Genomic DNA, 57,671 nt, shown 5'->3' with positions numbered 1-57,671 from the left:
TTTCGAAGCTGCCTTCGTTTGCTGCGCGACATTCGTCGTAGAGAGATTTAACCCACTGCATTTCGTCCATACCACGCGTGTAATCGTCGTAACGACCCCAACGCTTAGTTAGGCTAGACATGATCTCGAAGTCAGTCTTAGACTGGAACAGAGGATCCACTAGTTTGTGCATCGCGATCAAACCACGGCCAGAGTATGCGCCGTAACCATCGATATCGTTACGTTCCCACTGAGTACATGCAGGAAGCACGATGTCAGAGTGACGACAAGTTGCAGTCCAAGCGAAATCAACAGCAACTACAGTTTGTAGGCTCTTGAATGCTTTACGCATCTTGTTGCGATCTTGGTGGTGGTGCCACGGGTTGTTACCACTGAATACCATCATCTTGATATCAGGTAGTGTTACCGTTGCGCCATTCGCTTTGATCTTCTTACCAGGCTCTAGCAAGCTATCAACCCAACGAGCAACTGGGATTACGCGGCTGTAACCGTTGTAATCTGTGTTTGTGTACTTAGGCTTCTGACCTTGATCGATGTTCAGCGGGAAAGAACCCGGAGCAGCGAAACCAGTTGAAGATACACCGATACCAGAGTAGTGGTGACCGTAAGAAATACCACCGCCAGGTAGACCGATTTGGCCAACCATTGCCGCGATAACTGCACACATCCAGTAAGGCTGTTCACCGTGTTGTTGACGTTGGATACTCCAACCAACAAGAATCTGTGTACGACCGTTAACCAGCATCTTAGCGAAGTCACGGATAGAATCCGCGCTAGCGCCACAGATAGCAGCAGCCCACTCAGGCGTCTTCTCAACTTTGTCTTTCGTTTCACCTTGAACGTACTTGATGAAGTCTTCAAAACCTAGACAGTAAGTTTCGATGAACTTCTTGTCGTATAGACCTTCATTGTAAAGTACGTGAGCAACACCAAGCATGAACGCCACGTCAGTTTGTGGGTTGATGTAGAACTGCTCGTTTTCTAGGTAACGACCTGTTTTGTTCTTAACAGGGTCAACAGAAACAACGTTGATTTCTTTCTTAGCAACTTTTTCTTTCAGCTGTTCTAGGTATGCGAACGACTCGTGAGTCTCACATGTCCAACCTACTTGAAGGTTTTTAACTGGATCGTTACCCCAAAGAACAATGTTGTCACTGTTTTCTAGGATAAGTTCCCAAGATGTACCTTGTGCATAAACTTCAGTAGAACCTAGTACGTAAGGCATGATCGTTTGACCAGCACCTGTCGAGTAGTCACCGATTTTCTTCACAGAGTAACCGTGAAGCGCCATTGCACGTTGCATGTGGTTAGTACAGCTGTGGAACTGACCAGTTTGTCTCCAACCAGTTTGACCTGTGTGAAGCGCCCATGGACCGTAATCTTTCTGTACGCGCTCTAGTTCGCGGTAAACAAGGTCTAGTGCCTCATCCCAAGTCACACGAATAAAGCGGTTGTTACCACGCGTGTCTGCGCTGTATTTATGCTTCTTAAACCAATCTAGGCGAACCATTGGGTAACGCACACGAGATGGGCTGTAGATAATACCCTTGATACCTTTCAGCATTTCAGTTGGGTGCTGATCGATTTCTAGAGGTTTAATTTCTTGTACTTTACCCGCGTAAACGCGAGCTCGGAATGCACCCCAGTGAGAACCAGAGACTTTCCATGTGCCGTCTGTTTCTGCAGCAGATGCTGAAGCCGACGCCAATAAGCTTGGACCGATAACCGATGCCGCACTAGTCGTTGCGACACCTTTCAGAAAACTTCTTCTTGTAATTGCCATTGTGTTACTCCAATTGACGTCTTATTAGTGATGGCCTTCAGAAAAATCTGATGAGTGCTTCTGTAGATACTTAAGAACCAATGCTTCTGTATCTGTGTCGAAGTTAACGAATGCAATCATACCATCTAGCATGCCTACCCAACCGTTAGCACTGAAGTGCGCTTCATCTGGTTGTGAGTGACAAGTTGAACAGTTAGATTGGTACGCTTGACCAGCTGCGTTCCAGATTGGATCGAAGTTATCAACCATAGACTCTTTCTTCATCCAAAGTGCTAGGTTAACTTCTTCCCATGGAAGGCCAGTTAGCTCATCTTCTTTCTTCTCACCAACAGTGATTACGTCACTTTGAGATACTTCTTTTGTCAAGATCGCCGTTGAGATGTTCATACCGAAGTCTTCTTGGATTACACGTCCGAAGCCTTTCGCTTTACGCCAACCGTCGATTTGAATCTTGATCATGTCGCCTTTCTCGTCGATAACAGCAACTTTACTCGCAGGGCTTAGTAGACCCGCTTCAACTGTTGCAGTCTCATCCGTGTACATTGGAAGGTGACGAATTGAAATCACTTCTGCACCGTTCGAGTAAGAAGTGCTGCTAGCAACTTGCTCAAGCTCACCAACGATACCACTTGCCGATTCCATATCTAATGGAAGGTTGTGTGCAATACCTTTGTGACAATCAACACAGCTTTGGTCACGCTCTGCTGCATTCTTCATTTGAATACGCGCAGTAGGACGCATGTTGTCGAAATCCATAGAATCGTAGTTGTGGCAGTTTTTACACTCTAGAGATTTGTTTGCAGAGAAACGATCCCATTCGTGTTTTGCCAACTCGATACGACGTGCTTCGAATTTCTCAGGTGTATCTAGGTCACCGAAAACTTGTGCGAATACTTCTTTAGATGCTTGCATCTTACGAGCGATTTTTGCTGTCCATTCGTGAGGAACGTGACAGTCAGGACAAGTAGCACGTACACCAGATGTATTTTTCCAGTGAACTGTTTCTTGTAGTTCTACGTATACGTTGTCACGCATAGTGTGACAGCTGATACAGAATTCTTCTGTGTTAGTGTGCTCTAAAGCGGTGTTGAAACCACCCCAGAAGATAACACCCGCGATAAAACCACCCATGGTTAGTACACCAAGGCTGATGTGTACTGCAGGGCGAGTCATAGTGCGCCACAGTTTAACTAAAAATGACTTCATGATTAGCTCTCTTAAATATTTGGTCTAAAAAATGTTGTTACGTGAGGGCATTACATGCCGCCGTGAGCACCTGGAGGTCCGAATACGAACACTTGAAGCGCCCAAACTATAAAGCCGTAGCCACCTACAAAAGCAACACTCAACACAGGAAAGAGAACCACTGCGATGAAGAGGAATGACTTCCACTCCAGCGAGCGTTTTTCGCCAGTTTCAATTTTATTAACATCACTCATACATTTTGCCTATTTTGTATTTAGTAATTTCGATAAGCCCATTCTAAGGGGCTAAAGTTCATCAGTTTCTAACAACAAATTTTAGACCATACTCAAAGTAGGGTTCAATGAAATCTCCCGTTATAACCCTTGCTAATCAATACTTTTTTGAGCTCATCCAGAGTTGTTTTCAGTTAAAGAAACATATTAAAAAGTATTAACAAATGTGAAGAATTAAGTATATTTCACAGATGTTAAAAACCAACACTTATGAAACTCTATTGTAACTAATTTTAACGTTTTACCTACTAAGTAGTAGCTAAAAATGCATCAAATAACCAAGGTTTTGTGCTGCAATTGTTAAATTCTTGCGTAACAATTGAATCAAAAGCCCGCAGGCTGAAATGCATCATTTGGCACTTTCAGATATGATGTGTGTCCAATAAAAAGGAAGCACTATGCAAGACGTTATCGACATATCTTGGTGGCAGTTACTGCTATTTAGCTCACTTCTCATCTTACCGATCACCATTAATCACAAACTGAAATTAGGTCTAGGCAAAGAGGCTTCTATTAGTATTGTGCGTATGGCTGTACAGCTCTTTCTGGTAGGGCTTTATCTAGAGTACCTATTTACTCTAAATAGCTTATGGGTCAACTTACTGTGGTTGTTTGCCATGATAGTCGTCGGAGCAAGTTCCATTGTCGAAAAATCCAAGCTGCCTAGAAAGCTGCTACTTGGCCCAGTCGCTGTTGGTCTTGCTGTAACGTGCGTACCCATTGTTTTGTTTATCTGCTTCTTTATCATCAAGCCGACACCGTTGTTTAGTGCACAATACCTTATCCCCATTGCAGGGATGCTATTAGGTAACAGCTTGAGCAGTAATATAGTGGCACTACAGAACTTGTTTGGCGCTTTCCAAATACAAAAATCAGAATATGAAGCAGCTATAGCCCTAGGAGCCGCACCGAGTTACGCAGCCGCGCCATTTGTACGCAATGCAATACAGAAGGCGATGTCACCAATTATGGCGTCAATGACCACTACCGGCTTAGTAACGCTACCAGGAATGATGACAGGACAAATTCTAGGTGGGGCTTCACCAATGATCGCTATTAAATATCAACTGATGATCATGCTAGCTATTTTTGTCATGATGAGTTGCTCTTTGGCGCTTGCGTTACAACTATCTTTAAAGACATCACTGACCAAAGAAGGTCGAGTTCTTGCACAAATTCAGGCTTCTAAATAGCCGCTCCCCTACCGTGAGATCTGGTTACTCACTGAATTTGAGACAGGTTATCCACAGAAACTGTGGATAACCAAATCAATATAGATCCTTTTTTATCCAACTCCCCCACCCAAAAGATCATTCCCTTTGATCCTTGGTTAATTTCAACGACATATACACATCTGTAGATCGTAGTGACTAGGCCTTCTCTTCTTCACGAGAGAACCCCATGACATGGTTTTCCACAAATAAAAAACGGCCTGCGATGCAGGCCGTCTTTTTAGTGTCACAGTCAGTTCGGTGCAATCACCGAGCTTGAATTAGTCGCGTAGATAAATCATCCAATACCACATGCCAACAAAGATACCACCACCGATGATATTACCTAAAGTCACAGGCAGCAGGTTATTGGTCAAAAAATCCATCATATTAAGGTCAACATAGTCTGCAGGGTTTGCGCCAGTCATCGTCCAGAACTCAGCAGGAGCGAATGTCTTAATGCCGATAGCAAGCGGTACTTGGAACATATTCGCAATACAGTGCTCAAAGCCTGATGATACAAACATCGCAACTGGCAAGATCATTACCGCGATTTTGTCAGTCAGCGTGCGTCCACTGAAAGTCATCCACACCGCAATACAAACCAACACGTTACACATGATGCCTAGCGCGACAGCTTGGATAAAATCGTGATGCATCTTATGTTGAGAAATCGCCATCGCGTTTAAACCAACTTGCCCATGATCAAACATGTATTGCTTAGTCAATAGCATACAAGTTACGAGCAATAGTGCCCCAATCAGGTTACCAATATAAACCGTCGCCCAGTTCTTAATTAGTGTTTTCCAAGTGATTTTACCACTTGCACGAGCCACCAAAGTAAGTACAGAACTTGTAAACAGTTCACCACCAGTGACAACAACAAGAATTAAGCCCAAGCTAAATGCTAGACCGCCCAACAGGCGAGTGATACCCCATGGCAAATCGCCAGCACCAGTAGTAACGATGGTGTAAAACACAAACGCAATACCGATATGGATACCAGCTGAAATCGCTAGTAGAAAAGATTTGATTGGATCTTTAGTTGCTTTACCTACGCCAATATCTGCAGCGCGCTCAGCCATTTGTGGCGGTAATAATGAGTCAAATTGGTTTAGATTCATGATGATTTACATTTTGAAACATGTCGTCGGGAGCGCGATAATCCTCTCTTTCATTTCTGAATTCAAGAGCTATTTTTGACTCAAATTCCGCTCAACAACCAAGAATATGCAAAACTCACAATGATATTGAAATTTCATACGACTTTAGTAGTAAAAGCAAAACTGTGATGAATGAAAACCTGTTACCAATAAAAACAACACATCTTTAAATATCAACAAGTTACGTTAAAACAATAAAAATGACGTACACTAAAAACGTATTTTTAGGGCTTTTGCATCCAGATTTTGACATAGATCAACAGAACGTAAAAAAGCGCCCTCAGGCGCTTTTAACTCAGTCACAGATTAAGAGATTTGTTGTCCTAAACCGACGGGGCAACCACTTCATCTGATACCGATTCTAACCTTGTCTCTTCAAGATCTGACTCACTGCTAGTAGGCGTCAGTTCAGAATCACTTTCATTAGCGACCTTCCCGCCTAGAGTCTTCAAACTATCCACCAGCTCTTCCAAGCTCTTAATATGTGCATCACTCTTGGCTACTTGTTCGTCTAGAAGTTCACTACGTTTTGTTGCCTCAGACAATTGTTGAGCCTGTAGCTGGTTTTCTCTGTCTAACTGCGCGAGCTGGCCAGTTAAAGATTCAATCTCAGATTTTAGCATGGCTGTCATATCTGAACTTTTAAGCTCATTTATACTTGAAACAATCTTCTGAGACTGAAGACGCAGTACTACGTCACGATAATCTTCTTCATTGATCGCCTGTGAGATGCTCAGTAACTGATTCTCAGCATTCAGCACCGATTGTTCGAACTTGTCCCCTTTAACACTCGCAAGTACTTTTACTTCATGAGCAACGCTTCGTACGTGGTCCAACTCAAACTCTGCGGCTTTTACTGCGTCTTCGATAATCGACTTTTCACGAGGGCTCGCTTTGACCTGATTCTCAGCTAGTGTGATTTGTGCAGCGGCCTTAGCAAAAGTCAACGGTACGACATCGTCAAAGTCTTCATCTTCTAAGTACTCTAATTCGTCTTTAAGCGGTTCGATGTATTTCTTGTGTGCAACTTTCACTTCCAACAAGCGTGCATTATTAAGGAACTCAACTTGAGCTTCTTGAGCATCCTCTAGTTCATCGACTAACACATACTCAAATAGCTCGCTGTATTCTGAATACAATCGTTTGTAACTCGAAGCGAACATAGTGTCAGCACCAAGATATTTGAGGTAATCCATTTGCACGATCGAATCGGCAAGCACCCTATCCGCCTTTTCCTTAAGCACGAGAATCGCATCATAGTTTGATTTGATTAACGCAATCTTCTCATCGAAGGCTTCAGCGTAAGTTAAGCTCGAGAAGATTGAATAACTCTTAGTAAGACGCGTCTCGTCTTTGAGTAAATCGGCATAAATACTTTCCGCGTCTTCCCATGCGTCGAGAAGTTCATTGTAATTCTCTGGAGCATAAAGAGACAATTGAGCGTGGTTTTCCAGCTTTGACTGCCACTCTGTATAGACAACTTGTACAGAATGAAACGAACGGACCTCTACTGCAGATTCATTGTTGTTTGTGGTTTGACTTGCGTCTGTCTGCTCTGAGGGTGTGCTTTGACAACCTGAGATTGCAAATAGCATACAAATTACCAATGCTAATTTGTTCGCTCTCACTGATGCATTTCCTTTTTTGTACAATATTAGCCGAATGCAATATATTTCTAGTCACACAATATATTACAACCACTTAGCAATAAACATCATTCGCCATTTAAGTGGGCACAAATCACTCAATACAACCAAAATAAGTTCACCATACGACGATTAATCATTCAATTTGGTATCAGTTATCAAATCTATTTATTTGCTGTTGCCTGAGCCGAGAATGCGCACTAAGGTGAAGGTAGAGAACGTTATGAATATATAGGTTAATTATGAAGTACACCGCTGAACATATTGCTGATTTAAACCTCCTTCTTCAATTTGATGTAAGTAGCGCAGCTACGGGTATTAAAGTTCATCAAGAGGCTAGCCAAGAAACTCAAGACGCTGTTAAGCGCCTATTCGAAAAGAACCTTTGTACTCAGCCAGACGGCGGTTACCTAACCGATGAAGGTATTGAGATGGCAGAGCGTGCAGACAAGCTGCTTCGCGTACTTAAATAAAGCGCGACTGTCATTGTAAAAACTCCACTTGCTTCGGCCGTGGAGTTTTTTCATTTTTGGCCAAAGGTTTGTTAGGCTTATTGTAAATCCATCAATTTCAGTTGTGAGGAACAGATGGCTTCTATATTTATTGTTGGTGCTGGATGGGTAGGCGCGCCTTTATCTGAACACCTAGAGAGACATGGTAACCGCGTCGTCGTCACTAAAACGACCCAAGCAGGTGCAGATACGATCGGCAGTGAACGTATTCCCTGCGAGGTATTCAGCTTTGATTCGTCAAACCCAGACCAAACCGTCGGACAACTCTATTCTTTACTGCTCGAACACAATACCGAGATAGTGATTGGGAGCTTCCCTCCTGGTTTTAGAAAAGGCGCTGGGAAAGAGTATGCAGACTATTGGCAGCTACTGACTAAAGCTTGTCAGCAAGCCAATATTAAGAAGCTGATTATGGTCAGTTCAACAACGGTGTACCCAACTAAGCCGGGTATCTTGTACGAGCAGGATGCATCACTCGCCCTTGCGAACGCTGACAGCAATGACACTTGCACATTCTCCGATAACGCACGAATCATGCTTCAAGCTGAACAGTCAGTGATGGATTCTGGTATTGATTACACCATTCTTCGCTTTAGTGGATTAATTGGCCCAAATCGCCATCCATCGCGCTTTGCCAGTAAACTCAAACAAGTGAGTAACCAAGCCCCTGCGAATATGCTGCACCTTGATGATGCCATTGGCGCGGTTGATTTTGCGATAAGCCACCTGCATAACGAAATCGCAAATGTGACGACACCAAACACGGTAAGCAAAGCTGAGTTCTACGCTGCCGCTTTAAAAAGTGCCAACAGTAGTGAGCCACTTCCGCCTGTTGTTAATGAACCAGATAAACTGATTTCTTCGAAAAAGATCCTCGATTTAGGTTATTCATTTAAATTTGAATCCACATTGGACGCTCTTCATGACTAAGCCATCCTCAAAGAACCTACACCGCTCAATCGATACCCTTTGGAATTTCATGTCTATGGGACACAAGGTTGAGCCTTCAGATTGTATTTTTGTATTGTGCAGTAACGACACTCGCGTTGCTGAATATGCTGCTGAGCTTTACGAGCAAAAGGTCGCGCCTTATATCGTGTTTTCTGGAGGCGTCGGAAGATTTACTGAAGGCAGTTTTGAACGCTCGGAAGCAGAAACTTTTGCAGCCATTGCTAGAGACTGTGGCGTGCCTGATTCTGACATCGTGATCGAAAAGCACGCGACAAATACGGGAGAGAATGTCCGTTTCACACACGAGTTACTTACTGAGCTAGGATTATCTCCTAAAAGGCTGACCTTAGTGCAGAAGCCCTTTATGGAGAAGCGAACCTACGCGACCTTCAGCAAGCAATGGCCTGAAGACACAGCGGAAATAACAGTCACTTCCAAATGGCAGGACTGGGTCGATTACTTTAATGAGGAGTTACCATTAGATATGGTGCTAGGCGCGTTGGTGGCGGATTTTGAACGCATCAAATCGTACCCCGCTAAAGGTTTCCAGATTGAAATGCCAATCCCTGAGGAAGTGGATCACGCCTATCAAGCGATCAAGAAGCTCGGCTTTGAATAGATAGCGATAACCAACAAGAAAGTAAATTACCACCTTCTAAAGAAGGTGGCTTTGTGTGAGCCCCCTAAAAGGGGGCCTTTGTTTAGTCCAACGCCAGTTGCTGCTGCTCCACGCGCTCTTTTTTCTCTTGATGTCTTACATAGCGTCGAATGATTTCTTCATTAACCCCTACGCTATCGACAAAATAGCCCCTTTGCCAAAAGTGGTTACCCCAGAGTTTGTTTCTCCTTAAATATGGAAATTTACTAAAGAGTTTTAAAGCTATTNACATCGATAAACTTCTTTACCTACATTGTTTTTCAAAATCCTAAATCGATACTTTGGTGTCCACACTATGTGATATTGACATCTCCAAAATACGTGGGAAGCTTGATTATATCTGCTCATGTTATTTGTCCTCTTTGACTTCGCTAAAAATCAAGGGAGCATTTAACATGGGTAGAACTACAGGCAAAGCCAAACTGAATGATAACCACCTACTGAAGTAGGTGGTTTAGGGCTGAAAACAAAAACGGTGGCACTAAGCCACCGTTTCTTTTTTATCACTTTGCCTTTCAGCTATTGCCACAGGACTTAAGAAGCGTTTACTTACCTAGCGCTTCTTTGTAGTGAAGACGACATACAGACACGTATTTGTCGTTACCACCAATCGCTACTTGATCACCTTCCGCGATCGCGACACCGTGCTCATCAGTACGAATGACCATATTCGCTTTGCGGCCACAGTGACAGATAGTTTTAAGCTCAACCAGTTTATCTGCCCAAGACAGCAAGTAACGGCTGCCTTCAAATAACTCACCTAGAAAATCGGTACGTAAACCGTAGCACAGTACAGGAATATGCAGTTTATCAACTACTTCTGTTAGCTGATATACCTGCTCTTTCGACAAGAATTGACACTCATCGATCAGTACACAGTGACGCTTTTCTTCCTCGTTCAGCTCGTTAATCGCTTCGAAAAGATTCGTGTCATTCTTAAAAAGCTGCGCTTCAGACTGCAGACCAATTCGAGAGCTCACTTTACCAATACCGTAGCGATCATCGAGTGCCGCTGTAAAGATCACAGGCGTCATGCCGCGCTCTTGGTAGTTGAATGAAGATTGAAGAAGCGTTGTCGATTTACCCGCATTCATTGCTGAGTAGTAAAAATACATCTGAGCCACAGAAATATTCCTGTTTAATAAAGTTGAATATAGAAAAGATGAAATTAGAGAATTTTTGCTAGAAAAAAGGGCTGAAAATCAGCCCTTTTTATAAGATTTACTTACGACGCCAAGTCGTACCTTCTGGGCCATCTTCCAGAACGATACCTAATTCGTTTAACTTATCACGTGCAAGGTCAGCATTTGCCCAATCCTTAGAAGCACGAGAGTCGTTACGCAGTTTGATCAGAGCTTCGATTTCAGCCACTTCGTCATCATTACCAGCTGCATCACCTTGTAGGAAAGCTTCTGGGTCTTGGTGAAGAATACCGATAATATCCGCTAGTTCACGCATCAATGCGCCAAGTCCACTTGCTTTTTCAATGCTTTCTGTCTTGATGCGGTTGATTTCACGAGCCATTTCAAACAGCACTGAGTATGCTTCTGGCGTGTTGAAGTCATCGTTCATCGCAGTAGAGAAACGAGTTACGTACTCTTCACCACCAGCTGGTGCAGCAGTAAGATCTAGACCACGAAGTGACGTGTATAGACGCTCAAGTGATGCACGAGCTTGGTTCAAGTTATCTTCGCTGTAGTTAAGTTGGCTACGGTAGTGACCAGACATTAGGAAGTAACGAACCGTTTCAGCATCGTAATGCGCCAGCACGTCACGGATAGTGAAGAAGTTACCTAGAGACTTAGACATCTTCTCTTTATCTACCATCACCATACCACTGTGCATCCAAGTATTTACATACTGAGTGCCGTGTGCGCAGCAAGATTGTGCGATTTCGTTCTCGTGGTGTGGGAACTGTAGATCAGAACCGCCACCGTGGATATCGAAGTGGTTGCCAAGAATAGACGAGTTCATTGCTGAACATTCAATGTGCCAACCTGGACGACCTGGGCCCCATGGCGATTCCCATGTAGGTTCACCTGGCTTAGACATCTTCCAAAGAACGAAGTCTAATGGGCTACGTTTTGCTGATTCAACATCAACACGCGCACCAGCTTGAAGTTGCTCTAGGTCCTGCTTAGAAAGCTTACCGTACTCGTCAAACTTCTTAACTTCGAACATTACGTCGCCGTTGCTTGCTACGTAAGCAAAACCACGTTCAATCAGCTTTTCAACAAGCTCGATGATTTCTGTGATGAATTCCGTCGCACGAGGCTCTACGTCTGGACGCTTCATGTTCAACGCATCGAAGTCAGCGTGCATTTCACCGATTAGGCGCTCAGTCAGAGAATCGCAAGACTCACCGTTTTCGTTCGCACGCTTAATGATTTTGTCGTCGATGTCTGTGATGTTACGAACGAACGTTAGGTCGTAACCTAAGTAACGCAGGTAGCGAGTCACAACGTCGAAAGAAACGAACGTACGGCCATGACCAATATGACAGAGATCGTAGATGGTTACCCCACAGACATACATGCCGACTTTGCCAGCTGTAATTGGTTTGAATTCCTCTTTCTGTCTTGTGAGTGTGTTATATATCTTTAGCATGATCTCTATCTATTTTATGGATTAATCAAAATAAGCTCGCAGTATAACAAGTCATACCTTAATAGGTAATACCTTTCACCATCAAATCAGCTAAACTCCTTGTTATCTATTGACGATTTCGTATTTTGAAACTCAATCAAACTAGGCTAGAATCGCCTTTCATATTAAAAAGACAGTAAGGTAACAATCATGATCATCCTTCACACAAATTTTGGTGACATCAAAGTTCAACTAAACGAAGAAAAAGCACCAGAAACAAGCGCAAACTTCCTACAGTATTGCCGTGACGGTTTCTACGACAACACACTATTCCACCGTGTTATCGATGGTTTCATGATTCAAGGCGGCGGCATGACTTCTGGCCTTAAAGAAAAAGCGACTCGCGCAACTATCAAGAACGAAGCAAACAACGGTCTAGCGAACAAAGTTGGTACGCTAGCAATGGCTCGTACTATGGAACCGCACTCAGCGAGCTCTCAGTTCTTCATCAACGTAAACGACAACTCTTTCCTTAACTTCCGCAGCGAAAGCCTAGACGGTTGGGGTTACTGTGTATTCGCAGAAGTTGTAGAAGGCATGGACGTAGTAAACAAGATCAAAGGTGTTAGCACTGGTTCTATGGGTATGCACCAAGACGTACCACTAGAAGAAGTGATCATCACTGGTACTACAATCGAAGCTTAATTACTTGCTTTCGGTTAGTATTAATAATTGATGAGCCGATAAATTCAGGATACAGGGAGCGAATCGCTCCCTTTTTTTAGACCTATGAAAACATATTTTATATCAGACCTTCACCTTGCTCCGTCACGTCAAGACATCACGGACTGCTTTCTAACCTTCATGAAGAATGAAGCGGTAGAAGCGGATGCACTCTATGTATTAGGTGATCTGTTTGAATTCTGGATTGGTGATGACGATAAGAGTGAATTCGCCAATTCTATTCGCCAAGCATTTATCGATTTGGTGAAAACTGGTGTCCCTTGTTACTTCACGCAAGGTAACCGTGACTTTTTAGTCGGCAAAAGATTTGCCAAGCAGACTGGTGTGGAGCTTCTAGACGAAGTGACGACTATCGATATCTACGGGCAAAAAGCCGTGGTACTGCATGGTGACACTCTATGTACTGAAGACGTAAAGTACCTCGCTTTCCGTGAGAAAGTACATCAACCTTGGCTACAGTGGATCTTCAACAGAATTCCATTCTTTATTAAAAAGAAAATCGTTTCAAAAGTTCAGTCTGATATTAAAGATGATAAGCAGACTAAGTCGCTAGACATCATGGATGTGACGCAGCAAGAGGTCAAAAACGTGATGGAGAAAAACAATGTTGATCTCATGATCCACGGCCATACCCATCGTCCAAACGTCCACACTTTTGATGCTAATAATTGCACTAAAACTCGTATCGTACTTGGTGATTGGTATACACAAGGCTCTGTACTGGTGTTTACTCCGCAAAGTTTTGAACTACAGAATCGAGCGTTTAGCAATAGCTTTCAACAACAGCCTTAAACTTTCAGTTTGATTATTATAGTGGGTCAGACTTTCTTAGATTGTGTATGGTAATTTCTAGTGAATTAGCTATTATCTCTCTATCTGAAATAAACCGAACACAGTACCAAGTTGAAATATTCATACGTAGCGCGTCAACCAATACTCGATGCAGACAAGAAAACCATAGGTTACGAGTTGCTATTCAGGGATGGTCCTAAGAACACTTTCCCTGAAGTAGAACCGGAACTCGCTACTAGTCGTTTGCTATCTGACCACTTCTTATCGACTCACTACAATACATTGGGTGATAAGCTTGGTTTCGTTAACTTCCCTTATGCAAGCTTAATCAACTTAGTCCCTACTCTGTTCCCCAAAGAAAGCTTAGTCGTTGAAGTTCTAGAAGACTGCGAACCAACTGACGAGTTACTTGAGGCGATCAAGACTATCTATGATGCTGGCTACACTATTGCATTAGATGACTTTGTGCCAAGTAAGGCTTGGAAACGTTTCCTACCTTACGTATCAATTATCAAATTCGATATTCGTTTGGTCTCTATTGAAAAAGCTTCGATGTTCATGAGCTCAATGAAAGGGTTAGATATTAAGTTTCTTGCTGAAAAAGTAGAGACTTATGAGGAATATCAAGAAGCAAATAGAGCGGGTTTCAGCTACTTCCAAGGCTACTTTTTTAGCAAGCCAGAGATGATTCAGACTCGTGCACTCAATCCAGCTTTCTTAACTATCGTGCAATTGTTAAAAGAGATCGCCAACGATCCTATTGATTTTGGCGAAGTAGAACGACTGATCACCTTAGATGTTACGCTTTCATATAAGCTGCTTACCTACGTAAACTCGGCAGGTGGCTCAGCGACGACCATTCGCTCTTTCCGACAAGCATTAGTTTATCTGGGAGAGCAGAAGCTGCGTAAATTTGTCTCTCTTGTTGCGATTGCGTCTGCGAAGGAAGACAAACCTGACTCACTTTACGGCTTAGCTGTCATTCGCGCTCGCCAGTGTGAACTGTTAGTCGAAAAAATGAACGTTAAAGTGGAGCCAGGACAAGCTTTCTTAACCGGGATGTTCTCGTTATTAGATTCGTTGTTTGACCAACCGTTAAAACAGGTACTGGATTCTGTGCCAATTGACGAAGAGATAAAACAAGCACTAATACTGCGCAAAGGTGTATTAGGTGCGGTCTTAGCCATGGTTGTTGCTTATGAACAAGCTCGATGGGAAGAAGCGACTCGCATTCGTAAACTCCTCAAGCTCAGTGAGGCTCAACTCGGTCTCGCCTATGACGAAGCAACAGCTTGGGCGCAAGATTTATTAGCTCCAGCTTAATCAACCATTGGCTTGGTAGAAACGTCCTCTTTAGTGGACCTTGATTTCTTGTTAAACTCCAGCGCATTCATTTATGGCCTCTTATTTAGAGGCCATTTTTACAGGATCTGACTATGTCTTTATGCCCATGTGGTAGCAACAATACTTACCCTCAGTGCTGTGAATCAGCACACCTTGATCACAGCTCAGTTGAAACGCCAGAGCAGTTGATGCGCTCGCGTTATTCCGCGCATGTTTTAGGGTTGGTCGATTATGTGGTTGCGACCTACCACCCTAGCTGCAATGCAGAAGCACAAAGAGAAGGCATTGCAGATTCGATCAACAGTGATTGGGCTGGTCTAGAAGTTATCGACACTGCTGCTGGTTCCCACGCAAACGAGGGCTATGTTGAATTTAAAGCCTATTTTAATGAAGATGGCGCGCAATACTGCATGCAAGAACGCTCTCGTTTCGTTCGTGAAAACGGCCTTTGGTTCTATATCGATGGTGAGTTTCCAGAACAAAGCCAACCTGAGCCTGAGATTGACCCTCGCCTAAACCAAACCGTCGAAAGCTTTAAGATCGGCCGCAATGACCCGTGTATTTGTGGCAGCGGTAAGAAATACAAGAAGTGCTGCGGCTAACTCGTACGCATAGGAAGTCAGATTAGAAGAAGAGATTCCTGATGTCGCTCAGGCTCCTCCGAATGACGAGGCCTAAATGTGAGAGGCACACAGGATAGAGCGATAAAAAAGCCCCGTAAACAAGGTTGTTTACGGGGCTTTTTACTATCTTTTGTGGGATTCAATGAATCTAAAGAGAGCCTACTTATGACGCTCTTTTAGCTTATTCACCACATCGTTCATTGATAGACCTTGGTCTTGCAATAGAACCATTAGGTGATAGATCAAATCTGCTGATTCACAGACTAGCTCCGCCTTATCGCCCGACGTCGCCGCAAGCGCGACTTCAACGCCTTCTTCGCCCACTTTTTGCGATATACGCTTGGTGCCACGGGCATATAAGCTGGCAGTGTAAGAAGAGTCAGGATCTGCGTCCTTGCGGGCAGCCAGTAGCTGCTCAAGTTGATGAAGCCACACCATCTGAGACTCTTCCTGTGGATCAGAATCCCAGCATGTTGTCGTACCCAAGTGACACGTAGGACCAATTGGGTTCACTTTGACTAGCAAGGTATCGTTGTCGCAGTCCAGTGACATATTCACCAGTTGCAGAACATTTCCTGAAGTCTCACCTTTAGTCCAAAGGCGCTCTTTAGTACGAGAGAAGAAGGTCACTTGACCTGTTTCGCCCGTCTTTGCTAATGCATCTTGGTTCATGTAACCCATCATCAGCACTTGGCTTGACTGGAAATCTTGTACAATCGCAGGAACGAGACCGTCGACTTTATCCCAATTGATACGTTCAGCTAGCGTATTTACTTCTGTCGCTGCAAAACTCATAGACGCACCTCTACACCTTGTTGTTTTAGATACTGCTTTAATTCACCAATATTGATGACTTGTTTGTGGAATACCGAAGCCGCAAGCGCTCCATCCACATTAGTTTTATTGTACGCTTCTGCGAAGTGCTCCATTGCACCTGCGCCACCCGAAGCAATCAATGGAACGTTACATACTTCACGTACCATGTTGAGCTGCTCAAGGTCATAACCGTTACGAACACCATCTTGGTTCATCATGTTCAACACAATTTCACCAGCGCCACGTTTCTGTACTTCCTGCACCCAATCTTTGGTTTCCCATTTGGTTGCTTTAGTACGCGCTTCATCGCCAGTGAATTGATAAACCTGGTACTTACCGGTTTCTTTATCAAAGTATGAGTCGATGCCAACAACGATACACTGCACACCGAATTTATCAGCCAGGTCAGTGATCAATTGAGGGTTAGCCAGTGCTGGTGAGTTAATGGATACTTTGTCAGCTCCAAATTCTAAAATACGCGCAGCATCTTCAGCCGACTTAATACCACCAGCGACACAGAAAGGAATATCAATCACCTCTGCAACACGCTTTACCCAACTCTTATCAACAACACGGCCATCACTTGATGCCGTGATATCGTAAAATACTAATTCATCCGCGCCCTCTTCTGCATAGCGCTGTGCTAGCGGAACGATGTCGCCAATGATTTCGTGGTTACGGAACTGAACGCCCTTAACCACTTGTCCGTCACGGACATCCAAACAAGGGATTATTCGCTTTGCCAGCATGCAAATGCCTCCTCTGCGGTGAACTTACCATCAAGTAGCGCACGACCCACAATCACACCAGCCACACCGCTACCTTTTAGAGCTTCGATGTCTGCTAGGCTGCCAATGCCGCCCGATGATTGGAACTGAACCTGCGGGTACTGCTTACAAAGATCCACGTAAAGCTCAACGTTTGATCCTTCTAACGTGCCATCACGAGAGATATCAGTACACAGAACGTGCTTAAGGCCAACGGTCAGGTAGTCCTCAATCAGCGCTTCAATGGTCACGCCAGAATCTTCCTGCCAACCTGAAATCGCCACTTTACGAGTGCCGCTTTCGTCGATGTTGATATCCAGAGCAAGAACGATTTTTTCAGCACCGTACTTTTCCATCCAGCCTTTAACAAGCTCTGGCTGTTTGACTGCCGTTGAACCAACAACAACACGTTGTGCTCCGGCTTCGAGTAGATCAATCACATCTTGTTCATTACGCACACCGCCGCCAATTTGAATGTTAGCCGGCGTGCTATCAAGTAGCTTAGCGATCAGGTCCAACTGGCGAGCTGTCGTGTCTTTTGCACCTGTTAAATCAACAAGGTGCAACCAGCCAGCACCAGCTTGGTGATATAGGTTGAACTGCTCTGCTGGGTCTACTTTGTATTCTGTTACTTGACCGTAGTCCCCTTGGAATAAGCGAACTACTTGGCCTTCAATTAAATCTAATGCGGGAATAATCATTTACATTCCTTATATGGCAACGTTAGCCGCTACCTAATCCTTATTACAATTCCAAGAAGTTCTGAATCAGCTTAGAACCAGCTTTTGATGAGCGTTCTGGGTGGAACTGAACACCATAATAGTTACCGCTTTGCACCGCTGCGGTAAACGGATTGCCGTAATCACACTGTGCGATGGTGTAGTCACCTACTGGCATTGCGAAGCTATGAACGAAGTAAAAGTACTCGCCTTCTTCAATGTCTTTAAATAGAGGGTGATTCGGTGTTGCAGTGACAGTATTCCAACCCATGTGTGGCAGTGGTAAATCGCCCGTATCCAATAAACGAACTTCACCCTCACACAAGCCTAAACATTCAACTAGCTCGTCGGCCTTTTGGCCTTTTTCTTGAGATAACTTACCAAGAAGCTGCATGCCTAAACAAATGCCAAGCAGAGGCTTCTCTACTTGCTTTACAAGAGCAACAAGGTCGCGCTCTTGTAAGTTCTTCATTGCTTCACTTGCGGTACCTACACCTGGTAGGAATAGCTTGTCGGCTGCAAGAACCACTTCAGGCTCTTTTGAAATCTCAACGTTGTAACCCAGACGTTCAATCGCAAATTTAACCGATGAGACGTTGGCACAACCAGTATCAATAATAACTACTTTCTGCTCTTTCATACCGATTCCTTACAGAACGCCTTTGCTGCTTGGTAATTCATTACCTTCAACTTTAATTGCTTGGCGCAGAGTACGACCAAATGCTTTGAATAGGCTCTCAATGATGTGGTGATCATTATTGCCAGCAGAAGAAAGGTGTAGCGTACAAGCTAGCGTGTCAGTTAAAGAACGGAAGAAGTGAACCACCATTTCCGTTGACAGGTCACCCACTTGCTCACGGCTGAACTCTGCATCAAACTTCAGGTATGGACGGCCAGAAAGGTCTAACGCACACTGAGCTAAACACTCATCCATTGGCAAGCTAAAACCAAAGCGGCCAATGCCACGTTTGTCGCCTAGCGCATCTTTCAGAGCCTGGCCTAACGCAAGTGCTGTATCTTCTACCGTGTGGTGATCGTCAATATGTAGATCGCCTTTCACAGTTAGATTCATTTGGAAACCACCGTGCGTCGCAATTTGATCAAGCATGTGGTCGAAGAAACCCATGCCAGTGTCAATCTTGTTACCGCCAGTTTCATCAAGGTTTACCGCTACTTTGATGTCCGTTTCTTTCGTCGTTCGAACCACTTCAGCAACACGAGCGTTAACCGTTAAGTCTTTAACAATTTGTGGCCAGTTAAGTGTGCCTTCTGTTTCAGCATCTGGACCATACTGAATACCACGGATTGCCATGTTCTCTGCTAATTGCAGATCAGTCACGCGGTCACCAATCACAACAGAGTGTTGGAAGTCTACTTTACCGCCTTGCAGATACTCTTTAACCATGCCCAGTTTAGGCTTACGGCAAGAGCAGCTGTCTTCGTCAAAGTGAGGGCAAATAAGCACGTCATCAAACTTTACGCCTTGAGATTCAAAGAAATCCATCATCATGTTGTGTGGCGCATCGAAATCTTCTTGTGGGTAGCTATCTGTACCAAGGCCATCTTGGTTAGTTACCATAACTAAGCGGTAGCCAGCGTCTTGTAATGCAAGCAGGCTAGGAATCACTAGCGGTTCAAATTTCAGTTTGTCTAAACGGTCTACTTGGAAATCGACTGGCGGCTCAACAATTAAGGTGCCGTCGCGGTCTATAAAAAGTATTTTTTGTTGTTTACTCACTTGAACTTCCTTTTAATTTTAAATCTGGTGGCCTAGCTAAAATTAAACGCTAACCCAAAATATTGGTTTCATTTGTCAGCCTATTATTTATCAAATAAAAGCTGACAAATGTTATTACTGGCAAGCCTTTCGTTACTGGTAAAAGTTACGAATGAATCCAAGTGTCTTTTCGCACTCTTCGCGGTTACCAATACTAATTCGAACACAGTCTTCAATTGGCGAATTACGTAAGATAATGCCGCTGTCCCATGCCGCATTAAACAGTTCGTCACCGTTCGGGAATTTAACCAAAAGGTAGTTACCCCAACCATCGAATACCGTAACGTTAGGCATTCCCATCAGACCAGCCTGTAGGTACGCTCGGTTAGCGCTTAAGTCCAGAACTTGAAACTTCGCTCTCGCAAGGCCTTGCTCTGAGAGTGCTTGAACTGCGATATCAGCAACAGGAATTGACACTGGGTATGGCGCAATCACTTTCAACAATACATCGATAAGCTCTTGGTTCGCTAGCGTAAAGCCGCAGCGTAACCCAGCCAATGCAAAAGCTTTAGACAGAGTACGCAGAATCGCTAAGTTCGGGTATTGCTCAAGTAAATCAACGGTTGACGCTTCTGGACAGAAGTCGATGTACGCTTCATCCATCACAACAATTGCTTTATCTTGAGTCATCTCAAGTAACTTAATGATGTCTTTACGTTCAACCAAATTACCAGTCGGGTTATTTGGGCTACACACAAACACCACTTTCACGTTGTCTAGCTGAGCTTCAATTGCAGGAAGGTCAAGTTGCCACTCTGCAGTTAGAGGCACAACTTTACGCTCAACACCGATGGTTTCTGCACTGATTGCGTACATACCGTAGGTTGGTGGGCAGTAAAGGATAGCGTCTTCGTTCGGCTCACAAAAAGCGCGAATCAGTAGTTCGATACCTTCATCAGCGCCTCGTGTCGTCAGAGTTTGCTCCGATTTCACACCTGCATATTGCGCGTAAGCATCAATCAACTCTTTAGGCTGACACTCGCTGTAACGATTAAGACGAGACAGATTTAAGTTGTACTCGTTATCAAACGGAGATTCGTTGGCATTTAGCCATACATCACCTGTGCCGCCAATGCGTCTTGCAGACAAGTAAGGTGTAAGAGCCTGAACTTGTTTTCTTGCTAACTTTTCCATGCCCTGCCCTTATTTAGCTTGGTTTAACTTTTCAACTCGGATTGTCACAGCACGTTTGTGTGCATCCAAGCCTTCGGCTTCCGCCATAGTAACAACTGTTGGAGCTAAGCCTTTTAGGCCATCAGCGCTCAGTTCTTGTACTGTCATACGTTTTGAGAAATCAGCTAAACCAAGGCTAGAGTATGTCTTGGTGTAACCGTAAGTCGGCAATACGTGGTTAGTACCAGAGGCATAGTCGCCTGCAGATTCTGGAGACCAATCGCCAAGGAAGATAGAACCTGCATTGTCTAGCAATGGCAGCAATTCACGTGGGTTCTTGGTTTGAACGATCAAGTGTTCAGGACCGTAAAAGTTTGAAATCGCAATCGCTTGAGTGATGGATTCAGCAATGATGATCAGGCTTGATGCCAACGCTTGCTGAGCGATACTCGCACGAGATAGCTCTTTCAATTGTTTTTGAACGGCTTCGGTTACTTGATCCGCAATCAATGGCGAAGGTGTTACCAACACCACTTGAGAATCAGGACCGTGCTCCGCTTGGCTCAACAAGTCAGCAGCAATGAAGTCTGCGTCTGCTGTTTCATCAGCAATCACCAACACTTCTGATGGTCCTGCTGGCATATCAATTGCCGCGCCGCGGAAGTCGTTGCTTACTTGGCGTTTTGCTTCAGTCACGAATGCATTACCTGGGCCGAAAATCTTATCGACTTTAGCAACACTTTCCGTACCGTAAGCCATCGCAGCAACCGCTTGACCACCACCTACGTTGTAAACCTCGTCGATCTTACAAAGCTTAGCGACATACAGAATTTCGTCAGCGATTGGCGGAGGAGAACAAAGTACAACCTTGCGACAACCTGCGATTTGAGCGGGAACACCTAACATAAGAACCGTTGACGGAAGTGGCGCACTGCCACCCGGGATGTACAGACCAACTGTGTTAATCGCACGTGTCACTTGCTCACACACGACACCTGGTTGCGTCTCAACCTTAATTGGCTGAGGTTTCTGAGCTTCGTGGAACTTAGCAATATTGCTGTAAGCTTGTTCTAGTGCCCGCTTCATTTCTGGAGTTAGACGAGCGCTCGCTTCTTCAATTTCATCCGAGCTCACTCGAATTGATTTTGGAGTAACGCGGTCAAACTTCTCAGTCAGTTCTTTAAGCGCTGCATCGCCCTCGTTTCGTACTTTTGCAATAACATCAGAAACTGTCGCTGTGATGTTTGCACCTTCAGTAATAGCGGGACGCTCTAATACCGAGTCTTGCTGTGATTCACTTAAAGATTGCCAAACAACGGTTCTCATCGTCATTACCCCATCATTTTTTCGATTGGTAGTACTAGAATCGAGCTTGCGCCTAACTCTTTCAGCTGTTCCATCGTTTCCCAGAACAAGTTCTCTGTACTTACTAGGTGAACGGCAACTTTATCTTTGTCTGTTGAAAGTGGCAGTACTGTTGGATCTTCAGCGCCAGGCAGTAGTGCTTTGATTTGCTCAAGCTGAGACGTTGGCGCGTGTAGCATGATGTACTTCGACTCTTTCGCTTGTTGAACACCCTGCATACGAGTCAGTAGCTTTTCAATCAATGCTGTTTTGTCTGCGTCGAATTCACCAGTACGTTGAATCAAAGTCGCTTTAGACTGGAAAATCACTTCCGCTTCTTTTAGGCCGTTTGCTTCTAGCGTTGCACCGGTAGAAACCAAGTCCGCGATTGCATCAGCTAGACCAGCGCGAGGCGCTACTTCAACCGAGCCTGTTAGCATACAAGTGCTGAAATCAACACCCTGCTCGTCCATGTAGGCTTTGAGTAGTTGTGGGTAGGTTGTTGCAATACGCTTGCCCGCTAGATCTTGTGGGCCGTTGTACTGTTCGTCTTTATTGATAGCGATAGATAAACGGCAGCCACCGAAATCTAGACGACGTAGTGTTTGGAACTCTGCAGGCTCTTTAAGAGCAAGGCGATCTAGACGAACTTCTTCAAGCTCATTCTCACCGATAAAACCAAGGTCAACCACACCATCCATGATGAGACCTGGGATGTCGTCATCACGAACTAATAACAGGTCAATTGGCATATTTAGTGAATGAACGACTAGGCGCTCACCCATGATGTTAAATTTAACACCACATTTTTTTAGTAGGTCTTGGCACTCTTTACTTAGGCGACCTTTCTTTTGAATTGCGATTCTTAGGCGTTGTGTCTGCATTGCTGTATCCCTGTGCAAATATTTGAATTTGTTGATTATTTAAAAGCGCTAAAACTAAAAAACCCTCGGAAGACTCTGTCATCCCGAGGGTTTAAATCTAAATTCTTTTGACTTAACCTCCGGGAGTAACCTTGCTCCCGGGTATACGTAAATCTCCCCGAAAGACTAGATAGGGTGATGATGGTGATGAATGTTCATTACTAATTTACGCATACTTATCAGCTCTTAGGTTGTTTGCTGTCTTGTCTCCACACTAACCAAGGTAAGATCCTTTTTCAACCATTAATTCGAACTTTTTTCACGAAACTTAAAATTAAATTAACAGGCACAAAAAAGGGAGGCTAAAGCCTCCCTGATAGTTTACTGATTAACTTTCGTTTTTAGCTTTTGCATGTCGCTATTTTGCAGCGAGAAAAATAAGCCAGAGCGAAACACACAGCAACGAACGTTAGAGCTGCTGCGCTGAATGCGATACCGATAGAGGCTGTCATACCTAGGGTAATGAAGCCAATGCACGATACAAACGCTACTGCTAGCGCGTATGGAAGCTGTGTTGATACGTGGTCGATGTGGTTACAACGAGCACCTGTCGAAGACAAAATCGTTGTATCTGAAATCGGAGAACAGTGGTCACCAAATACCGCGCCCGCTAGAACCGCACTTAGCATAGGAAGAATCAGTGCGATATCCGATGCTGCCGCCATATCACCCGCGATAGGTAGCATGATGCCGAACGTACCCCATGAAGTACCGGTAGAGAAAGCCATGATGCCTGCAAGTAGGAACAGGATAACTGGTAGCCAGTGGTAATCAATGCTGCCTGTTACTAGAGAAGACAAGTACGTACCTGTTTTCATGTCACCGATTACAGAACCGATAGTCCAAGCGAACACAAGGATTAGGATAGCGCCAAACATAGAGCTTGCACCAATCCACATCGTTCTTGCGATGTCTGCCATAGATAGCTTCTGCTTAAATACCGTCGCTAAAGCAACAAGTAGGCCGATGATGCCACCGTAAACAAGAGACTTACCAACATCTGTATTTTCGAATGCACCAAGTAGGTTAAACGCTTGACCATCAGCCGCTAACGCTTGACCACCTGTGTAAAGCATCGCTGCAACCGTCGCTACGATCAATGAAACGATCGGCATGATTAGGTCAGAAACAGAACCATTCTCGCTCTCTTCGATATCTAGCTCTTCGTTTAAATCGTGAGCTTGTTGGCTGTCGTTGTCACCTTCAAAGCCACGACCTTGAGACGCTTCGATCTCATGATCGCGCATCTTACCAACATCTAGACCGAACCACGCCACTGCGAACACCATAAGAAGTGCAAATACCGCGTAGAAGTTCATTGGAATTAGACGAACGTAAGCGCCTAGAGCTGAATACTCAGTCACACCGTGTGTTACTAGGATGCCACCGATAATAGTAATAATGTAAGCACCCCAACTAGAAGCTGGCATGATCACACACATAGGAGCTGCAGTAGAATCAAGAATATAAGCTAGCTTAGCGCGAGATACGTAGAAACGGTCTGTTACAGGACGAGAGATTGCACCGACCGCCAAGCTGTTAAAGTAATCATCCACAAAGATGAATACGCCTAAGAAAGCTGCAAGCAGTTTAGAACCACGTTTGCTTTTAACGCGAGACTGAGCCCATTCAGCGAATGCGCGAGTACCACCAGACAGTGTTAATAGCGCCGTTGTCATTCCCAAGATAATTAGGAAAGCAATGATGCTCATGTTCCAAGTGTTGATACCGCCATCTTCAATGAAAACGCCAGATGCTTTAGTAAATACGTAGCTAGCGGCATTACCCACTGAGTAATCAGCAAGTAAGATAGCACCCATAACGATACCTACACCCAGAGAAACCAATACACGGCGGGTAACGATAGCAAGGCTCAAAGCCACAAGTGGCGGAAGCAAAGATAAAGGAGATGTTGCAAAATCTATTAAATTCATGATCTTCAAAAACCAGTTTTTTATTTGGCTAGAGATCTACTGCAGACAAACTTGATACGGATGACCAAGTTCATGTTGAACTAAGCGAAAGGGAAGTGAACACTTCACCCAACCCTACAGTAGCGCTCCATAGTTTAAAATTAAGACTATGGCAGTGTTGTACCTATTGAGCACAACCCCAGCAAATTGCTTAGATATACAATTTACTTCGGCAATTACACCTTTCATTCCCGTTCATTGGCATCACCCCAACGAAAACTACTTTTTATAATTGCACCTCTACGTGCGACAACATTATTAACCACTCAAACAATAGTTTAACAAATGATTAACCAAAGCATCGCATCAGGTAGCCGCAATTGTACCCATCAAGAGCAACAATGCAACATATCATTCCGAGAAAAGCGGCTTTTTATTTGTGAACTATTCAACTTAAGAATAGTCAACATAGTGTAACTACTCCACCAGTCACATATCAGCTTTTAAGATATTCTTAATATTTATTATAAATTCAATTGAGATGAGCATTGGCATTTTCAACTATTCATCTCACTTTTATATTTAAATATGTAATAGAAGAAATACTGTTTGTTTTATTCCCAAGCTCTGTTTATTATTAGGTAGATTATTTAGTTTACCTTGATGGAAAATATCATGTCTGAATTAACAAAAACTCTATTAAATATCCGTAGCCTTCGCGCATTCTCACGTGAATTAACTCTTGAGCAACTAGAAGAAGCGCTAGACAAGCTAACTATTGTTGTACAAGAGCGTCAAGAGTCTGAAGCTGAAGAACGTGCGGCTAAAGCAGCACAAGAAGCTAAACTTTCTGCTATTGCTGAGCAAATCGCAAAAGACGGAATTGATGTTGCTGATCTTATTGCTGCGCTTTCTGGCGAAGCAAAATCTAAAACAACAAAAGCGAAACGCGCTCCTCGCCCAGCTAAATACAAATACGTAGATGCGAACGGCGACGAGAAAACTTGGACAGGCCAAGGTCGTACACCTTCAGCTATCCAAGAACAACTAGATGCTGGTAAATCTCTAGAAGATTTCGCTATCTAAATGTTCAATTTGCATAGTGGGTGTCGCAATTACTGACTAAGCAATAGAATTAATATTTAAGTCGACTAAAGTATTATTTACGGCTTCAATATATTTAGAAACAAAAAGGCTCCTTTCGGAGCCTTTTTTATATTTTGTTACCCATAAATGTTCTTTATAAACATTGCTGCGCATTTGATAAACTTGTGCGCAGCGGATAAACAAAGTCTCTTATCTTTCCCAGTACGCTTCTTCTAGGCTATCTTCTCTTTCAGGAAGACCGCGAGATAAACGTGGAGAGTGCTGAACCAATACTTCATAGCTCGCACGGTTTGAATATTTACAAACTTGTGAGAAAGAAGAATACGTCAAGAATGAATGTTGGTGCTTACTTGAGTTTGGCACGTTTTCTTTGTGGTACTTATTCGCAGCCATATCATGTAATAAAGCAGATAAAGCCGCATCACCTGCACCATTGGTATTTTTGATCTTCTCAGGACCGCCCATATAAGGCGCAATATGTGAATAAACTTTAGTAGGGTTTTCACATAAATCTTTATGAGCAGGACGGCTAAATTCATAACGGTTAAATTCAGCAATTGAACCTGGGAGTAAAGGCAGTGATGTTTCACGTTTCGCTGCGTCTTCCGTGTAACCCGCCATAAATAGACCAACAGGACCAGCAGTACATAGTACTAGGTCTACCCAATCTAGCGCTTTGTCAGAAGCAGCGAGTGGATCGCTTTCACCAGTTAGGGCTTCGGCTTCGTCTTCATTCATTGCAACAACCGTTACGTGTTGCTCTAAGAAATCTTTCCAGAATTCAGGATCGTCTTGAATAACGAATTTCGTACCCAGAGTTAAAACAACAGGCACATCGTATTTCTTCGCGTATTCGATCGCTTTCATTGTTGCTTCAGGCATCGGGTCACCCGGCTTACAACGAACTAAATAAGCCGTTAATACTAAAGCAGAAGCACTTTTGAAAATCTTTTCAGGAATACTTTCTGGTTTTAGTTGGTTCATTTGCCCTTCGCTAATTGCGAAAGTACGCTCACCATCTTCAGTAATTAATGCAAAGCAGCGACCGATTGCGCCATCTACCCCTTGTAAATGGTTCAAGTCCATTCTGCTTGATGTATTACATAAATAGCGGTAACCATAGCTACCAATTTTAATATCCTGGCTCATTACGCCGAGTAGCGTTGAACGGTCATCCGCTAGTACTGAGTAATTGTGTAATGTATTACCGATAGTGCCACCAGCATATTCATTGGTAATTAGACACTGTTCTTTTAGTTCTTGATATAAAGACTCAGCCGCTTCATCAACGATAACCAGTGAGTGTCCCTTACTTAAACCGTACTTCTCAATAAGTTCAGAACTCACTTTTGCTTCAATATCCACCAAAGTTTGGTCAATACCGATAATATGAGTGCGTGACATTCTTTTACTGCTTTGAGCTTGGCTCACTAATGGGTCACGTGCGTGAACCGGAAAATAGTGCTTTGATTTACGTTGTCCAGGGAATTTCATAGGGCTAGTCTAAGTCAAGGGGAAATAGGTGGCGGATTCTACCGCGCTATATTTAACGCGGCAATCATTCAAACTATAGCAAACGTTTGCTGAGCTATTTTTTTATTCACCTTCCATAAAGCTTAAATCAGGCAGCATCTCTAAATGCTCGGCATAACGCTTTTGATTAAACTCTGCGCCATTCTTCATTACGTCAAATACTTCAACCGCAAGTGCACACGCCATTGCTGCAATTGCGTCTTCACGTGGTGTGCCTGTCATCATAAGGCGCATTAACGTCTCTTTTACTTTAATTGGCTGACCGTCTTCTAGCTGATTTTCAATAATTTCAATCAACTGCTCTTCTTGCATAAATTCATTTTGTTCAGACATTTTTTTATCTCAAGTCTTGGATTTCGAGCGACTATGCCACATATACTTCTGACATCCTAGCGACTCACCTCGCTCTCATGCGATTACTAACAAAGTCAGCGCACTATTTGTGCAAATGAAACTGTGATTCCGGTCTCGGATCTGTCACGGCGTTTCTCTTTCTGTTAGAATCTGCGACCAAGTAATAGTAACGGTGTTTAGACATGTCAGATATCAGCTCTGGAAACAGCGAAAAGAAAGTAATTGTCGGTATGTCCGGCGGTGTAGATTCGTCAGTATCGGCGTATCTTCTTCAGCAACAAGGCTATCAGGTAGAAGGCCTTTTCATGAAAAACTGGGAAGAAGACGATAACGAAGAATACTGCACGGCAGCTGAAGATCTTGCTGATGCTCAGGCGGTATGTGACAAACTAGGTATCCACCTTCACACTATCAACTTTGCTGCAGAATACTGGGACAACGTATTCGAATACTTCCTTGCGGAATACAAAGCAGGTCGTACTCCTAACCCAGATATTCTTTGTAACAAAGAAATAAAATTCAAAGCATTCTTAGAGTTTGCCGATGAAGTACTAGACGCAGACTACATTGCGATGGGTCACTACGTTCGTCGTACTTTCCCAACTCAAGAAGAGTTAGATGCTGGCGTAAAACCAGAGATGCTACGTGGTCTAGACAGCAACAAAGACCAAAGCTACTTCCTTTACACGCTAAGCTCAGACCAAGTTGCGCGCAGCCTATTCCCTGTTGGTGAATTAGAGAAACCAGAAGTGCGACGCATTGCTGAAGAGCAAGACTTAATCACAGCGAAGAAGAAAGATTCTACAGGTATCTGCTTTATCGGTGAGCGTAAGTTCACAGAGTTCCTTGGCAAATACCTACCAGCACAACCAGGTGACATCGAAACACCAGAAGGTAAAGTGATTGGTAAACACAACGGCTTGATGTACCACACGTTAGGTCAACGTAAAGGCCTTCACATTGGCGGCACCAAAGGTGGTGGCGGCAATGAAGAACCATGGTTTGTTGGTGAAAAAGACCTTAAGCGTAATGTTCTGATTGCCGTACAAGGTAAAGATCACCCTCTTCTTAAATCAGAAGGTTTGATCGCTTCTCAGCTTCATTGGGTAAATCGCACACCAATTACTGAAGTTATGACATGCACGGTAAAAACACGTTACCGTCAAACCGATATTCCTTGTACAATCATCCCAATTGATGACGAGAACATTAAGGTTATTTTTGACGAGCCACAGATCGCAGTGACCCCAGGTCAATCTGCAGTATTCTACCAAGACGACGTGTGTCTTGGCGGTGGTATCATCGAAAAACGCATCTAACTGATCGAACGACAAACGATAGAAGACAACTAGGAGTTACTACGTGGCTAATACACTTTATGACCGTACTATTGCTTTCGCCGGAATTTGCCAAGCTGTGGCTTTGGTTCAACAAGTAGCGAAAGACGGCCATTGTGATAAAGATGCCTTCGAAGCTTCACTCAGTGCTATTTTGAATACTAGCCCAGCAAACACTGTTGGTGTTTTTGGACGTGAAGCTAACCTAAAATTAGGTCTTGAGTGCCTAGTAAAAGGTATCGATAGTACTCCTGCTGGTAGCGATATCACTCGTTACATCATTAGCTTAATGGCGCTTGAACGTAAGCTATCATCTCGCAACGACTCTATGTCTCAGCTTGGTGACCGCATTCAAACTGCAGAGCGCCAGAGTGAACATTTCGACTTGTTTGACGAGCAGATGATCAGCAACCTAGCGAGCATCTACCTTGATGTTGTGAGCCCAATCGGCCCTCGCATTCAGGTTTCTGGCACGCCAGCGGTACTTCAACAAACCTCGACCCAACATAAGGTTCGTGCCCTACTACTCTCAGGGATTCGAAGTGCTGTTCTATGGCGTCAGGTGGGCGGCAAACGTCGTCACCTTATCTTCGGTCGCAAGAAGATGATCGAGCAGGCTCAAATCCTATTAGCTCGAATGTAACTTATTAGCTCGCGCCTCGTCGCGAGCTTGTTTTTTGTATCAACACAACTCTCACGCAAACGTTTGCGCAATATGCGTGACAATTGAGATTGTTACTGGTATAAACCTCTCAAAATTTAGAAAACTCAATTCAGGAGAACACCATGGAACTGTCAGCATTGACTGCTGTTTCACCAGTAGACGGCCGTTACGGAAGTAAGACTATTGCATTACGCAGCATCTTTAGTGAGTTTGGTCTACTAAAGTACCGCTCTATCGTTGAAATTCGTTGGTTACAAAAGCTTGCAGCTACTGATGCAATCAAAGAAGTACCAGCGTTCAGTGCAGAAGCTAACCAGTTTCTTGATGAACTAGCCACTAACTTCAGCGAAGAAGATGCTCTACGTATCAAAGAGATCGAGCGCACAACAAACCACGACGTAAAAGCGGTTGAGTACTTCTTGAAAGAGAAAGTAGCTGGCGTTCCTGAGCTTCACGCTGTAAACGAATTCATTCACTTTGCATGTACTTCTGAAGACATCAACAACACGTCTCACGCGCTTATGCTTAAAGAAGCTCGTGACGAAGTTGTTCTTCCAGAAATCCGCAACGTAATCGACGCAATCAAAGCACTTGCGAACGAATACCGCGACATTCCTCTTCTTTCTCGTACACATGGTCAGCCTGCTTCTCCTTCTACTATGGGTAAAGAGATGGCTAACGTTGCGTACCGTATGGAACGTCAATACAAGCAAATCGAAAACGTTGAGATCCTAGCGAAAATCAACGGCGCTGTTGGTAACTACAACGCACACCTTTCTGCATACCCAGAAGTAGATTGGCACCAGTTCTCTGAAGAGTTCATCACTGAATCTCTTGGTGTAACTTGGAACCCGTACACAACTCAAATCGAACCTCACGATTACATCGCTGAGCTATTCGACGCGATTGCTCGTTTCAACACTATCCTTCTAGACTTCGACCGTGACGTTTGGGGCTACATTGCTCTTGGCCACTTCAAGCAGAAGACGATTGCTGGTGAAATCGGCTCATCTACAATGCCGCACAAAGTTAACCCAATTGACTTCGAAAACTCAGAAGGCAACCTTGGTCTAGCTAACGCTGTATTCGGCCACCTAGCGCAAAAACTTCCAGTTTCTCGCTGGCAACGTGACCTAACTGACTCTACGGTTCTTCGTAACCTAGGTGTTGGTGTTGGCTACGCTATCATTGCATACACTTCAACTCTGAAAGGTATTAGCAAGCTAGAAGTTAACCGCGAAGCACTACTTGCTGAACTAGACAAGAACTGGGAAGTTCTAGCTGAACCAGTACAAACAGTAATGCGTCGTTACGGCATCGAGAAGCCATACGAGAAGCTTAAAGAGCTAACTCGTGGTAAGCGTGTAGATGGCGAAGGCATGCGTGCATTCATCGACGGTCTAGAGATTCCTGAAGACGAGAAGGTTCGTCTAAAAGAGATGACTCCAGCGAACTACATCGGTCAAGCTGTCGAGCTAACTGACAAGCTGTAATTCGAGCTTCGAATTAGATAATACGAGAAGGCTTCCCATGTGGAAGCCTTTTTATTGCGCGCGATAACGTGTGCAAGCAACACAAGAGTTATCAGACAAGAACCCAAAAACCAGTCCTAACCTCATTTTGATAGAGCTAAACTCTCACAATAACGAAAACCACATCCCTTCAATCTCCAATCTTAACAGCTGAGATCAAAAAAGGCCTCCCGAAGGAAGCCTTTAATATTCTCTAATTATGTTAGAGATTACATGTTACGTAGAGACGCAATACGCTTATCTAGCGGTGGGTGGCTCATTAGAAGCTCTGTTAGAGAACGCTTACCGTTGATACCAAATGCCATCATAGAACCTTCTAGTTGTGGCTCGTGGCTCACCTTAAGACGCTCTAGAGCAGCAATCATCTTCTCTTTACCTACCAAGTGAGCAGCACCTGCATCGGCATGGAACTCACGATGGCGGCTGTACCACATGGTGATGAAGCTCGCTAGGAAACCGAATACTAATTCCAGCACCATAGACACACCGAAGTACACCATCATGTTGCTACCACCCTCTTCCTCGTTATCATTCGATGCCACAATATTGGCAATGAAACGAGATAGGAAAATAACGAACGTGTTCACAACACCTTGCATCAGCGTCATTGTCACCATGTCACCATTTGCGATGTGACTAACTTCGTGAGCCAGTACCGCTTCAGCTTCATCACGCGTCATGTTGTGTAGCAAACCAGTTGATACCGCGACCAGTGAATCGTCACGCTTAGCGCCTGTCGCAAATGCGTTGATGTCTGGCGAGTCATAGATCGCCACTGTCGGCATCCCAATACCAACCTGTTGAGATTGACGGCTTACCGTTTCCATCAACCAATGTTCTGTTTCGTTACGCGGGCTTTCAATAACCATACCGCCAACAGAACGAAGTGCCATTTTCTTTGACATCATTAGTGAGATGAATGAGCCGCCGAAACCGAATACCGCAGCCATCACCAGTAAGCCTGAGAGGCTACCTGGTTGCATACCTGTGACTGCGTATACAATATTAAGAACAACACTTAGAACCAATACAACCGCAAGGTTGGTTGCAAGGAACAACATTACTCGCTTCATTACTTATCTCCGCATGAAAGCTGTTTTTATCAAACTTATTGTTATAGACAAGGCAGGCAGCAATTGATTCCAACCTTGACGACTTATACTTACTTATACATATAGTCTTAGATTAAGAAAACAAGGTTAAGCATTAAATTGAAACATTTGATTACGGGAGTAGCGCAATTCGCACTCGTCCATTAGACCTAAGTCGTATGGTCTACCTCTAGCGATCCGTTTAGAGTGTCAGTCAATTAATGTATTGGCTAGTTCATGTAACAAAAGGAAAGGATCATGGTTGAAGGTACTAACACTCAAATGGCTATCGATTTACTGTGCTGTCACCTAGGGATTACTGAAGAAGAAGCGAAAAAACAGATCGGTATTCTTACGCCAGAAGCAGCTCAAAAAAACATCACAGAGACACAGCAAGCACTAATGGGGCTGACAAAAGATCACTAATCCCAAGCTTAACTCTACACAGGCTTAACATAGCAAAAGGGCTGCAATCGCAGCCCTTTTCTTATTCTGTGCCCTAGTCACTAATTACAGTGCAAGCAATGGCTGAACATCGATGTACTTACCAATGTTCTTAGACTTAGCTTTTGGTACGTAAGGGATCTCACCCAGTTTTGGCGCACCTAGCTTGTCTTCAAGCATCGCAATAATATCCGCGTAATGCTCAGTACCTGGATTAATGCGGTTAGCTACCCAACCAACTAGGTTTAAGCCGTCAGCACGAATCGCTTCTGCAGTTAATAGAGCGTGGCTCAAGCAGCCTAGCTTAATACCTACCGTCAGAACCACTGGAAGCTGTTCTTTTTTAACCCAGCTAGACAAATACTCATCGTCTGAAACAGGTACTCGCCACCCACCAGCGCCTTCCACCAAAACGATGTCAGAGTTCTGCTTATGTTCAGCTAGCTTAGCCGATAGCACTTCTTCTTCAATCACCACACCGTCATGCTTAGCTGCAATGTGAGGTGATGAAGGTAGTAGCAATGCGTACGGGTTAACATCTTCATAAGCGATCTCTTGTGTCGCTGCTTCTTGAAGATGTAGCGCGTCGCTATTACGTAACCCTTCAGGGTACTTTTCACACCCTGCAGCAACTGGTTTATAACCAATTGTTGATAAATCTTGTGCGGCCAAAGCTTGAAGAATCGCTTTTGAAACCATAGTTTTTCCCACTTCGGTATCCGTACCTGCAATGAATACTGCATCAATCATAATTGAATAACCCCTAAACAAACTTGATATGTTGCTGGTAAGAAACCTTGATGGTTTTTAAACTCTCGATATTCCCGTTCAACAAGCTGCAACATGCGACGACTTGTCAAACCTTGTGAGCGACCACTTACGTGATTAGCGCCAATGCCTTTAAGGTCTCGCATCAGTTCAAACGCAGTGTCGTACCAAACGGTGATGGTGGGCAAGTCTAGTTGATGAGCCGTACAGCTAGATTGCGCTAACGCAATTTTTACCTGATTGATTGTAATAAAATGGTTAACGTGTTGATGTGAGTCAATTTTTGACCATGACTTTTCTAGCTCAAACAGTGATCCATCAAGCAAAGTTGAGAAGATTACTTGTCCATTAGCCGCCGTAACACGCTTCATCTCCTTCAACGGCGATGACAAATCATCACACCATTGCAACGCCAAGCTCGAGAAAACAATATCAAAGCTTCCATTGGCAAACGGCAATTGTTCGGCATCAGCTTGTTGATATAAAGAGACGGCAGAACCACAGCGCTGCTTAGCCTTCTTTAGCATTCCAAGAGAGAGATCGGCACAAATCACTTCAGCACCGCGACTCAACAACTGTTCTGAAAAATAGCCGGTTCCGCAACCGAGGTCGAGTACCTTAAGACCAGAAAGATCGCTTGGTAGCTTATCCAGTAAACGGTGGCCCACATCACGCTGAAACTCAGCATGTTTGTCATAGGTAGTTGCCGCTTTACCAAACGCTTCGGCAATCGCACTTTTATCTTGGCCTAGGTATTCATGCACTACTGCTTCCTGTGACATTTGCTAAACCTCTTCCTTTAATGCACAGCTCAATTCGATAGCTTGAAGCAACGAACGGCTTAATTGGTTAACCTGCTTTTGACTGTGATTGGCGGTTAATGTAATTCGCAAACGAGCCGTCCCAGCCGGAACGGTCGGCGGTCTTATCGCCGTCACCCATATCTGATTGCGCTTTAACTCTTCTGCTATCGATAATGCCGCCTGCGCTTCGCCTATCACAAATGGCTTAATAGGGGGCTTGGTATCAACAAAGCCTTGTATAGCTTTCATCTGCTCCGCATAGATCCCCCCGAGCTCAATCAGTTTTTCTCTGCGCCACTCTTGGGTTTGAATCATCTGACACGCATGGGACAAAGCGAAAGCCTGTGAAGGCGGCATTGCCGTCGAATAAACATGATGACGTGCAAACTGGGTTAAGTAATCACCCACTTCTGATGAACATAGAATTGCGGCACCGGAAAGACCAAAGGCTTTACCAAAGGTCACCACCAAAATATCAGGTGAGACTTGTGCAGCATTGCAGCTCCCAGCCCCTCTTTCGCCTAATACACCGATGCCATGAGCATCATCAACCGCCAACCAACCGTCGTATTCATTGGTAAGGCTAGCGATATCTTCGAGAGGCGCTTGGTCACCATCCATGCTGAAAACGCCCTCCGTCACGACTAACGATTGTGGAGAACGACTTAGCAACGACTCGAGATGCTGCACATCGTTGTGCTTAAAGCGTTTCATTGAGGCAGGAGAAAGCACACCCGCTTCCATCAGAGAAGCGTGATTAAGCTTGTCTTGTAGCAAGACATCATCTTTCTCGAGCAGAGAGAACAACAAAGCTTGATTGGCGCTGAATCCAGAACTGAAAAGAATGGCGCGGTCGAATCCAAGCCACTCACACAACTGAGCTTCTAGGTTTCGATGAGCTGAGCTAAACCCGGTGACTAATGGCGACGCTGCACTGCCAGCACCATACTGAGACAACCCGTTTTGCCATGCCTCGACCAACTCAGGATCGTTCGCCAGTCCCAAATAGTCATTGCTCGAAAAGTTTATGAAGTGTGAACCTTCACTACTAAGCAATGGACCATTACTGTTTTCAAGCACCTTGAGTTGACGTGTTAACCCTTGTTCACGGCGATGAACAAGGGCTTCTTTAATGCGTGATTTAAACCGTGGCATCGTAGAACATGTCATCTTTCGTAGGGCGAGCCGCAACGCGCTCCACCACTTGATCTAACAGTTCATTTTCTTGAATTTCATCAGGCTTTTGAGCCACTTCTTGGCTGTTAATACCCAACTTCTTGAACAGCTGCATATCTGTATCTTCATCTGGGTTTGGCGTCGTCAGTAGCTTACAGCCGTAGAAGATAGAGTTTGCACCTGCCATGAAACACATCGCTTGCATCTGTTCGTTCATATTCTCACGTCCTGCAGACAAACGAACCGCAGACTTAGGCATCATGATACGAGCGATCGCGATCAATTTAATAAAGTCGAAAGACTCAACATCATCGACGTTTTCCATCGGTGTGCCTTTCACTTTAACAAGCATGTTGATTGGCACACTCTCTGGGTGTACCGGAAGGTTCGCTAGCTCTACCAGAAGACCTGCACGGTCATTAGTGCTTTCACCCATACCAATAATACCGCCTGAACAGATCTTCATACCGGCATCACGAACGTGAGATAGCGTGTCTAGACGATCTTGATAGGTACGAGTGGTGATAATGCTGCCATAAAACTCTGGAGAGGTATCAAGGTTATGGTTGTAGTAATCCAACCCTGCATCGGCTAACTCACCTGCTTGCTCTGGCGTTAGCATGCCAAGTGTCATACAGGTTTCTAGCCCCATACCTTTCACACCTTTTATCATATCGGTGAGGTGTGGCATATCGCGCGCTTTCGGGTTCTTCCATGCTGCGCCCATACAAAAACGTGTTGAGCCCGCATTCTTAGCTTTTTGTGCGGCATCCAATACGCGCTCAACTTCCATCAAGCGCTCTTTATCAACGTCAGTTCGATAGTGAGCGCTTTGAGGGCAGTATTTACAATCTTCAGGACAAGCACCTGTTTTAATCGATAACAGAGTACTCACCTGCACGTGGTTGTGCTCTTGGTACTGTCTGTGAACCAGTTGTGCTTCAAACATTAAATCCATAAATGGTTTTTCAAGCAGTGCCTTTACTTCAGCGACTGTCCAGTCATGACGAACTTCCACGTGTCGATCCTTTTTTATTATTTGATGTAGCATCTCCATCAATAGAGATTGCATTTATGCTTGGCTAGTCTACCGACAAGCTTTAGACTGTCAACACATTGATAATAACAAAAGTTTACATCTGGTTATTTTGCAATCACAACAAGAACGGAAATCGTTATGGATCTCGCCTTTGATCGCCAGCATATCTGGCATCCCTACACATCAACGTTAACACCTCTGACCTGCTATCCTGTTACCAATGCAGACGGCGTTTACCTAGAACTAGAAGGCGGAAATCGAATTATTGATGGAATGTCCTCTTGGTGGTCAACGATCCACGGATACAATCATCCGGTCTTAAATGAAGCCGCGCACAGCCAAATCGATAAGGTTTCACACGTGATGTTTGGTGGCATCACCCACCAGCCCGCTATCGATTTATGTAAGAAGCTTCTTAAGCTAGCACCAGACAATCTTGAACACGTATTTTTGGCTGATTCGGGCTCAGTTGCGGTAGAAGTGAGCCTAAAAATGGCACTTCAGTTTTGGCATGCGAAAGGACAGCCTCGCTCTAAATTCTTAACGCTGAGAGATGGTTATCATGGTGACACGTTCGCTGCGATGTCAGTGACAGACCCCGATAACTCAATGCACAGTCTCTATAAGGGCTTTTTACCTGAGCATATTTTCGCTGGCTCACCAAAGACCGGCTTTTGGGATGAGTGGAACCCAAGTGACATTGATAGCTTTCGTGAAAAGCTATCCGCACACCATGAAGAAGTCGCTGCCGTGATCTTAGAGCCGATTGTTCAAGGCGCTGGCGGTATGCGTATTTACCACCCTGAGTTCTTAAAACAAGTTCGCTTGCTTTGTGACGAGTTTAACGTGCTGTTAATTTTGGATGAGATTGCGACCGGCTTTGGCCGCACAGGTAAATTGTTTGCCTGCGAGCATGCAGATATTCAACCGGATATTTTGTGTGTCGGCAAAGCGCTGACTGGTGGTTACATGACGCTCTCAGCAACACTAGCAAGCAAAGAAGTCGCGGACACCGTATGTGGAGGTGAAGCAGGTTGCTTCATGCATGGCCCGACTTTTATGGGTAACCCGTTAGCTTGTGCCGTTGGGGCCGCGAGTTTATCCCTAATAGAGCAAGGCCACTGGCAAAATCAAACTCTACAAATTGAACAACTCTTCTCAGAGTTACTGCCACCGTTGCTCAAACATGAACTGGTTAAAGACGTTCGTTGGTTAGGCGCTATTGGCGTCGTAGAAACCCACTCGCCAGTCGAAATGGAAACTATACAGGCTCACTTTGTCGAGCAAGGTGTTTGGATTCGTCCATTCGGAAGATTAATTTATATGATGCCTCCGTTTATTAGCGAACCACAACATATCGAAAAATTGGTCGCTGCTATCGACACTGCATTACAAAATACTCATTGCTTTAAATAGCCATTAAATAATGCATTTATTGTTCTGAACAAGAGCGGTGATTATTTCCGTATATCTTCAGTAATAAATAATTTAATAAAACTAAAAGGCCTTACATAAAAGTAAGGCCTTATCTATTTTGAAGATACCCGTCAGTTTAACGTAATTGACTATCTTTACTTGCTCGACGGTTAAACAATGAATGTCGATGTGCGTCGTGCTCTAATAATGACTGACATTCGATACACAAACGAACGCCTTTTATCGCGAGTCGTCTTTTTTCTGGTATCTCGTCGCCACACTCATCACAATAACGCAAACTCTCACCACCTCGAAGGTTTCCTCTTACACGAGAGATCTCATCATCGATGGTGTTTTGTATTTGCTGGCTGACGCTGTCGTCTCCAGCCCATCCTACGGCCATAAGCCCTCCTCTATACATAAACGAGAAAATCTTTACCTACCGCGGTAAGAGGACATTATAGCCGGATGTCAATTAAGTAATAATAACCACAAATAACAAAATACTATTACACCTTGGTAATAGTAATAAAAAACCCAGCCAATAGGCTGGGTTTTCAATATTTTATGAGCTCATTAAATCGTAAAACGATTAGCCGATGTGCGTTACGCCGCCCATGTATGGCTGAAGTACTGCTGGGATAGCAATACGGCCATCTGCTTCTTGGTTGTTCTCAAGAATCGCAACCATAGTACGACCAACAGCAAGACCAGAACCGTTTAGTGTGTGCACAAGTTCAGGTTTCTTCTCGCCTTTACGACGGAAACGAGCTTGCATACGACGAGCTTGGAAATCCCACATGTTTGAACAAGAAGAGATTTCACGGTAAGTCTCTTGTGCTGGAACCCATACTTCTAAGTCGTAAGTTTTCGCAGCGCCGAAGCCCATGTCACCAGTACATAGAACCACTTTACGGTAAGGAAGGTCTAGAAGTTGAAGTACTTTCTCAGCGTGACCTGTTAGCTCTTCAAGAGCTGCCATTGAGTCTTCTGGCTTAGTGATTTGTACTAGTTCAACTTTGTCGAATTGGTGCATACGGATAAGACCACGAGTGTCACGACCGTAAGAACCCGCTTCAGAACGGAAACATGGAGTGTGAGCTGTCATCTTAAGTGGCAGTTCAGCTTCGTCTGTAATGGTATCGCGAACCATGTTTGTTACCGGTACTTCCGCAGTAGGGATAAGTGATAGCGTCTTAAGAGGAACATCACTTACTTGCTCAGTTAGCGGGCTTGTGTGGAACAAGTCTTCGCCAAACTTAGGAAGTTGACCCGTGCCGTATAGGCTATCGTGGTTCACTAGGTACGGTACGTACATTTCTGTGTAGCCGTGTTCATCAGTGTGAAGGTCCAACATGAACTGAGCAATCGCACGGTGTAGACGTGCAAATTTGCCTTTCATCACGATGAAACGAGAACCAGAGATTTTTACTGCGCTAGCAAAATCAAGACCGCCAGACATTTCGCCAAGATCAACGTGATCTTTCACTTCAAAGTCGTAAGTCTTAGGTTGACCCCAACGAGAAACTTCAACGTTATCATCTTCGTCTTTACCTTCTGGCACAGACTCGTCTGGCAGGTTTGGAATAGACATAGTGATCGTTTCTAGATCAGATTGAAGCTCAGCCAATGCTGCTTTAGCTTGGTCTAGTTCTGCGCCTAAGTTGCCTACTTCAGCAAGGATACGCTCAGCTTCTTCATGGTCGCCTTTTGCTTTCGCTTGACCAATGGACTTCGATCGAGAGTTACGTAACGCTTGTAGCTCTTCAGTTTTCATCTGAAGGGACTTACGTTTTTCTTCAAGTTCACGAATTGTCTCTACATCAAGGGCGAAGCCTCGACGTGCTAATTTTGCCGCTGTTTCATCCAGCTCAGCTCGAAGTAATTTAGAATCCAGCATTGCTAATCCTATGCTTTAGTTATTTGAATATTCAGTAATTTGCTACTGAATCACTGCTAAACCCCTAAAATTGGTGCTATTTCGACCAATTTGTAACGATTTAATTTAAATTTTATGACTAGGTAACGATATCCAAAAAAGACTACTTTTCATAGCGTTTTTGTGGACTTTTTGCATCCAAATCCGCCAGATAATCTAGCTTCTCGCCAATTTTGGTCTCTAAGCCTCGTTTTGTTGGGAAATAGTATTGCTTCTCTCCCATTTCAGGAGGCAAGTACTTTTCACCCGCCGCGTAGGCTCCCGGTTCGTCATGAGCATAACGGTATTCTTGTCCGTAGCCCATGTCCTTCATCAAGGTTGTTGGTGCATTTCGCAAATGATGAGGCACTTCGTACTCAGGAAGATTATGAGCATCGGTTAACGCTTGCTTCCAAGCCGTATAAACCGCATTACTCTTTGGTGCACACGCTAAATAAACAACCGCCTGTGCAATCGCGCGCTCACCTTCTGCTGGACCAATGCGTGTAAAGCAGTCCCAAGCAGACATCGCAACCTGCATGGCACGAGGGTCGGCGTTACCAATATCTTCTGAAGCTATCGCCAATAAGCGCCTGACGATATAAAGCGGGTCACACCCGGCTGCAATCATTCGAGCCGACCAGTACAAGGCTGCATCAGGTTTTGAACCACGTATCGACTTATGAACCGCGGATATTAGGTCGTACCAAATATCTCCCTTATTATCAAAGCGAGCGACTTTCTCACCAGCCACTTCAGCAAGCAGCTGTAAGGTTATCGATTTCTCGCCTTTGTCGTTGTCTTCGGCCATGTCGTACAGCAGCTCAAGATAGTTAAGCGACATACGCGCATCACCGTTCACTAACTCAGCTAAACGATCCAAAACATTATCAGCAAAGTGAGCAGGAACGTCACCAAGACCACGCTGCTTATCTTCAATCGCTTGGCGTATTACCGTCGCAATATCATCGGTATTGAGAGAAGTCAGCTTATATACTCGCGCACGAGATAACAGAGCGTTGTTTAACTCGAAGGAAGGGTTTTCGGTCGTCGCACCAATGAAGGTAACCGTACCGTCCTCAATATGAGGCAGAAAAGCATCTTGCTGGCTTTTATTAAAACGATGGACCTCATCCACAAACAAGATGGTTCTTCGCCCTGCTTGCTTGTTTTCACGCGCTTTTTCGATCGCGATGCGAATGTCTTTCACGCCAGATGTCACGGCAGAGACACGCTCCACTTCTGCATTAGCATAATTGGCGGCTACTTCTGCGAGCGTGGTTTTACCGGTACCAGGTGGCCCCCACAGAATCATCGAGTGGATATGCCCTGCTTCCAGAGCTCTACGAAGGGGTTTACCTGGACCTAATATGTGCTGCTGACCAATGTACTGTTCTACAGTTTCTGGTCTCATACGAGCAGCAAGGGGACGAAAATCTTCGTCCCCTGCAAAATCTAAGCTGTAATTACTCAATTGCAATCTCTTGATTATTTGATGGTATCAGGTTGATGGAAACCATATCCATCCCCCCTATCGACGTACTACCAAACGATCGGCTTGTTTCGATCAATTTCTTTGGTCGTCGACCTCGACACCTTCCGGTGCTACAAAAGTAAAGCGGTCTGCTGCTGGTTTACCCAAGTTCACATTGCTGAAGGTAAACTCACCTTTTTGACCGTCTTGTTCAATCACATTAAAGCCCTGAACAATGCCTTTTTCATTGATATTAATCTGGAAGTCACCCTGATTAGAGTCAACTGCCGTTGGTGTTAACGTAAATTGGTTACCCGATTGCGCCACATTGTAGTTATCCCAATCGCTTTCTTGGTTACGAGTCAGTAGTACAAAAGGCGTTTGCGATGTCGCTTGCTCTTGCCAGTAAATGCTGACTTGCTCAATGAACGGGCTGTAATACCACAAACTCTGCCCATCAGAGACCAATAGGTTTTCATCCGGGAAAGTGGTTTCCCAACGGAATAAGCTTGGACGTGCAATTTCAACCGTGCCTTCACCTTCCATTACAACATCACCGTCAGGGCTTGTGACCACTTGTTTAAAATCAGCACTAAACCCTGCGTTCAATGCCAAGCGGCTACTCAACTCTTCTTTCGGAGAAGCAAACACTGAGAAGCTCATAAATAAAAGTGCGAATACTTTTTTCATTAATAGTCCTGTTACAAGGTAAATCGGTCATAAAACTATGACCGATTATTAAGGGTTGAGTTCCTATCTACACAATTAAGTGATTACTCTTTCGGCGGCGCTGGAGCCAAGACTTCTCGGTTACCGTTATGGCCCGGAGCACTCACAATACCTTGCGACTCAAGCTGCTCAACAATTCGTGCCGCTCGGTTGTAACCGATCTTGAATCGACGTTGTACACCAGAAACTGAACCACGACGAGAATGAACAACGTGCTCGACTACTTGATCAAACAGAGGATCAACCTCTTCATCACCTTCCATCTTCTCACCCGGAAGTAAGGTTTCAGGCGTTTGCTCACCATTGGTGATTTCATCAATGTAGTTTGGCTTACCACGTGCTTTCCAGTTGTTAACCACTGCGTGCACATCATCATCTGACGCAAACGCACCATGAACACGGATTGTATGACTAGAACCTGGCGGTAAGTAAAGCATATCACCCATACCAAGCAGCGATTCTGCACCACCTTGGTCAAGAATGGTTCGAGAGTCAGTCTTAGTTGATACGGTAAAGGCAACACGCGTTGGAATGTTGGCTTTAATCAGACCGGTAATAACGTCAACCGATGGGCGCTGAGTCGCAAGAATCAAGTGAACACCTGCCGCACGAGCTTTTTGTGCCAAGCGTGCAATCAGTTCTTCTACTTTCTTACCTACTACCATGATTAAGTCGGCAAATTCATCGACGATAACCACAATGTATGGCAGCTTCTCGAGCAATGGCGCTTCTGGGTCCATGCTATCACCCGGTTTCCACAATGGATCGTGGATTGGGTGACCTGCATCGGCAGCCATCTTAAGCTTGTCGTTGTAGCCTTTAATGTTACGTACGCCCAACGCTGACATCAGCTTATAACGACGTTCCATTTCACCAACACACCACCGAAGCGCATTCGATGCATCTTTCATGTCGGTAACCACTTCAGATAGTAGATGAGGAATACCCTCATATACAGAAAGCTCAAGCATTTTCGGGTCGATCATGATGAAGCGAACGTCTTCAGGCGATGCCTTATACAGCATACTCAAGATCATTACGTTCACACCCACCGATTTACCAGAACCAGTAGTACCCGCAACCAGAACGTGTGGCATCTTAGCTAGGTCAGCAATCACAGCTTCACCTGCAATATCTTGTCCTAATACCACCGTCGTTGGTGATTTAGCTTCTTGGAACTGCTCGCTGCTCACTACGTCTGAGAAGAATACGGTTTGACGACTCATGTTTGGCAACTCTAAGCCGACATAAGGTTTGCCCGGAATCACTTCAACAACACGTACCGCTAACGCAGACAATGAACGAGCCAAGTCCATAGAAAGGCCAGAAATACGGCTCACTTTGACACCTGGAGCCAAATCTAACTCGAAGCGTGTGATTACTGGACCAGGGAAGATATCAACAACATCCGCTTTAATCTTGTAGTCGGCTAGCTTAGATTCAACCAAACGAGCGATCGCTTCTAGTGCATCGCGGTCGATGAATGTTTCACGCTTCTCTGGGTGGAACAATAGATCCAGTGTCGGTAGCGGCTCTGCCGGTTTCGGCAAGTTAACTTCCTGCTGAACCAAGAATGGGTTTTGTGCAGCTGCCATATTCGCTTGAGCTTCAGAAACAATATTCTGGAAGGCCGCAACGTCTTTATCCTGATTCAGATCTTCGTCTTCCGTTACTTCTTCCCAAGGAAGGTCAATCGCCTGCTCTTCATCCGCACCGGCAGGTTGCGCTGTTTGCTCTTGCTGATAAGAGAATGATTCAGGTTGTTCTTCGATATCACTCTCTACTGTTTCAGAATCAAATTCAGAAGGCTGCTCGTATCCTTGCTCTTCAGGCACATCAAATGGTGCACTGTGCGCTGAGAAATCATCTTGAGTATCAGCTTCTGGTTCACCCATAGGTGAGGCATACAAAGATTCAGGCTGAACGTCGTCAGCATCAAACTCTGTAGACGCTTGAGCTTCATTCTCAATCTCTGGTTGTGAATATTGTTCATCAAGAGTTGTTTCTGCGCTCTCTTCCACAATAAGATCAGCAGGAATAGCTGATTCCTGTTCTTGCTGCATATATTGTTGATAAGCAGCTTGAGATTCATGGGCATCTGTCTGATCTTGTTCTGCAAGATCATCCTCATACATTGCAGCACTTTCTAGCTGCTCAATCGTCGCATTCAACTGCTTAGAACGCTCAACGCCCTCTTCCAATGGCTCTTGTGGCGCTAGATAAACAGGGGCGGCAGCAATTGGTTTTTCTGGTTGAGGAGCAACAGCGGGTTGAGTCACTCGAGAAACGGGCTCTTGAGAAACCGGGGCCTGCTGCTTAGCCGGCGCTTCCGCAGGCATATGAATATTGTAATGACGTTTTTCTGCTGCGCCTTCATTAGCGGTGCTGGTCGCAATACCAGAAGATTCATTAGTCGCTGAGAAGCTCATTGCAGGATCGAGAACTTCCGATGCCGCACTAGACTCTTCAATAACATCTTCATTGTAGATTGGCTGCTGACGGCTCTCTTGTAGAGGATCTCGGTCTGCCGACTCTTTCAATTCTGGCTCAAGCAATTCTTGGTCTTGACCGCGTGCTTTATTTACCGCTGAAGTAAAGAGCTTAATTGCACCTTCACCTAACCATTCCACAATTCTCAACCAAGAGATACCGGTTAAAAGCGTAAAGCCTGCACCCCAAAGGAAAAGAAGCACAAGCGTACTACCCAGAATATTCAGCGTTGGCAGTGCAAGGCTCGTTAATACGTCACCAACCACGCCACCTGATGAGAAGTACCAGATATCATCGAAGTTAATGTCAGCCAAACCACAGCTGGTCAGGATAAGCACCGTTAAGCCAAGTAAACGGGTGCCCCACAACATAAAGTCGATCTGTTCGTCTTCATTACGCTTACGGAATAAGACCCAAGCTGCAACAGTCACTAAGATAGGCAGTGGATAAGCCAGAGAGCCAAACACAAAGAAAAGCGTATCTGCTAGCCATGCACCTAGATAGCCACCTGCGTTTTGAATGTCACCACCCCACGCGGTTTGCGACCATGATGGATCGGCTGGGCTGAAGGTTAATAACGCAACGGCAAGTAGAATAGAGAAAAGAACACCCAATATCAGGCTGCACTCTTTAAGGCGTTGAGAACCATTCAAACGAGAAGACTGGGGCTCTTCACTCGTTTTAATGATTGTTTCTACTTTATTACTGCTCTGCTTGAACATAAACCAACTTAATAATTAAACGGGATAAAAACATAGCGAGCGGCACAGGCCGCCCGTTTCAATGAAACTACTGTTGATTTAACCATATCAAACCAAAAAACCCAATTCCAGAAAGCAAGAAAGCGGAACAAATGTCCGCTTTCTTTCATTTCACCAATTATGACTAACGAGTTTTAATCACAAGTTGATTGGTTTGTTTCACTTCTTCCATTACCACGTAAGTTCGAGTGTCGTTTACGCCCGGTAGACGGAGTAACGTGTCACCCAGTAGCTTACGGTAAGCACCCATATCAGATACACGTGTTTTTAGAAGATAGTCAAAGTCACCCGACACTAAATGACACTCTTGGATGTCATCCAGTTTCTGCACAGCGGTGTTGAATTGTTCGAACACATCTGGCGCACCGCGGTTCAATGTGATTTCAACAAACACCAAAAGTGAAGCATCAAGGTACTGTGGGTTCAGCAACGCTGTGTACCCAGTAATGTAACCTTGACGTTCTAAACGACGAACACGTTCAAGACATGGAGTCGGAGAAAGTCCTACTCGTTTTGAGAGTTCAACGTTCGAGATACGACCGTCTTTTTGCAACTCATTAAGAATGTTGCGGTCAATACGATCTAGTTCCTTGGACGGCTTCTTATAATTGTCTGCCATTTTTTATTCCACCTTATTACTTCCTTGCAAAAAAATATACTACAACTTTTTAATATTCAGTATCAAATTTTATCTGAACATATCTATACTAGATATTAATTCGACAGAATTACCCTACACATAGATAAAACAACCAAAATAAAATGAGGAGTCAGGATGATCATTGGCGTACCTAAGGAAATCAAAAACCACGAATACCGCGTTGGTATGACCCCAGCTAGCGTGAGAGAACTAATCTCACACGGCCACCAAGTTTTTGTTGAAACCAATGCCGGTACTGGTATCGGTTTTTCAGACGATGATTACATCGCTGTAGGCGCATCCATTCTTCCTACTGCTGCTGACGTTTTCGCGAAAGCAGAGATGATTGTAAAGGTTAAAGAACCTCAAGCTGTCGAGCGAGCTATGCTTCGCGAAGGGCAAATATTATTTACTTATTTACACCTTGCACCAGATTTTCCACAAACTGAAGAGCTTATCAAGAGCAAAGCTGTCTGCGTAGCCTATGAGACTGTAACAGATAATATGGGTCGCTTGCCACTATTAGCACCAATGTCTGAAGTAGCTGGTCGTATGTCTATTCAAGCAGGTGCACAAACTTTAGAGAAATCTAACGGTGGTTGTGGTCTTCTACTAGGCGGCGTTCCAGGTGTTGAACCTGCGAAAGTTGTTGTTGTTGGCGGCGGTGTTGTAGGTGCTAACGCAGCACGTATGGCTGTTGGCCTTCGCGCTGATGTAACGATTCTTGACCGCAACGTAGATACGCTTCGTCGCCTTGACGAAGAGTTCCAAGGTCGCGCAAAAGTGGTTTATTCTACTGAAGACGCTATCGAGAAGCATGTTCTAGAAGCAGACCTAGTGATTGGTGCAGTACTGATCCCAGGTGCAGCAGCGCCTAAACTGGTTACAAAAGAGCACATCGCTAAGATGAAACCAGGCTCAGCAGTTGTTGACGTTGCAATCGACCAAGGTGGTTGTTTCGAAACTTCTCACGCGACAACTCACGCAGAACCAACTTACATCGTTGATGACGTAGTTCACTACTGTGTTGCAAACATGCCTGGCGCTGTTGCTCGCACTTCAACTTACGCACTAAACAATGCAACACTTCCTTACATTGTTAAGCTAGCGAACAAAGGTTACCGCGAAGCACTTCTATCAGACAGAGGCTTCCTAGAAGGTCTTAACGTGATTCACGGTAAAGTGACTTGTAAAGAAGTTGCAGAGAGCTTTGACCTAGAATACGTAGATCCAGCTGAAGCTATCGCGATGTTCAACTAATGATGTCATGACTCACTGAGCGTCAAATTTTCTCGTTGAGGCGCTCTGTTGAATCATACACATGAAAAAAAGCCAGTCCGATTATATCGAACTGGCTTTTTTGTCTCTGTAACACTCATGTTCGAAAGCTGTGAGAAGCACACTTTCTAGTAGCCGCACCGTTTATCGGTCGCTCTTAACACCATGAATCAACAAGTTTCTGGGTGTGACGCTACGTTCACAAAACTCTTCTATGGTTGCTTCATAGCCTTGTTCTTTTAAATAAATCGCTCGGTCTAATGCTAGCCATATCTCTAATGGGCGTCTGAAAACCTGCTGAACCAGACTTAACTTTTCCATTTCCCAGAAAAGCGCTTCGCCTTGCAATAGATAAGAGTCAAAATCGATATTAGAACCAAGCGACAACTCTTTTACTTCACATGCCCAACGACAGAACGATTCAAACCCTTCAGCTAGCTCTGATTTTTTGATACTCGGCACAGGAATGTATTCATCAATTCCCATTTCAGCCTTAAGTAACTGACTGAAGCCTAGGCGATAACTCATCTCCAATTGACGATGACGCTTAACCCTCTCACCACCGGTCACGGTTTCTTGCAATGGGATTCGTAAATCACTCTTGCTCAATGTTAAAGCCGAGGTCTTTGCCACTGATGACATCGGTTGGTAGTTTTCATCACGAATAAGGTGATAACAACAAGGAGATATAGTCACAGCAGGAAGCCCATGCGATACAGACTTTTTAACCAACTCGACATGAAGATCACCACAGGCATGCAGCGCGACAGCATGTTGATTTGGATTAAACACCTTGTCAGCACTCTCAGAAAACGCGTCACCTTGCACAAAGGTCATCTCTAGATGTTGTGCATCCGCTATTTTTTGCCCGCTCTCACACAGTGATTGTTGCCATTCAAAGCTGGTCACCTTTTGGCTCGATTGCTGAGACAAAATTCGTCCTAGGAACCCTTTACCAGAACACCACTCCAACCACTCTTCACCGTGGTGATGTTCAAGCGACACTTCACCCATAGATACGATTTGCTGCAACTTTCTTCCAGGGATACCGTCTTCAGTCCCTCTAGGAAGCCGCAAGCCTTTGAGAGCTGTATTGGTAAATTGGGTGCTTTGATGAGCCTGCGTAAGCTGGGGCAGAAAACGACCGAGCTCAGTGATCAACAGATCAGGCTTTTCTTTCAAGCTCTGAATATTTTCAGTCGTTAAGCTATTTAACCAGTCAACAAGTGGCGAGTTAACGTCTTGCCATGGCTGCTGCTGTGTTTGGCTTAGGTGAAAAGGCTCAGAACGCCAATAAACTTGGTGCTCAAGCAAAAATGAGTCGAGTATTTTAAATCGTGAATGCATGCTTCCCCCTATGGTGCGTGGATTGTAGGGGTAACCGGCTTAAATGAAAAGGTTCGAGGTAAAGAGAACGAAAGGTGAACGGTAAATGCCAAAAAGAAAAACGGCCTGTCACTACAGGCCGATTAAGAATCTAGTTTGTATGTTGTGATTAACGAACTGGAAGCTCGATATCTTTAAACATCTCTTCGATCTCTTCATTTGATTTCAAAGAGATAGCTTGCTCTACCACTGGACGAGTTAAGTGAGGTGCAAAGCGCTCCATGAAATCAAACATGTAAGAACGCAGGAACGTACCTTTTCTAAAGCCAATGCTGGTTGTACTCGCACCAAATAGGTGGCTCGCATCAATCGCTACCAAATCAGTGTCTTGCTCATGGTCAATCGCCATACTCGCAATCACACCAACACCAATGCCCATACGGACATAAGTTTTGATTACATCGGCATCCGTTGCCGTAAATACCACGCGTGGTGTTAGACCCACTCTGTTAAATGCAGTATCCAGCTCAGAACGGCCAGTAAAGCCGAAGACGTAAGTTACCAGAGAGTACGCCGCCAGATCTTCAATAGTGATATTCTGCTTTTGAGCCAGTGGGTGATCTTTTGTGACCACGATAGAACGGTTCCAGTGATAACAAGGTAGCATGATCGCGTCTTGGTAAAGGTGAAGTGCTTCTGTCGCGATCGCGAAGTTTGCCGTTCCTTTGGCAACAGCCTCAGACATTTGGCTTGGCGTACCTTGGTGCATGTGAAGCGACACCTTAGGGTAACGTGCTGTGAAACCTTTGATCACATCAGGCAGAGCGTAACGTGCTTGAGTATGAGTCGTTGAAATATTCAATGTCCCCATCTCAGGATGGGTATGCTCACCTGCTACGGCTTTAATACTTTCAACACGAGCTAGAATCTCTTGAGAGATACGAATGATATCCTCGCCAGCTTGAGTAACCTGAGTCAAATGCTTGCCGCTTCGCTCAAAGATCTGGATACCCAGCTCATCTTCCAGCAATCTAACTTGTTTACTGATACCCGGCTGAGATGTGTATAAACTCTCCGCTGTCGCAGAAACATTTAGGTTATGGTTTACAACCTCAACAATGTACTTCAGTTGCTGTAACTTCATATCTAACCTCGTAATCCTTTACTCATTTCTGTGCTAACTTATTTGCAAAGAGAGCATTCTAGTCTCATGTAATATAATTAATAGTTATAACGTTTCAAGCGCCAAAAAGACAGAAAAATTGATTTTTTCTCGGTTAACAAACAAAAACATCACTACAGCTTTGCAACCCAGCCCTCATTCCCATACATTAGTTGGTAAGTTTTGATTGCCGATTGTGCTCAACAAGAGATAATCAAAAATTGCAATTTACGAGTGCCGATACACAATGGAATCGTGTATCCTCTCTGGTTAGCTCAAGAAAACAATAAGCAGACATAAATATATGAATAACCCTGGTTTAATTATTGCCTTAGTAGCGATTCTTTTGGTGTTGGTATTAGGTTACAACATCATGCTTCAGTACAAAGTTAAGGTAGAAACAGCGAAGAAACAGGAAGCTTCTCGTTATTTAACCATAATTGATGGAACAGAAGAGCTTATTGGTAATGCACACCACATGCCGTTTAGCCAAGATCTTCTTGTATGCTTAAACAATCGAATTCTTGATGCATTAGAGAACATGTATCAGCTCGACCCCAAAAATAAGCAACTTGCCCAGCGCATTGAAAGCGTAAAACAGCAAATCACTCAGCTTAAAGAGAACTACCAAGGCGGCGAAAGCACGGCCTTTAGAGTTCCAAGCAGTGACAAGCAAGCAATCATGATGCTTAAACTGGTTAAACGCCTGCGTGACACGGTTCGTAATGAGCACAACAAAGGTCGTTTCGAAACCCAAGCGTATGTAGTGGAAAACGCTCGCTTAGAGACTATTCAGATTCGAATCAACATTGAGAACGTAATCAAGCGTGCCAATGATTCAATTTCGCGAGGCCAACCTGGTACTGCTATCCAGCTTCTTCGCAAAGGTATTGACGCATTAGCGACCAAGAATGATGCTTACTCGACAAAAGCGAAAGAGAAGCTTCAGCAGATGCTGAATGACCTTGACCAAAAACGCCAAGACAAAAACGCACACGATTTACAGCAGATGGAATCAAAAGAGCGCGAAGACGATATGGACGCGCTATTCGGTCAGAAGAAAAAGTGGTAACTGCTGCTTAATTCAAACTATTGAAAAGGCCACCTTTAGATTTCTAAGGTGGCCTTTTTTATCGCTGACGAATTTCCTTTCTCGATATAGGGAGATCCTATTAGCTGTGATAAACTCCCGCATTATCAACAAACCAGCTCCGACCATGTATCAAGAACTACTCGCTCCAATCCACTCTTTTCTAAAAGCTGAAACGCCAGATTCATGGATCGATGAAGCCAAAAAGCCTGAAAACCTTCACATCATTTTGCGCGATCACATGCTGTGTGAACTTAAAGCAGCGCAAAGCGCTTTATTCCTTATCCGTAAATACGCGGTAGATAAAGAAAGTGCTAAACAACTGAATGAATGGATCTTACCATACGAGCAATTCGCCTACCGTCGCATTGGTGATTTAGAGTCACTTCGTGGTAAGAGCAACGTATCGAAGCAAATCACAGCGAAAGAAGGCTGTAATTACGGCGCTGACCTTATCGATAAGATGGTTCTGCTGATCAAAGAAGAACTGCACCACTTTTATCAAGTGATGGAATTAATGGAGAAGAAAGGCGTGACTTACCAGCCGATTGAAGCGGGTCGTTACGCTAAAGGGCTAATCAAACAAGTAAAGACGTACGAACCAGATGCTCTAGTCGATAAACTGATCATCGGTGCCTTTATTGAAGCACGCTCTTGTGAGCGCTTTGCCAAATTAGCACCTTTCTTAGAAGAAGACATGGAGAAGTTTTACGTATCTCTACTTCGTTCAGAGGCTCGTCACTACCAAGATTACCTTGAGTTGGCCGAGCAAATCGCTGGCAAAGATATCTCAGAGCGTATTGCTCATTTCGCTCAAGTGGAAGCAGACCTGATCACTTCAGACGACAGCGACTTTAAATTCCATAGTGGTGCACCAGTATAATTAGCTAAGAAAGCACACTCCAATCCAAACAAGAAGGCCTGCTAATTGCTGGCCTTTTTATTTGTTTCACGCTAGCTATAAGAGAAAGTTAAGCTAGTGTGCCGTTGATTTCAGCAAGTACAGCTGCAGGGTCTGCAGCCTGAGTAATTGGACGACCAATAACTAGGTAGTCAGAACCTGATTCAATCGCTTTAGAAGGCGTCATGATGCGCTTCTGGTCACCAACATCGGCACCTACAGGGCGAATGCCTGGAGTCACCAGTTTGAACTCTTGGCCAAGAGCACCTTTCAATAAAGAAGCCTCTTGTGCTGAACACACCACACCGTCAAGACCTGAGTTTTTAGTTAAAGAAGCTAAACGCATTACTTGCTGTTGTGGCTCAAGATCTAAACCGATACCAGCTAAGTCCGATTGCTCCATGCTCGTCAGTACTGTTACACCAATCAGTAATGGGCGATCTTTACCATAAGGTTCCAAGATTTCGCGTGAAGCTGTCATCATGCGCTCGCCACCACTTGCGTGTACGTTCACCATCCATACACCCAGTTCAGCTGCTGCACGTACTGCTTTTGAACATGTGTTCGGGATATCGTGGAATTTAAGATCCAAGAATACTGAGAAACCACGTTTATGTAATTCACGAACAAATTCAGGACCAAACAGGGTAAACATCTCTTTACCCACTTTTAGGCGGCAAGATGCTGGATCAATACGGTCAACAAAGGCTAACGCATCCGCTTGGTTGTCATAATCCAAAGCTACAATGATTTTTTGGTCGTTCATTTCATCTCCTAACGCAGTTAACTTTCTTAAAAAATATTATCCCACCTATGCAGGTGGTATATAACAGTCATAAAAATGCAGCCCGAAAGCTGCAATTAATAATTTGGTCTTAAATGACCACAAATCTATTCACCATCTAGCCCACGAATAGGCTTGACCGTCCCCCACCCTTTACATGAAGGGCAGTGCCAATACATTGAGTGTGTCGAGAACCCACACTGACGACAACGGTAATGAGGCTTAACCTTAAGCTGTTCACCAACCATAGATTGAAGCGTGGTTAAGCTTTCTTTTGCTCGACCTTCTTCAGCTTCTGCTAGGTGGTAATCGATCAATCGATAGAAACCTTTCATGGTTGGGTTTTTCACGAGTTGCTTAGTCAGTAACTCTTGAGCAGAACCAATATCTTCATGATGAGCGACTAGCTGAGCCAACATCAATTCAGCCGACACGCCAGCTTTCTTCTGGATACAAGCTTTAAGGAATTCAACCAACTGAGCTTCATGCCCAAGCTTGTGGTAACACTCAGAAAGGGTCGGTAACACCTCACTGATAAAATCAATATCTTGCTCAAGAACAGCCTCAAGACAATCAATCGTCTTTTGATAATCTTCATTCGCTAAATGGAATTTACCCAAAGCGATGCTAGCACGTACACACTTAGGGTCTTCAGATAATGCTTTCTTAAAATGCGCTAGTGCTTTAGAGCGATTGCCATCGGCTTGTTCTTGCATCGCAAGTTCACACCAAAAATGCGCAACCGTAGCACGCATCTTCATTTTCTTCTTACCAAGCTTTACTAGGATATTTCCATAATGTATCGCTTTATTCCACTCTCGAGTTTGCTGGTAAATTGCAACTAACTGCTGCAGAGCGCCCTCTTTGTGATCAGGTTCATCAACCAACTGTTCAAAGATTTTTTCAGCGCGATCAAGAAAGCCAGAGACCATATAGTCTTTTGCTAATTGTTGCAGTGCGAGGTTTTTCTGGTCGAGAGTAAGCCCTGAACGGGAAATAAGGTTTTGGTGAATGCGAATAGCGCGGTCTACTTCGCCTCTTGAACGGAACAGATTGCCCAAGGCCAAGTGAGTATCGATGGTTTCATTGTCTACTTGAAGCAGCTCTATGAAGTGATCAACCGCTTTGTCAGATTGGTCTGACAGTAATAGGTTCAAACCCGTCACGTATTGACGGGAGATCTGGTGTGATTGCTTTTGTTTTTCTTGCTGAGCATTACGATTACCCATATACCAACCATAAGCGGCTGCAATCGGCAAAAGTAAGAACAGTAACTCTAACATCAAATATAGCCTTTAAGCTTTAGTATCAGCAGCGACCTGCTTTGATTGCTTATTGAGTTGCTTCTTCAAGCGATGAATTTTCAGCTGAGATCGCATATGCATGTTACCAAAGACTAACCAAGCAAGAGCAAAGCCTGAAATGAAGACAATACCCAATAGGCTGGAGAGGTGGAAATCACCTTGTGCTAGCAGGTAGTTAAAATTCACGATAGTTTGGTTTTGAGAGCCTAAAGCCAGTGCAATTAGGAAAAGTGCGATAACGGCGACTATTTTTATAATTTTCATAGTTCATCACTCATTGGTTGGTTAGCTGTACGATTATGCAGGAAAATTACTAATCAGACCACCATATTATGGTCATAAAAAAGCGGCATACATTATAGTATGCCGCTTTTCATAATTCCGATAAGTAGACTACATTCCTGTGTTTACTCGTTCACGTAGCTCTTTACCTGGTTTGAAGTGAGGAACGTATTTACCTTCTAACTCTACCTTGTCACCAGTCTTTGGGTTACGTCCAACACGAGGCTCACGATAATGCAGAGAAAAGCTGCCAAAACCGCGAATTTCGATTCGATCACCACTTTCTAGTGTTGAAGCCATATGCTCTAAAATATCTTTTACAGCGTCTTCAATTTCTTTTGCAGAAAGATGCGTTTGCTCAGCGCACAGTCTTTCAATCAATTCAGACTTAGTCATAGTTACCCTCGTTGGTTTTCTTTTTAGAAATTATAGACCTATCGGAAAAATAAGCAAAAAAAAAGGAGCCTTACGGCTCCTTTCTTAGCGAAAAGTTAAATTATTCGCCTTTAGCAGCTTTGAATGCGTCTGCCATTGCGTTACCGAACGCGCCTTCTTCAGACTTGTTCAGTGAAGCCATTGCTTCTTGCTCATCAGCTTCATCTTTAGCTTTGATAGATAGGTTGATTACGCGGTTCTTACGGTCTACACCTGTGAACTTAGCTTCAACGCTGTCACCAACGCTTAGGATTAGAGATGCATCTTCGATACGATCGCGAGATACTTCAGAAGCGCGGATGTAACCTTCAACGCCTTCGATTAGCTCGATAGTAGCGCCTTTCGCGTCAACTGCAGTAACAGTACCGTTTACAAGAACACCTTTCTTGTTGTCAGCAACGTATGCGTTGAACGGGTCGTTTTCCATTTGCTTAACGCCAAGAGAAATACGCTCACGCTCTGCATCTACTGCTAGAACAACTGCTGAGATTTCGTCGCCTTTCTTGTACTCACGTACAGCGTCTTCGCCAGCAACATTCCAAGAAATGTCAGATAGGTGTACTAGACCGTCGATACCGCCTTCTAGACCGATGAAGATACCAAAGTCAGTGATAGACTTGATCTTACCAGTAACTTTGTCACCCTTAGCTTGCATTTCTGCAAATGACTGCCATGGGTTAGCTTTACACTGTTTCAGACCTAGAGAGATACGACGACGTTCTTCGTCGATATCAAGAACCATAACCTCAACTTCGTCGCCAACATTAACAACTTTAGAAGGGTGGATGTTCTTGTTAGTCCAATCCATTTCAGAAACGTGTACTAGACCTTCAACGCCTTCTTCGATTTCAACGAAGCAGCCGTAGTCAGTTAGGTTAGTAACACGACCAGAAAGCTTGTGACCTTCTGGGTAACGCTTAGCGATTGCTACCCATGGATCTTCGCCTAGTTGCTTAAGACCTAGTGAAACACGAGTGCGCTCACGGTCGAACTTAAGAACTTTAACTAGGATTTCGTCACCAACGTTAACGATCTCTGATGGGTGCTTAACGCGCTTCCAAGCCATATCTGTGATATGTAGAAGACCGTCAACACCGCCAAGGTCAACGAATGCACCGTAGTCAGTAAGGTTCTTAACGATACCTTTAACTTCAGTACCTTCTTGTAGAGTCTCAAGAAGTTCGTCACGCTCAACACTGTTTTCAGATTCGATAACAGCACGACGAGAAACAACAACGTTGTTACGCTTCTGGTCTAGCTTGATTACTTTGAACTCTAGCTCTTTGTTTTCTAGGTGAGCAGTGTCACGGATAGGACGTACGTCTACTAGAGAACCTGGAAGGAAAGCACGGATACCGTTTAGTTCAACAGTGAAACCGCCTTTAACTTTACCGTTGATGATACCAACAACAGTTTCAGCTTCTTCGCAAGCTTTCTCAAGAACGATCCAAGCTTCGTGACGCTTAGCTTTCTCACGAGAAAGTTGAGTCTCACCGAAACCATCTTCAACAGCGTCTAGAGCTACGTCTACTTCAGCGCCAACTTCAACTTCAAGTTCGCCAGCAGCGTTCTTGAACTGTTCAGCAGGGATAGCAGATTCAGACTTAAGACCAGCGTCAACAAGAACGAAACCGTTCTCGATAGCTACTACAGTACCTTTAACGATGCTGCCTTGTTGGAATTCTGTTTCGTTTAGAAACTCTTCAAAGAGTTGAGCAAAAGATTCAGTCATTATTTAATCTTCAATAATTAAACGTCCATGGGTATCCTACCACATGGGGTTGATAAATTCGCCGGTCATCATCCTTGCGACCAACGTTCTTGCCAGCCGGGCAGAATTACCCAGCTAGTTTCGATTCAATATAGTGTAGTGCTTTTTCTACTACCTGCTCAATATTCATTGAGGTGGAATCAAGCACTAGAGCATCCTCTGCAGGGCGAAGTGGTGCCACTGGGCGATTACGATCTCGGTCGTCTCGCTCTTGGATCTCGCTCAAAAGTTCGTCAAATTTAACATCTAACCCCTTCTGTTGCAACTGTTTAAGGCGGCGAGTCGCACGCTCTTCTGCACTTGCATCTAAAAATATTTTTGCTTCTGCTTCAGGGAAGACAACGGTTCCCATATCGCGACCATCAGCTACCAAACCTGGCGCTGCGCTGAAAGCACGCTGACGACGAAGTAGTGCTTCACGTACGCGAGGTAATGCAGCAACTTTTGAAGCCGCCATGCCAGTCTCTTCTTTACGAAGTTCACCAGACACATCTTCACCTTCTAGGATAACCTTAACTAGGTCGCCTTCAGCAATAAACTGAACGTCTAAGTGAGTTGCAAGAGGAACTAAAGCGTCTTCCGATTCAGTATCTACACCGTGATGAATTGCTGCTAAAGCCAGTACGCGATAGATCGCACCTGAATCTAGAAGATGAAAGCCTAGCTTATCTGCTAGTAACATACACAGGGTACCTTTACCTGCACCACTTGGTCCATCAACCGTAATCACTGGGCTTTGAGAAGGCATCTTTTACTCCACGTTTAGTCGTAAGTTTTATTCTGTACTAGCGAGTCGCCACTACTTTATAGGCGGCATATTATAGAGAAAAATTGGAAGTCGAGCGAGGTAAATCTCAGATAATTCCAAGATGATGATGCATTCAATAATGCAACTGGCCTAATATCAATCACCTGATACTAATAAGGCTTTCTATTGGCAGTAAATCGGCATAAAAAAGGTTCATCGCGGCTTTCCGGGGAAAGCCGCTTTTATCTTCAAGAAGAAGTAGTCTGTATCTCGATACCCATACCCCATTCGCTTGATTAACTTTATTTTGTTGTTTATCCCTTCCAATGTGCAGGTGTTGAGCGGATAACTTGCCGATCCAATAATACCGTGAAGATAAGGCCTCAGTTTTCGTGCGAACTCTTTCAATGGCTTAATTCCACTTTCTTGCACTTGTGCCCACCATACCTCC

The 57,671-nt window shown here is 44.3% G+C and carries 55 protein-coding genes, 1 pseudogene, 1 riboswitch and 1 other annotated feature (1 of these 58 running past the window's edge); of the genes and pseudogenes, 17 read left to right on the top strand and 39 right to left on the bottom strand.

What is annotated here, in order from left to right:
* The 3 genes in view from torA to torE are tightly spaced (at most 50 nt apart) and all read right to left on the bottom strand, a layout consistent with a single transcriptional unit that may run on beyond the window.
* Positions 1-1,783, bottom strand: partial view of a trimethylamine-N-oxide reductase TorA gene (torA, locus tag L1D55_RS10765; RefSeq protein ID WP_239917415.1) — the 5' portion only. It extends 680 nt beyond the left edge of the window; only the first 1,783 of its 2,463 coding nucleotides appear in the window; it begins with the start codon at positions 1,781-1,783; its stop codon lies off the left edge, out of view.
* A gap of 24 nt (positions 1,784-1,807) precedes the next feature.
* Complete coding sequence (gene torC / locus L1D55_RS10760; RefSeq protein WP_128161250.1) at positions 1,808-2,989, bottom strand: pentaheme c-type cytochrome TorC; 1,182 nt, start codon at positions 2,987-2,989, stop codon at positions 1,808-1,810.
* Positions 2,990-3,039: 50 nt separating this feature from the next.
* Entirely contained in the window at positions 3,040-3,222 is a 183-nt protein-coding gene (gene torE / locus L1D55_RS10755) for a trimethylamine N-oxide reductase system protein TorE (protein WP_239917414.1), read from the bottom strand.
* A 437-nt stretch (positions 3,223-3,659) separates the two neighbouring features.
* On the opposite strand from torE, the gene L1D55_RS10750 reads away from it, so the two are divergent.
* Positions 3,660-4,454: an ABC transporter permease gene (locus L1D55_RS10750; RefSeq protein WP_239917413.1), complete on the top strand. Its 795-nt coding sequence runs from the start codon at positions 3,660-3,662 to the stop codon at positions 4,452-4,454.
* Between the two features lie 299 nt (positions 4,455-4,753).
* Here L1D55_RS10750 and focA read toward each other — a convergent pair whose 3' ends face one another.
* Both focA and L1D55_RS10740 read right to left on the bottom strand, forming a co-directional pair.
* Complete coding sequence (focA, locus tag L1D55_RS10745; protein ID WP_102424892.1) at positions 4,754-5,596, bottom strand: formate transporter FocA; 843 nt, start codon at positions 5,594-5,596, stop codon at positions 4,754-4,756.
* A gap of 362 nt (positions 5,597-5,958) precedes the next feature.
* Positions 5,959-7,263, bottom strand: coding sequence for an ATPase (locus L1D55_RS10740; RefSeq protein WP_239917412.1), 1,305 nt, complete (start codon positions 7,261-7,263; stop codon positions 5,959-5,961).
* Positions 7,264-7,523: 260 nt separating this feature from the next.
* Here L1D55_RS10740 and L1D55_RS10735 point away from each other — a divergent pair, with 260 nt between their 5' ends.
* From L1D55_RS10735 to L1D55_RS10725, 3 genes are all read left to right on the top strand, one after another.
* Complete coding sequence (locus L1D55_RS10735; protein WP_004742038.1) at positions 7,524-7,754, top strand: TIGR02647 family protein; 231 nt, start codon at positions 7,524-7,526, stop codon at positions 7,752-7,754.
* A 114-nt stretch (positions 7,755-7,868) separates the two neighbouring features.
* The gene (locus tag L1D55_RS10730) at positions 7,869-8,723 is read left to right on the top strand and encodes an NAD(P)H-binding protein (RefSeq protein ID WP_239917411.1); all 855 of its coding nucleotides are present in this window, start codon (positions 7,869-7,871) and stop codon (positions 8,721-8,723) included.
* Positions 8,716-9,363 carry a YdcF family protein gene (locus tag L1D55_RS10725; RefSeq protein WP_239917410.1) on the top strand — a complete coding sequence of 216 codons (648 nt, stop codon included), beginning with the start codon at positions 8,716-8,718 and terminating at the stop codon, positions 9,361-9,363. Before L1D55_RS10730 ends, L1D55_RS10725 begins: the two co-directional genes overlap by 8 nt.
* A gap of 82 nt (positions 9,364-9,445) precedes the next feature.
* Here L1D55_RS10725 and L1D55_RS10720 read toward each other — a convergent pair.
* From L1D55_RS10720 to cysS, 3 genes and pseudogenes are all read right to left on the bottom strand, one after another.
* Positions 9,446-9,750, bottom strand: a pseudogene (locus L1D55_RS10720) (transposase).
* A 197-nt stretch (positions 9,751-9,947) separates the two neighbouring features.
* Entirely contained in the window at positions 9,948-10,526 is a 579-nt protein-coding gene (locus L1D55_RS10715; RefSeq protein ID WP_004742035.1) for a thymidine kinase, read from the bottom strand.
* A 97-nt stretch (positions 10,527-10,623) separates the two neighbouring features.
* On the bottom strand, positions 10,624-12,009 hold the full coding sequence (gene cysS, locus L1D55_RS10710; protein WP_128161287.1) for a cysteine--tRNA ligase: 1,386 nt from the start codon (positions 12,007-12,009) through the stop codon (positions 10,624-10,626).
* Positions 12,010-12,198: 189 nt separating this feature from the next.
* On the opposite strand from cysS, the gene L1D55_RS10705 reads away from it, so the two are divergent.
* From L1D55_RS10705 to L1D55_RS10690, 4 genes are all read left to right on the top strand, one after another.
* Positions 12,199-12,693, top strand: coding sequence for a peptidylprolyl isomerase (locus tag L1D55_RS10705; RefSeq protein ID WP_004742032.1), 495 nt, complete (start codon positions 12,199-12,201; stop codon positions 12,691-12,693).
* 84 nt (positions 12,694-12,777) lie between these two features.
* Positions 12,778-13,524 (top strand): UDP-2,3-diacylglucosamine diphosphatase, encoded by a 747-nt coding sequence (gene lpxH / locus L1D55_RS10700; protein ID WP_239917409.1) that lies wholly within the window; start codon positions 12,778-12,780, stop codon positions 13,522-13,524.
* Positions 13,525-13,635: 111 nt separating this feature from the next.
* The gene (locus L1D55_RS10695; RefSeq protein WP_128161290.1) at positions 13,636-14,847 is read left to right on the top strand and encodes an EAL domain-containing protein; all 1,212 of its coding nucleotides are present in this window, start codon (positions 13,636-13,638) and stop codon (positions 14,845-14,847) included.
* A 113-nt stretch (positions 14,848-14,960) separates the two neighbouring features.
* Entirely contained in the window at positions 14,961-15,470 is a 510-nt protein-coding gene (locus L1D55_RS10690) for a YchJ family protein (protein ID WP_239917408.1), read from the top strand.
* 180 nt (positions 15,471-15,650) lie between these two features.
* On the opposite strand, the gene hisIE is transcribed toward L1D55_RS10690, so the two are convergent.
* The 9 genes from hisIE to L1D55_RS10645 all read right to left on the bottom strand — a co-directional run bounded on the left by hisIE (position 15,651) and on the right by L1D55_RS10645 (position 24,884).
* The gene (hisIE, locus tag L1D55_RS10685; protein ID WP_105024630.1) at positions 15,651-16,286 is read right to left on the bottom strand and encodes a bifunctional phosphoribosyl-AMP cyclohydrolase/phosphoribosyl-ATP diphosphatase HisIE; all 636 of its coding nucleotides are present in this window, start codon (positions 16,284-16,286) and stop codon (positions 15,651-15,653) included.
* A complete protein-coding gene (gene hisF / locus L1D55_RS10680; protein WP_102423426.1) occupies positions 16,283-17,056 on the bottom strand; it encodes an imidazole glycerol phosphate synthase subunit HisF in 774 nt (257 codons plus the stop codon). The genes hisIE and hisF overlap by 4 nt, the downstream gene beginning before the upstream one ends.
* A complete protein-coding gene (gene hisA, locus L1D55_RS10675) occupies positions 17,038-17,775 on the bottom strand; it encodes a 1-(5-phosphoribosyl)-5-[(5-phosphoribosylamino)methylideneamino]imidazole-4-carboxamide isomerase (RefSeq protein WP_239917407.1) in 738 nt (245 codons plus the stop codon). The genes hisF and hisA overlap by 19 nt, the downstream gene beginning before the upstream one ends.
* 43 nt (positions 17,776-17,818) lie before the next feature.
* Positions 17,819-18,433, bottom strand: a complete 615-nt coding sequence (gene hisH, locus L1D55_RS10670; protein ID WP_239917406.1) for an imidazole glycerol phosphate synthase subunit HisH — start codon at positions 18,431-18,433, stop codon at positions 17,819-17,821.
* 9 nt (positions 18,434-18,442) lie between these two features.
* Positions 18,443-19,531: a bifunctional histidinol-phosphatase/imidazoleglycerol-phosphate dehydratase HisB gene (hisB, locus tag L1D55_RS10665; RefSeq protein WP_239917405.1), complete on the bottom strand. Its 1,089-nt coding sequence runs from the start codon at positions 19,529-19,531 to the stop codon at positions 18,443-18,445.
* Positions 19,532-19,663: 132 nt separating this feature from the next.
* Positions 19,664-20,704, bottom strand: a complete 1,041-nt coding sequence (gene hisC / locus L1D55_RS10660; protein WP_239917404.1) for a histidinol-phosphate transaminase — start codon at positions 20,702-20,704, stop codon at positions 19,664-19,666.
* A 9-nt stretch (positions 20,705-20,713) separates the two neighbouring features.
* Positions 20,714-22,015, bottom strand: coding sequence for a histidinol dehydrogenase (gene hisD, locus L1D55_RS10655; RefSeq protein WP_239917403.1), 1,302 nt, complete (start codon positions 22,013-22,015; stop codon positions 20,714-20,716).
* Positions 22,015-22,911: an ATP phosphoribosyltransferase gene (gene hisG, locus L1D55_RS10650; RefSeq protein ID WP_004742016.1), complete on the bottom strand. Its 897-nt coding sequence runs from the start codon at positions 22,909-22,911 to the stop codon at positions 22,015-22,017. Before hisG ends, hisD begins: the two co-directional genes overlap by 1 nt.
* Before the next feature lie 53 nt (positions 22,912-22,964).
* Positions 22,965-23,101, bottom strand: a sequence feature (His leader region).
* A gap of 190 nt (positions 23,102-23,291) precedes the next feature.
* Positions 23,292-24,884 carry a Na+/H+ antiporter NhaC family protein gene (locus L1D55_RS10645; RefSeq protein WP_239917402.1) on the bottom strand — a complete coding sequence of 531 codons (1,593 nt, stop codon included), beginning with the start codon at positions 24,882-24,884 and terminating at the stop codon, positions 23,292-23,294.
* Between the two features lie 112 nt (positions 24,885-24,996).
* Positions 24,997-25,174, bottom strand: a riboswitch (Lysine riboswitch).
* A 364-nt stretch (positions 25,175-25,538) separates the two neighbouring features.
* On the opposite strand from L1D55_RS10645, the gene L1D55_RS10640 reads away from it, so the two are divergent.
* Positions 25,539-25,949 carry an H-NS family nucleoid-associated regulatory protein gene (locus L1D55_RS10640; RefSeq protein WP_061031763.1) on the top strand — a complete coding sequence of 137 codons (411 nt, stop codon included), beginning with the start codon at positions 25,539-25,541 and terminating at the stop codon, positions 25,947-25,949.
* Between the two features lie 210 nt (positions 25,950-26,159).
* Here the strand turns inward: L1D55_RS10640 and L1D55_RS10635 are convergent, their stop codons facing one another.
* Positions 26,160-27,464, bottom strand: coding sequence for an inosine/guanosine kinase (locus L1D55_RS10635; RefSeq protein WP_239917401.1), 1,305 nt, complete (start codon positions 27,462-27,464; stop codon positions 26,160-26,162).
* Positions 27,465-27,566: 102 nt separating this feature from the next.
* Positions 27,567-27,836, bottom strand: coding sequence for a hypothetical protein (locus tag L1D55_RS10630; protein WP_008223525.1), 270 nt, complete (start codon positions 27,834-27,836; stop codon positions 27,567-27,569).
* Between the two features lie 203 nt (positions 27,837-28,039).
* Here L1D55_RS10630 and mnmA point away from each other — a divergent pair, with 203 nt between their 5' ends.
* The 3 genes from mnmA (at position 28,040) to purB (ending at position 31,351) form a co-directional block, all read left to right on the top strand.
* On the top strand, positions 28,040-29,176 hold the full coding sequence (mnmA, locus tag L1D55_RS10625; RefSeq protein WP_004742011.1) for a tRNA 2-thiouridine(34) synthase MnmA: 1,137 nt from the start codon (positions 28,040-28,042) through the stop codon (positions 29,174-29,176).
* 43 nt (positions 29,177-29,219) lie between these two features.
* Positions 29,220-29,837, top strand: a complete 618-nt coding sequence (gene hflD / locus L1D55_RS10620) for a high frequency lysogenization protein HflD (protein WP_239833985.1) — start codon at positions 29,220-29,222, stop codon at positions 29,835-29,837.
* Positions 29,838-29,980: 143 nt separating this feature from the next.
* Complete coding sequence (purB, locus tag L1D55_RS10615) at positions 29,981-31,351, top strand: adenylosuccinate lyase (protein WP_239917400.1); 1,371 nt, start codon at positions 29,981-29,983, stop codon at positions 31,349-31,351.
* Between the two features lie 248 nt (positions 31,352-31,599).
* Here purB and htpX read toward each other — a convergent pair whose 3' ends face one another.
* Positions 31,600-32,463 carry a protease HtpX gene (gene htpX, locus L1D55_RS10610; protein ID WP_032498836.1) on the bottom strand — a complete coding sequence of 288 codons (864 nt, stop codon included), beginning with the start codon at positions 32,461-32,463 and terminating at the stop codon, positions 31,600-31,602.
* A gap of 276 nt (positions 32,464-32,739) precedes the next feature.
* Here htpX and L1D55_RS10605 point away from each other — a divergent pair, with 276 nt between their 5' ends.
* A complete protein-coding gene (locus L1D55_RS10605) occupies positions 32,740-32,907 on the top strand; it encodes a hypothetical protein (RefSeq protein WP_008224601.1) in 168 nt (55 codons plus the stop codon).
* Between the two features lie 84 nt (positions 32,908-32,991).
* Here L1D55_RS10605 and bioD read toward each other — a convergent pair whose 3' ends face one another.
* Genes bioD through bioB form a run of 4 tightly spaced genes read right to left on the bottom strand, consistent with a single transcriptional unit; the run spans position 32,992 to position 36,690 of the window.
* Positions 32,992-33,675 carry a dethiobiotin synthase gene (bioD, locus tag L1D55_RS10600; RefSeq protein WP_239917399.1) on the bottom strand — a complete coding sequence of 228 codons (684 nt, stop codon included), beginning with the start codon at positions 33,673-33,675 and terminating at the stop codon, positions 32,992-32,994.
* The gene (bioC, locus tag L1D55_RS10595; RefSeq protein WP_105024620.1) at positions 33,672-34,475 is read right to left on the bottom strand and encodes a malonyl-ACP O-methyltransferase BioC; all 804 of its coding nucleotides are present in this window, start codon (positions 34,473-34,475) and stop codon (positions 33,672-33,674) included. Before bioC ends, bioD begins: the two co-directional genes overlap by 4 nt.
* Before the next feature lie 3 nt (positions 34,476-34,478).
* Positions 34,479-35,651, bottom strand: a complete 1,173-nt coding sequence (bioF, locus tag L1D55_RS10590) for an 8-amino-7-oxononanoate synthase (protein ID WP_239917398.1) — start codon at positions 35,649-35,651, stop codon at positions 34,479-34,481.
* Positions 35,638-36,690 (bottom strand): biotin synthase BioB, encoded by a 1,053-nt coding sequence (gene bioB / locus L1D55_RS10585; protein ID WP_063522337.1) that lies wholly within the window; start codon positions 36,688-36,690, stop codon positions 35,638-35,640. Before bioB ends, bioF begins: the two co-directional genes overlap by 14 nt.
* Positions 36,691-36,849: 159 nt before the next feature.
* On the opposite strand from bioB, the gene bioA reads away from it, so the two are divergent.
* Positions 36,850-38,127 carry an adenosylmethionine--8-amino-7-oxononanoate transaminase gene (gene bioA / locus L1D55_RS10580; RefSeq protein WP_239917397.1) on the top strand — a complete coding sequence of 426 codons (1,278 nt, stop codon included), beginning with the start codon at positions 36,850-36,852 and terminating at the stop codon, positions 38,125-38,127.
* 136 nt (positions 38,128-38,263) lie between these two features.
* Here the strand turns inward: bioA and L1D55_RS10575 are convergent, their stop codons facing one another.
* The 6 genes from L1D55_RS10575 to lrp form a co-directional block, all read right to left on the bottom strand.
* Positions 38,264-38,530 (bottom strand): DksA/TraR family C4-type zinc finger protein, encoded by a 267-nt coding sequence (locus tag L1D55_RS10575; protein ID WP_004741997.1) that lies wholly within the window; start codon positions 38,528-38,530, stop codon positions 38,264-38,266.
* A 189-nt stretch (positions 38,531-38,719) separates the two neighbouring features.
* Positions 38,720-40,027: a serine--tRNA ligase gene (serS, locus tag L1D55_RS10570; protein ID WP_239917396.1), complete on the bottom strand. Its 1,308-nt coding sequence runs from the start codon at positions 40,025-40,027 to the stop codon at positions 38,720-38,722.
* Positions 40,028-40,169: 142 nt separating this feature from the next.
* Entirely contained in the window at positions 40,170-41,519 is a 1,350-nt protein-coding gene (locus tag L1D55_RS10565; RefSeq protein ID WP_102425947.1) for a replication-associated recombination protein A, read from the bottom strand.
* 93 nt (positions 41,520-41,612) lie between these two features.
* Complete coding sequence (gene lolA, locus L1D55_RS10560; RefSeq protein ID WP_004741992.1) at positions 41,613-42,209, bottom strand: outer membrane lipoprotein chaperone LolA; 597 nt, start codon at positions 42,207-42,209, stop codon at positions 41,613-41,615.
* An 83-nt stretch (positions 42,210-42,292) separates the two neighbouring features.
* Entirely contained in the window at positions 42,293-45,460 is a 3,168-nt protein-coding gene (locus L1D55_RS10555; RefSeq protein ID WP_239917395.1) for a DNA translocase FtsK 4TM domain-containing protein, read from the bottom strand.
* Positions 45,461-45,623: 163 nt separating this feature from the next.
* Positions 45,624-46,118: a leucine-responsive transcriptional regulator Lrp gene (lrp, locus tag L1D55_RS10550; protein ID WP_004734558.1), complete on the bottom strand. Its 495-nt coding sequence runs from the start codon at positions 46,116-46,118 to the stop codon at positions 45,624-45,626.
* Positions 46,119-46,274: 156 nt separating this feature from the next.
* On the opposite strand from lrp, the gene ald reads away from it, so the two are divergent.
* Positions 46,275-47,399, top strand: coding sequence for an alanine dehydrogenase (ald, locus tag L1D55_RS10545; RefSeq protein WP_239917394.1), 1,125 nt, complete (start codon positions 46,275-46,277; stop codon positions 47,397-47,399).
* Positions 47,400-47,561: 162 nt separating this feature from the next.
* On the opposite strand, the gene L1D55_RS10540 is transcribed toward ald, so the two are convergent.
* Positions 47,562-48,764 (bottom strand): methyltransferase, encoded by a 1,203-nt coding sequence (locus L1D55_RS10540; protein WP_239917393.1) that lies wholly within the window; start codon positions 48,762-48,764, stop codon positions 47,562-47,564.
* A gap of 148 nt (positions 48,765-48,912) precedes the next feature.
* Positions 48,913-49,887 carry an HTH-type transcriptional regulator CysB gene (cysB, locus tag L1D55_RS10535; RefSeq protein WP_239917392.1) on the bottom strand — a complete coding sequence of 325 codons (975 nt, stop codon included), beginning with the start codon at positions 49,885-49,887 and terminating at the stop codon, positions 48,913-48,915.
* A 322-nt stretch (positions 49,888-50,209) separates the two neighbouring features.
* On the opposite strand from cysB, the gene L1D55_RS10530 reads away from it, so the two are divergent.
* Both L1D55_RS10530 and miaE read left to right on the top strand, forming a co-directional pair.
* Positions 50,210-50,977 (top strand): DNA repair protein, encoded by a 768-nt coding sequence (locus L1D55_RS10530; protein WP_239917391.1) that lies wholly within the window; start codon positions 50,210-50,212, stop codon positions 50,975-50,977.
* A gap of 106 nt (positions 50,978-51,083) precedes the next feature.
* Positions 51,084-51,878, top strand: coding sequence for a tRNA isopentenyl-2-thiomethyl-A-37 hydroxylase MiaE (miaE, locus tag L1D55_RS10525; RefSeq protein ID WP_284473949.1), 795 nt, complete (start codon positions 51,084-51,086; stop codon positions 51,876-51,878).
* Between the two features lie 88 nt (positions 51,879-51,966).
* Here the strand turns inward: miaE and pyrF are convergent, their stop codons facing one another.
* The 7 genes from pyrF to L1D55_RS10490 form a co-directional block, all read right to left on the bottom strand.
* The gene (gene pyrF, locus L1D55_RS10520) at positions 51,967-52,662 is read right to left on the bottom strand and encodes an orotidine-5'-phosphate decarboxylase (protein WP_008224291.1); all 696 of its coding nucleotides are present in this window, start codon (positions 52,660-52,662) and stop codon (positions 51,967-51,969) included.
* 125 nt (positions 52,663-52,787) lie between these two features.
* Entirely contained in the window at positions 52,788-53,963 is a 1,176-nt protein-coding gene (gene lapB / locus L1D55_RS10515; RefSeq protein ID WP_239917390.1) for a lipopolysaccharide assembly protein LapB, read from the bottom strand.
* Between the two features lie 12 nt (positions 53,964-53,975).
* Positions 53,976-54,248: a lipopolysaccharide assembly protein LapA domain-containing protein gene (locus tag L1D55_RS10510; protein WP_004741981.1), complete on the bottom strand. Its 273-nt coding sequence runs from the start codon at positions 54,246-54,248 to the stop codon at positions 53,976-53,978.
* Between the two features lie 129 nt (positions 54,249-54,377).
* Positions 54,378-54,662, bottom strand: coding sequence for an integration host factor subunit beta (gene ihfB / locus L1D55_RS10505; protein ID WP_004741980.1), 285 nt, complete (start codon positions 54,660-54,662; stop codon positions 54,378-54,380).
* Between the two features lie 100 nt (positions 54,663-54,762).
* On the bottom strand, positions 54,763-56,433 hold the full coding sequence (gene rpsA / locus L1D55_RS10500) for a 30S ribosomal protein S1 (protein ID WP_061031784.1): 1,671 nt from the start codon (positions 56,431-56,433) through the stop codon (positions 54,763-54,765).
* A gap of 106 nt (positions 56,434-56,539) precedes the next feature.
* Positions 56,540-57,220, bottom strand: a complete 681-nt coding sequence (gene cmk, locus L1D55_RS10495) for a (d)CMP kinase (RefSeq protein WP_239917389.1) — start codon at positions 57,218-57,220, stop codon at positions 56,540-56,542.
* Between the two features lie 213 nt (positions 57,221-57,433).
* Positions 57,434-57,671: transposase (locus L1D55_RS10490; protein WP_239916214.1), on the bottom strand; the 238-nt coding region annotated here is incomplete at its 5' end.

The organism is Vibrio sp. Isolate22 (assembly GCF_022398115.1).
In the GTDB taxonomy this organism is placed as follows: domain Bacteria; phylum Pseudomonadota; class Gammaproteobacteria; order Enterobacterales; family Vibrionaceae; genus Vibrio.
Note: the sequence above shows the minus strand (reverse complement) of the source record. Positions and strands in the feature narration are given on the sequence as shown.

Coding starts and splice junctions, on each gene's coding strand:
- torC (WP_128161250.1), bottom strand. CDS start 2,989: ATGAAGTCATTTTTAGTTAAACTGTGGCGCACTATGACTCGCCCTGCA.
- torE (WP_239917414.1), bottom strand. CDS start 3,222: ATGAGTGATGTTAATAAAATTGAAACTGGCGAAAAACGCTCGCTGGAG.
- L1D55_RS10750 (WP_239917413.1), top strand. CDS start 3,660: ATGCAAGACGTTATCGACATATCTTGGTGGCAGTTACTGCTATTTAGC.
- focA (WP_102424892.1), bottom strand. CDS start 5,596: ATGAATCTAAACCAATTTGACTCATTATTACCGCCACAAATGGCTGAG.
- L1D55_RS10735 (WP_004742038.1), top strand. CDS start 7,524: ATGAAGTACACCGCTGAACATATTGCTGATTTAAACCTCCTTCTTCAA.
- L1D55_RS10730 (WP_239917411.1), top strand. CDS start 7,869: ATGGCTTCTATATTTATTGTTGGTGCTGGATGGGTAGGCGCGCCTTTA.
- L1D55_RS10725 (WP_239917410.1), top strand. CDS start 8,716: ATGACTAAGCCATCCTCAAAGAACCTACACCGCTCAATCGATACCCTT.
- cysS (WP_128161287.1), bottom strand. CDS start 12,009: ATGCTAAAGATATATAACACACTCACAAGACAGAAAGAGGAATTCAAA.
- L1D55_RS10705 (WP_004742032.1), top strand. CDS start 12,199: ATGATCATCCTTCACACAAATTTTGGTGACATCAAAGTTCAACTAAAC.
- lpxH (WP_239917409.1), top strand. CDS start 12,778: ATGAAAACATATTTTATATCAGACCTTCACCTTGCTCCGTCACGTCAA.
- L1D55_RS10690 (WP_239917408.1), top strand. CDS start 14,961: ATGTCTTTATGCCCATGTGGTAGCAACAATACTTACCCTCAGTGCTGT.
- hisIE (WP_105024630.1), bottom strand. CDS start 16,286: ATGAGTTTTGCAGCGACAGAAGTAAATACGCTAGCTGAACGTATCAAT.
- hisF (WP_102423426.1), bottom strand. CDS start 17,056: ATGCTGGCAAAGCGAATAATCCCTTGTTTGGATGTCCGTGACGGACAA.
- hisA (WP_239917407.1), bottom strand. CDS start 17,775: ATGATTATTCCCGCATTAGATTTAATTGAAGGCCAAGTAGTTCGCTTA.
- hisH (WP_239917406.1), bottom strand. CDS start 18,433: ATGAAAGAGCAGAAAGTAGTTATTATTGATACTGGTTGTGCCAACGTC.
- hisC (WP_239917404.1), bottom strand. CDS start 20,704: ATGGAAAAGTTAGCAAGAAAACAAGTTCAGGCTCTTACACCTTACTTG.
- hisD (WP_239917403.1), bottom strand. CDS start 22,015: ATGACGATGAGAACCGTTGTTTGGCAATCTTTAAGTGAATCACAGCAA.
- hisG (WP_004742016.1), bottom strand. CDS start 22,911: ATGCAGACACAACGCCTAAGAATCGCAATTCAAAAGAAAGGTCGCCTA.
- L1D55_RS10645 (WP_239917402.1), bottom strand. CDS start 24,884: ATGAATTTAATAGATTTTGCAACATCTCCTTTATCTTTGCTTCCGCCA.
- L1D55_RS10640 (WP_061031763.1), top strand. CDS start 25,539: ATGTCTGAATTAACAAAAACTCTATTAAATATCCGTAGCCTTCGCGCA.
- L1D55_RS10635 (WP_239917401.1), bottom strand. CDS start 27,464: ATGAAATTCCCTGGACAACGTAAATCAAAGCACTATTTTCCGGTTCAC.
- L1D55_RS10630 (WP_008223525.1), bottom strand. CDS start 27,836: ATGTCTGAACAAAATGAATTTATGCAAGAAGAGCAGTTGATTGAAATT.
- mnmA (WP_004742011.1), top strand. CDS start 28,040: ATGTCAGATATCAGCTCTGGAAACAGCGAAAAGAAAGTAATTGTCGGT.
- purB (WP_239917400.1), top strand. CDS start 29,981: ATGGAACTGTCAGCATTGACTGCTGTTTCACCAGTAGACGGCCGTTAC.
- htpX (WP_032498836.1), bottom strand. CDS start 32,463: ATGAAGCGAGTAATGTTGTTCCTTGCAACCAACCTTGCGGTTGTATTG.
- L1D55_RS10605 (WP_008224601.1), top strand. CDS start 32,740: ATGGTTGAAGGTACTAACACTCAAATGGCTATCGATTTACTGTGCTGT.
- bioD (WP_239917399.1), bottom strand. CDS start 33,675: ATGATTGATGCAGTATTCATTGCAGGTACGGATACCGAAGTGGGAAAA.
- bioC (WP_105024620.1), bottom strand. CDS start 34,475: ATGTCACAGGAAGCAGTAGTGCATGAATACCTAGGCCAAGATAAAAGT.
- bioF (WP_239917398.1), bottom strand. CDS start 35,651: ATGCCACGGTTTAAATCACGCATTAAAGAAGCCCTTGTTCATCGCCGT.
- bioA (WP_239917397.1), top strand. CDS start 36,850: ATGGATCTCGCCTTTGATCGCCAGCATATCTGGCATCCCTACACATCA.
- L1D55_RS10575 (WP_004741997.1), bottom strand. CDS start 38,530: ATGGCCGTAGGATGGGCTGGAGACGACAGCGTCAGCCAGCAAATACAA.
- serS (WP_239917396.1), bottom strand. CDS start 40,027: ATGCTGGATTCTAAATTACTTCGAGCTGAGCTGGATGAAACAGCGGCA.
- lolA (WP_004741992.1), bottom strand. CDS start 42,209: ATGAAAAAAGTATTCGCACTTTTATTTATGAGCTTCTCAGTGTTTGCT.
- L1D55_RS10555 (WP_239917395.1), bottom strand. CDS start 45,460: ATGTTCAAGCAGAGCAGTAATAAAGTAGAAACAATCATTAAAACGAGT.
- lrp (WP_004734558.1), bottom strand. CDS start 46,118: ATGGCAGACAATTATAAGAAGCCGTCCAAGGAACTAGATCGTATTGAC.
- ald (WP_239917394.1), top strand. CDS start 46,275: ATGATCATTGGCGTACCTAAGGAAATCAAAAACCACGAATACCGCGTT.
- L1D55_RS10540 (WP_239917393.1), bottom strand. CDS start 48,764: ATGCATTCACGATTTAAAATACTCGACTCATTTTTGCTTGAGCACCAA.
- cysB (WP_239917392.1), bottom strand. CDS start 49,887: ATGAAGTTACAGCAACTGAAGTACATTGTTGAGGTTGTAAACCATAAC.
- L1D55_RS10530 (WP_239917391.1), top strand. CDS start 50,210: ATGAATAACCCTGGTTTAATTATTGCCTTAGTAGCGATTCTTTTGGTG.
- pyrF (WP_008224291.1), bottom strand. CDS start 52,662: ATGAACGACCAAAAAATCATTGTAGCTTTGGATTATGACAACCAAGCG.
- lapB (WP_239917390.1), bottom strand. CDS start 53,963: ATGTTAGAGTTACTGTTCTTACTTTTGCCGATTGCAGCCGCTTATGGT.
- L1D55_RS10510 (WP_004741981.1), bottom strand. CDS start 54,248: ATGAAAATTATAAAAATAGTCGCCGTTATCGCACTTTTCCTAATTGCA.
- ihfB (WP_004741980.1), bottom strand. CDS start 54,662: ATGACTAAGTCTGAATTGATTGAAAGACTGTGCGCTGAGCAAACGCAT.
- rpsA (WP_061031784.1), bottom strand. CDS start 56,433: ATGACTGAATCTTTTGCTCAACTCTTTGAAGAGTTTCTAAACGAAACA.
- cmk (WP_239917389.1), bottom strand. CDS start 57,220: ATGCCTTCTCAAAGCCCAGTGATTACGGTTGATGGACCAAGTGGTGCA.